The sequence below is a fragment of the Pseudomonas sp. GW822-FHT07A10 genome (assembly GCF_058798795.1).
Window position 1 is genome coordinate 1 of record NZ_JBXAKV010000015.1, and the last position, 55,058, is coordinate 55,058.

General features: G+C 59.8%; 55 protein-coding genes (1 of these 55 running past the window's edge). 30 read left to right on the plus strand and 25 right to left on the minus strand.

Annotated features, from left to right (window positions below; genetic code table 11):
• Positions 1 to 175 precede the first annotated feature (175 nt).
• The 4 genes from AC1RL4_RS22500 (at position 176) to AC1RL4_RS22515 (ending at position 4,812) form a co-directional block, all read left to right on the plus strand.
• Positions 176 to 835 (plus strand): paraquat-inducible protein A, encoded by a 660-nt coding sequence (locus AC1RL4_RS22500; RefSeq protein ID WP_019581179.1) that lies wholly within the window; start codon positions 176 to 178, stop codon positions 833 to 835.
• Positions 822 to 1,445 (plus strand): paraquat-inducible protein A, encoded by a 624-nt coding sequence (locus AC1RL4_RS22505; RefSeq protein ID WP_007941211.1) that lies wholly within the window; start codon positions 822 to 824, stop codon positions 1,443 to 1,445. The genes AC1RL4_RS22500 and AC1RL4_RS22505 overlap by 14 nt, the downstream gene beginning before the upstream one ends.
• Complete coding sequence (locus AC1RL4_RS22510; RefSeq protein WP_019647643.1) at positions 1,438 to 3,741, plus strand: PqiB family protein; 2,304 nt, start codon at positions 1,438 to 1,440, stop codon at positions 3,739 to 3,741. The genes AC1RL4_RS22505 and AC1RL4_RS22510 overlap by 8 nt, the downstream gene beginning before the upstream one ends.
• 129 nt (positions 3,742 to 3,870) lie before the next feature.
• Entirely contained in the window at positions 3,871 to 4,812 is a 942-nt protein-coding gene (locus tag AC1RL4_RS22515; protein WP_018927222.1) for an AEC family transporter, read from the plus strand.
• 30 nt (positions 4,813 to 4,842) lie between these two features.
• On the opposite strand, the gene AC1RL4_RS22520 is transcribed toward AC1RL4_RS22515, so the two are convergent.
• The 6 genes from AC1RL4_RS22520 to gatC form a co-directional block, all read right to left on the minus strand.
• A complete protein-coding gene (locus AC1RL4_RS22520; RefSeq protein ID WP_019647644.1) occupies positions 4,843 to 5,223 on the minus strand; it encodes a carboxymuconolactone decarboxylase family protein in 381 nt (126 codons plus the stop codon).
• On the minus strand, positions 5,220 to 6,281 hold the full coding sequence (locus AC1RL4_RS22525) for a calcium/sodium antiporter (RefSeq protein WP_019581177.1): 1,062 nt from the start codon (positions 6,279 to 6,281) through the stop codon (positions 5,220 to 5,222). The genes AC1RL4_RS22520 and AC1RL4_RS22525 overlap by 4 nt, the downstream gene beginning before the upstream one ends.
• A 50-nt stretch (positions 6,282 to 6,331) precedes the next feature.
• The gene (locus AC1RL4_RS22530; RefSeq protein WP_007941217.1) at positions 6,332 to 6,706 is read right to left on the minus strand and encodes a septal ring lytic transglycosylase RlpA family protein; all 375 of its coding nucleotides are present in this window, start codon (positions 6,704 to 6,706) and stop codon (positions 6,332 to 6,334) included.
• A 191-nt stretch (positions 6,707 to 6,897) separates the two neighbouring features.
• Entirely contained in the window at positions 6,898 to 8,343 is a 1,446-nt protein-coding gene (gatB, locus tag AC1RL4_RS22535) for an Asp-tRNA(Asn)/Glu-tRNA(Gln) amidotransferase subunit GatB (RefSeq protein WP_019581176.1), read from the minus strand.
• Between the two features lie 10 nt (positions 8,344 to 8,353).
• Entirely contained in the window at positions 8,354 to 9,805 is a 1,452-nt protein-coding gene (gene gatA, locus AC1RL4_RS22540) for an Asp-tRNA(Asn)/Glu-tRNA(Gln) amidotransferase subunit GatA (RefSeq protein ID WP_096479547.1), read from the minus strand.
• A gap of 16 nt (positions 9,806 to 9,821) precedes the next feature.
• Positions 9,822 to 10,109: an Asp-tRNA(Asn)/Glu-tRNA(Gln) amidotransferase subunit GatC gene (gene gatC / locus AC1RL4_RS22545; RefSeq protein ID WP_007901429.1), complete on the minus strand. Its 288-nt coding sequence runs from the start codon at positions 10,107 to 10,109 to the stop codon at positions 9,822 to 9,824.
• Between the two features lie 210 nt (positions 10,110 to 10,319).
• Here gatC and mreB point away from each other — a divergent pair, with 210 nt between their 5' ends.
• The 8 genes from mreB (at position 10,320) to tldD (ending at position 21,608) form a co-directional block, all read left to right on the plus strand.
• Positions 10,320 to 11,357, plus strand: coding sequence for a rod shape-determining protein MreB (gene mreB, locus AC1RL4_RS22550; RefSeq protein ID WP_002555108.1), 1,038 nt, complete (start codon positions 10,320 to 10,322; stop codon positions 11,355 to 11,357).
• Between the two features lie 143 nt (positions 11,358 to 11,500).
• Positions 11,501 to 12,619: a rod shape-determining protein MreC gene (mreC, locus tag AC1RL4_RS22555; protein WP_290371309.1), complete on the plus strand. Its 1,119-nt coding sequence runs from the start codon at positions 11,501 to 11,503 to the stop codon at positions 12,617 to 12,619.
• Entirely contained in the window at positions 12,619 to 13,110 is a 492-nt protein-coding gene (mreD, locus tag AC1RL4_RS22560) for a rod shape-determining protein MreD (protein ID WP_018927216.1), read from the plus strand. The genes mreC and mreD overlap by 1 nt, the downstream gene beginning before the upstream one ends.
• A 91-nt stretch (positions 13,111 to 13,201) precedes the next feature.
• Positions 13,202 to 13,798, plus strand: a complete 597-nt coding sequence (locus tag AC1RL4_RS22565; RefSeq protein ID WP_019581173.1) for a Maf family protein — start codon at positions 13,202 to 13,204, stop codon at positions 13,796 to 13,798.
• Between the two features lie 57 nt (positions 13,799 to 13,855).
• Complete coding sequence (gene rng, locus AC1RL4_RS22570; RefSeq protein WP_007941226.1) at positions 13,856 to 15,313, plus strand: ribonuclease G; 1,458 nt, start codon at positions 13,856 to 13,858, stop codon at positions 15,311 to 15,313.
• A 75-nt stretch (positions 15,314 to 15,388) separates the two neighbouring features.
• Complete coding sequence (locus tag AC1RL4_RS22575; protein WP_096479548.1) at positions 15,389 to 19,192, plus strand: YhdP family protein; 3,804 nt, start codon at positions 15,389 to 15,391, stop codon at positions 19,190 to 19,192.
• Between the two features lie 106 nt (positions 19,193 to 19,298).
• The gene (locus AC1RL4_RS22580) at positions 19,299 to 20,153 is read left to right on the plus strand and encodes a carbon-nitrogen hydrolase family protein (RefSeq protein ID WP_026345655.1); all 855 of its coding nucleotides are present in this window, start codon (positions 19,299 to 19,301) and stop codon (positions 20,151 to 20,153) included.
• 12 nt (positions 20,154 to 20,165) lie between these two features.
• Positions 20,166 to 21,608, plus strand: a complete 1,443-nt coding sequence (gene tldD, locus AC1RL4_RS22585) for a metalloprotease TldD (RefSeq protein WP_018927212.1) — start codon at positions 20,166 to 20,168, stop codon at positions 21,606 to 21,608.
• 60 nt (positions 21,609 to 21,668) lie between these two features.
• Here tldD and yjgA read toward each other — a convergent pair whose 3' ends face one another.
• Complete coding sequence (yjgA, locus tag AC1RL4_RS22590; protein WP_007941230.1) at positions 21,669 to 22,193, minus strand: ribosome biogenesis factor YjgA; 525 nt, start codon at positions 22,191 to 22,193, stop codon at positions 21,669 to 21,671.
• Positions 22,194 to 22,301: 108 nt separating this feature from the next.
• Between yjgA and pmbA the strand changes: the two genes are divergently transcribed.
• Entirely contained in the window at positions 22,302 to 23,648 is a 1,347-nt protein-coding gene (gene pmbA / locus AC1RL4_RS22595) for a metalloprotease PmbA (protein WP_019581170.1), read from the plus strand.
• 130 nt (positions 23,649 to 23,778) lie between these two features.
• Here the strand turns inward: pmbA and AC1RL4_RS22600 are convergent, their stop codons facing one another.
• The 10 genes from AC1RL4_RS22600 to AC1RL4_RS22645 form a co-directional block, all read right to left on the minus strand.
• Entirely contained in the window at positions 23,779 to 24,051 is a 273-nt protein-coding gene (locus tag AC1RL4_RS22600) for an HPr family phosphocarrier protein (protein ID WP_018927210.1), read from the minus strand.
• Positions 24,052 to 24,066: 15 nt separating this feature from the next.
• Positions 24,067 to 24,924: an RNase adapter RapZ gene (rapZ, locus tag AC1RL4_RS22605; protein WP_018927209.1), complete on the minus strand. Its 858-nt coding sequence runs from the start codon at positions 24,922 to 24,924 to the stop codon at positions 24,067 to 24,069.
• Between the two features lie 2 nt (positions 24,925 to 24,926).
• A complete protein-coding gene (gene ptsN, locus AC1RL4_RS22610; RefSeq protein WP_018927208.1) occupies positions 24,927 to 25,391 on the minus strand; it encodes a PTS IIA-like nitrogen regulatory protein PtsN in 465 nt (154 codons plus the stop codon).
• 12 nt (positions 25,392 to 25,403) lie between these two features.
• The gene (gene hpf / locus AC1RL4_RS22615) at positions 25,404 to 25,712 is read right to left on the minus strand and encodes a ribosome hibernation-promoting factor, HPF/YfiA family (RefSeq protein ID WP_007941242.1); all 309 of its coding nucleotides are present in this window, start codon (positions 25,710 to 25,712) and stop codon (positions 25,404 to 25,406) included.
• A gap of 74 nt (positions 25,713 to 25,786) precedes the next feature.
• Positions 25,787 to 27,280: an RNA polymerase factor sigma-54 gene (locus AC1RL4_RS22620; RefSeq protein ID WP_026331852.1), complete on the minus strand. Its 1,494-nt coding sequence runs from the start codon at positions 27,278 to 27,280 to the stop codon at positions 25,787 to 25,789.
• Between the two features lie 184 nt (positions 27,281 to 27,464).
• Positions 27,465 to 28,190 (minus strand): LPS export ABC transporter ATP-binding protein, encoded by a 726-nt coding sequence (gene lptB / locus AC1RL4_RS22625; RefSeq protein ID WP_018927206.1) that lies wholly within the window; start codon positions 28,188 to 28,190, stop codon positions 27,465 to 27,467.
• Complete coding sequence (gene lptA, locus AC1RL4_RS22630; RefSeq protein ID WP_019581168.1) at positions 28,190 to 28,735, minus strand: lipopolysaccharide transport periplasmic protein LptA; 546 nt, start codon at positions 28,733 to 28,735, stop codon at positions 28,190 to 28,192. The genes lptB and lptA overlap by 1 nt, the downstream gene beginning before the upstream one ends.
• Entirely contained in the window at positions 28,722 to 29,294 is a 573-nt protein-coding gene (gene lptC, locus AC1RL4_RS22635) for an LPS export ABC transporter periplasmic protein LptC (protein WP_019581167.1), read from the minus strand. The genes lptA and lptC overlap by 14 nt, the downstream gene beginning before the upstream one ends.
• Before the next feature lie 7 nt (positions 29,295 to 29,301).
• Positions 29,302 to 29,826: a KdsC family phosphatase gene (locus AC1RL4_RS22640; protein ID WP_008037377.1), complete on the minus strand. Its 525-nt coding sequence runs from the start codon at positions 29,824 to 29,826 to the stop codon at positions 29,302 to 29,304.
• Positions 29,826 to 30,800 carry a KpsF/GutQ family sugar-phosphate isomerase gene (locus tag AC1RL4_RS22645; protein WP_028940292.1) on the minus strand — a complete coding sequence of 325 codons (975 nt, stop codon included), beginning with the start codon at positions 30,798 to 30,800 and terminating at the stop codon, positions 29,826 to 29,828. Before AC1RL4_RS22645 ends, AC1RL4_RS22640 begins: the two co-directional genes overlap by 1 nt.
• A gap of 275 nt (positions 30,801 to 31,075) precedes the next feature.
• On the opposite strand from AC1RL4_RS22645, the gene AC1RL4_RS22650 reads away from it, so the two are divergent.
• From AC1RL4_RS22650 to hisC, 10 genes are all read left to right on the plus strand, one after another.
• Positions 31,076 to 31,885, plus strand: a complete 810-nt coding sequence (locus AC1RL4_RS22650) for an ATP-binding cassette domain-containing protein (protein ID WP_230175495.1) — start codon at positions 31,076 to 31,078, stop codon at positions 31,883 to 31,885.
• Positions 31,885 to 32,682 carry a lipid asymmetry maintenance ABC transporter permease subunit MlaE gene (mlaE, locus tag AC1RL4_RS22655; RefSeq protein ID WP_019581164.1) on the plus strand — a complete coding sequence of 266 codons (798 nt, stop codon included), beginning with the start codon at positions 31,885 to 31,887 and terminating at the stop codon, positions 32,680 to 32,682. The genes AC1RL4_RS22650 and mlaE overlap by 1 nt, the downstream gene beginning before the upstream one ends.
• Positions 32,682 to 33,149 (plus strand): outer membrane lipid asymmetry maintenance protein MlaD, encoded by a 468-nt coding sequence (mlaD, locus tag AC1RL4_RS22660; protein ID WP_018927199.1) that lies wholly within the window; start codon positions 32,682 to 32,684, stop codon positions 33,147 to 33,149. Before mlaE ends, mlaD begins: the two co-directional genes overlap by 1 nt.
• A gap of 11 nt (positions 33,150 to 33,160) precedes the next feature.
• On the plus strand, positions 33,161 to 33,814 hold the full coding sequence (locus tag AC1RL4_RS22665) for an MlaC/ttg2D family ABC transporter substrate-binding protein (RefSeq protein ID WP_028940293.1): 654 nt from the start codon (positions 33,161 to 33,163) through the stop codon (positions 33,812 to 33,814).
• The gene (locus tag AC1RL4_RS22670; RefSeq protein ID WP_019581163.1) at positions 33,811 to 34,116 is read left to right on the plus strand and encodes an STAS domain-containing protein; all 306 of its coding nucleotides are present in this window, start codon (positions 33,811 to 33,813) and stop codon (positions 34,114 to 34,116) included. The genes AC1RL4_RS22665 and AC1RL4_RS22670 overlap by 4 nt, the downstream gene beginning before the upstream one ends.
• Before the next feature lie 114 nt (positions 34,117 to 34,230).
• Positions 34,231 to 34,470, plus strand: a complete 240-nt coding sequence (locus AC1RL4_RS22675) for a BolA family protein (protein WP_018927196.1) — start codon at positions 34,231 to 34,233, stop codon at positions 34,468 to 34,470.
• Positions 34,471 to 34,492: 22 nt separating this feature from the next.
• Positions 34,493 to 35,758 (plus strand): UDP-N-acetylglucosamine 1-carboxyvinyltransferase, encoded by a 1,266-nt coding sequence (gene murA / locus AC1RL4_RS22680; RefSeq protein WP_018927195.1) that lies wholly within the window; start codon positions 34,493 to 34,495, stop codon positions 35,756 to 35,758.
• Between the two features lie 126 nt (positions 35,759 to 35,884).
• Positions 35,885 to 36,520 carry an ATP phosphoribosyltransferase gene (gene hisG, locus AC1RL4_RS22685; RefSeq protein ID WP_007941260.1) on the plus strand — a complete coding sequence of 212 codons (636 nt, stop codon included), beginning with the start codon at positions 35,885 to 35,887 and terminating at the stop codon, positions 36,518 to 36,520.
• Between the two features lie 125 nt (positions 36,521 to 36,645).
• A complete protein-coding gene (hisD, locus tag AC1RL4_RS22690; RefSeq protein WP_018927194.1) occupies positions 36,646 to 37,971 on the plus strand; it encodes a histidinol dehydrogenase in 1,326 nt (441 codons plus the stop codon).
• A 2-nt stretch (positions 37,972 to 37,973) separates the two neighbouring features.
• Positions 37,974 to 39,026 (plus strand): histidinol-phosphate transaminase, encoded by a 1,053-nt coding sequence (hisC, locus tag AC1RL4_RS22695; RefSeq protein ID WP_204125459.1) that lies wholly within the window; start codon positions 37,974 to 37,976, stop codon positions 39,024 to 39,026.
• Positions 39,027 to 39,081: 55 nt separating this feature from the next.
• Here hisC and algW read toward each other — a convergent pair whose 3' ends face one another.
• The gene (algW, locus tag AC1RL4_RS22700; protein WP_018927192.1) at positions 39,082 to 40,242 is read right to left on the minus strand and encodes a Do family serine endopeptidase AlgW; all 1,161 of its coding nucleotides are present in this window, start codon (positions 40,240 to 40,242) and stop codon (positions 39,082 to 39,084) included.
• Between the two features lie 102 nt (positions 40,243 to 40,344).
• On the opposite strand from algW, the gene AC1RL4_RS22705 reads away from it, so the two are divergent.
• From AC1RL4_RS22705 to cysN, 3 genes are all read left to right on the plus strand, one after another.
• Positions 40,345 to 41,103 carry a Nif3-like dinuclear metal center hexameric protein gene (locus AC1RL4_RS22705; protein ID WP_018927191.1) on the plus strand — a complete coding sequence of 253 codons (759 nt, stop codon included), beginning with the start codon at positions 40,345 to 40,347 and terminating at the stop codon, positions 41,101 to 41,103.
• A gap of 146 nt (positions 41,104 to 41,249) precedes the next feature.
• Entirely contained in the window at positions 41,250 to 42,167 is a 918-nt protein-coding gene (cysD, locus tag AC1RL4_RS22710) for a sulfate adenylyltransferase subunit CysD (RefSeq protein WP_007941268.1), read from the plus strand.
• A gap of 9 nt (positions 42,168 to 42,176) precedes the next feature.
• Positions 42,177 to 44,075, plus strand: a complete 1,899-nt coding sequence (gene cysN, locus AC1RL4_RS22715) for a sulfate adenylyltransferase subunit CysN (RefSeq protein WP_019581161.1) — start codon at positions 42,177 to 42,179, stop codon at positions 44,073 to 44,075.
• Positions 44,076 to 44,158: 83 nt separating this feature from the next.
• Here cysN and yihG read toward each other — a convergent pair whose 3' ends face one another.
• The 3 genes from yihG to AC1RL4_RS22730 are packed head-to-tail and all read right to left on the minus strand — an operon-like array spanning position 44,159 to position 47,563.
• Complete coding sequence (gene yihG, locus AC1RL4_RS22720; RefSeq protein WP_096479550.1) at positions 44,159 to 45,064, minus strand: 1-acylglycerol-3-phosphate O-acyltransferase, YihG family; 906 nt, start codon at positions 45,062 to 45,064, stop codon at positions 44,159 to 44,161.
• Positions 45,065 to 47,164 carry a phosphate acetyltransferase gene (gene pta, locus AC1RL4_RS22725; RefSeq protein WP_019581159.1) on the minus strand — a complete coding sequence of 700 codons (2,100 nt, stop codon included), beginning with the start codon at positions 47,162 to 47,164 and terminating at the stop codon, positions 45,065 to 45,067.
• A 60-nt stretch (positions 47,165 to 47,224) separates the two neighbouring features.
• On the minus strand, positions 47,225 to 47,563 hold the full coding sequence (locus tag AC1RL4_RS22730; protein WP_204125458.1) for a DUF3565 domain-containing protein: 339 nt from the start codon (positions 47,561 to 47,563) through the stop codon (positions 47,225 to 47,227).
• Between AC1RL4_RS22730 and AC1RL4_RS22735 the strand changes: the two genes are divergently transcribed.
• The 3 genes from AC1RL4_RS22735 (at position 47,532) to AC1RL4_RS22745 (ending at position 49,917) form a co-directional block, all read left to right on the plus strand.
• A complete protein-coding gene (locus AC1RL4_RS22735) occupies positions 47,532 to 48,017 on the plus strand; it encodes an FKBP-type peptidyl-prolyl cis-trans isomerase (protein WP_007942189.1) in 486 nt (161 codons plus the stop codon). The two genes, AC1RL4_RS22730 and AC1RL4_RS22735, sit on opposite strands and share 32 nt — an antisense overlap.
• Positions 48,018 to 48,141: 124 nt before the next feature.
• Positions 48,142 to 48,624 (plus strand): glutathione peroxidase, encoded by a 483-nt coding sequence (locus AC1RL4_RS22740; RefSeq protein ID WP_018927186.1) that lies wholly within the window; start codon positions 48,142 to 48,144, stop codon positions 48,622 to 48,624.
• Between the two features lie 189 nt (positions 48,625 to 48,813).
• Positions 48,814 to 49,917 carry an NADH:flavin oxidoreductase gene (locus AC1RL4_RS22745; RefSeq protein WP_018927185.1) on the plus strand — a complete coding sequence of 368 codons (1,104 nt, stop codon included), beginning with the start codon at positions 48,814 to 48,816 and terminating at the stop codon, positions 49,915 to 49,917.
• A gap of 70 nt (positions 49,918 to 49,987) precedes the next feature.
• On the opposite strand, the gene AC1RL4_RS22750 is transcribed toward AC1RL4_RS22745, so the two are convergent.
• Together AC1RL4_RS22750 and cysZ are read right to left on the minus strand one after the other, a co-directional pair.
• Complete coding sequence (locus tag AC1RL4_RS22750) at positions 49,988 to 51,187, minus strand: glycosyltransferase family 4 protein (RefSeq protein WP_096479553.1); 1,200 nt, start codon at positions 51,185 to 51,187, stop codon at positions 49,988 to 49,990.
• Between the two features lie 40 nt (positions 51,188 to 51,227).
• Positions 51,228 to 51,983, minus strand: a complete 756-nt coding sequence (cysZ, locus tag AC1RL4_RS22755; RefSeq protein ID WP_019647668.1) for a sulfate transporter CysZ — start codon at positions 51,981 to 51,983, stop codon at positions 51,228 to 51,230.
• A gap of 314 nt (positions 51,984 to 52,297) precedes the next feature.
• Between cysZ and trxB the strand changes: the two genes are divergently transcribed.
• A complete protein-coding gene (trxB, locus tag AC1RL4_RS22760) occupies positions 52,298 to 53,260 on the plus strand; it encodes a thioredoxin-disulfide reductase (RefSeq protein WP_028940302.1) in 963 nt (320 codons plus the stop codon).
• Between the two features lie 59 nt (positions 53,261 to 53,319).
• Here the strand turns inward: trxB and AC1RL4_RS22765 are convergent, their stop codons facing one another.
• On the minus strand, positions 53,320 to 54,570 hold the full coding sequence (locus AC1RL4_RS22765) for a 2-aminoadipate transaminase (RefSeq protein ID WP_230175494.1): 1,251 nt from the start codon (positions 54,568 to 54,570) through the stop codon (positions 53,320 to 53,322).
• A 171-nt stretch (positions 54,571 to 54,741) separates the two neighbouring features.
• A protein-coding gene (locus tag AC1RL4_RS22770; RefSeq protein ID WP_230175493.1) for a HopJ type III effector protein crosses the window boundary here: on the minus strand, positions 54,742 to 55,058 show its 3' portion. The gene runs 22 nt beyond the window's last position; 317 of the gene's 339 nt are visible here — the last part of the coding sequence; its start codon lies beyond the right edge, outside the window — the gene reads right to left on this strand; it ends in the stop codon at positions 54,742 to 54,744.

Below are 55,058 nucleotides of genomic sequence, written 5' to 3' on the forward strand. Positions count from 1 at the left end.
CATGTGAGAGTAGGTCATCGTCAAGATTAAATTCCGAAACCCCTATCTGCGTATGCAGGTAGGGGTTTTGTTTTGCCTGCAGAAAAAGTCTACTTCGCTAGCAACACAAAATTGCACAGTTATTTTCGAGTCAGGACACTAGAATAGGTCCAACTTTTTTGGAGCCAGAGCCTTTATGCCAGATCCGGTTGACGCCCCTGGGCTGTCAGATTTACCACTGGACGGTTTGGTGGCGTGTCATGAGTGCGACTTGCTGATGCGCAAGCCTGAACTCGCCCATGGTGAGAAGGCCATTTGTCCACGCTGCGGTTATGAGCTGTATGCCCATCGGCACAATGTCGTGCAGCGCAGTCTCGCCTTGGTCATTGCCGCACTGTTGTTGTATATCCCCGCGAACTTTTTACCCATCATGCAGCTCCATCTACTCGGGCAGTCATCGAATGACACTGTCTGGAGCGGTGTTCTCGGTTTGTTCGATACCGGTATGCAGGGCGTAGCAGCAGTCGTATTTCTCTGCAGCATGGGGATTCCGCTGCTCAAGCTGCTCTGCCAATTGGTGGTGCTGCTGAGTATCCGATTCAATATCGGACGCAGCTACGGTTTGCTGCTCTACCGCATTTATCACCATCTTCGGGATTGGGGGATGCTTGAGGTTTACCTCATGGGCGTGCTGGTCGCGATCGTCAAATTGGCCGATATGGCGGCGATTACCGTAGGTCTTGGTCTGGCGTGCTTTATCAGTTTGTTGTTGGTCCAGGTCTGGCTGGAAGTGGTGATGTCGCCGCACCAGATCTGGCAGGCATTATCAGGAGAAGATGCCCATGCGGGCGATTGATGCGGGCATTCTGATTTGTGCCGAATGCCACGAGTTGAACAAGCAGGAAGCCGGCACTGACGAGCAGGTCTGCACCCGCTGTGGTGCGTTGGTTCATGCGCGCCGACCGAACAGCCTGATGCGTACCTGGGCGCTGCTGGTCACTGCTGCGATTATTTATATCCCGGCCAATGTGCTGCCGATCATGACCGTCAGTTCCCTGGGGCAGGGCGATCCGAGCACCATCATGTCCGGCGTGATCCAACTGGTTCAGCACGGAATGATTCCAATCGCGGCTGTGGTTTTTATCGCCAGTATTCTGGTTCCTACGTTCAAACTGGTGGGTATCGGGTTGCTGCTGTTTTCGGTGCAGCGGCGCCAGCCACTCTCCGCACGCCAACGTATATGGATGTACCGCTTTATCGAGTTCATCGGCCGCTGGTCGATGCTCGATATTTTTGTGATCGCCATCCTGGTGGCGGTTGTGAATTTCGGACGGCTTGCCAGCGTCGAAGCCAATCTTGGCGCCATCGCCTTCGCCAGTGTGGTGATTCTGACGATGCTTGCCGCAGTAACTTTCGATCCCCGACTGATTTGGGATAACACGGAGTCGGACGACGACCATGACTGATTTGCCTACAGCGAAAACCCGACCGGCCTCTAACTGGTCTGCCATCTGGGTATTGCCTCTTATCGCCTTGCTCATTGGTGGTTGGCTCGCCTGGCGTGCCTATAGCGAGACAGGCATTGAGATCCATGTGCGCTTCGAAAGCGGCGAAGGTATTCAGGCCAACAAGACCGAAGTCGTTTACAAAGGTATGTCGGTCGGTAAGGTGAAAGCCCTCACACTCGATGACGAAGGCAGCGCCAAAGGCGTGATCGCCACTATCGAGATGAATAAGGACGTGGAGCAATACCTCAGAACCAGCACGCGTTTCTGGCTGGTCAAGCCGAGCGTAACCCTGGCCGGTATCACGGGCCTGGAGACGCTGGTCTCGGGTAACTATGTGGCTGTCAGCCCGGGAGAGGGCGAGCCGACCCGCAAGTTCAAGGCCCTGGCCGAAGAGCCGCCGCTGTCGGACGCCAAGCCTGGTCTGCACCTGACCATCAAGGCTGATCGTCTTGGTTCGCTGAATCGCGGCAGCCCGGTGTTCTACAAGCAGATCCAGGTCGGTCAGATCAAAAGCTATTTGCTGTCCGCGGACCAGAACACCGTTGAACTCAAAGTCTTCATCGAACCGACCTATGCCAGCCTGGTACGCAAACACACGCGTTTCTGGAATGCCAGCGGCATCAGCATCGATGCCAACCTGTCCGGTGTGAAAGTGCGTAGCGAGTCCCTCGCCAGCATAGTCGCTGGTGGTATTGCATTTGCTACACCGGAAAACCGTAAGGACAGCCCGCCCACCGACCCAAGCCTGCCGTTCCGTCTCTATGAAGACTTCGATGCAGCCGCCGCCGGTATTCGGGTCAAGGTCAAACTTAGCGATTTCGAAGGCCTGCAGGCCGGTCGTACACCGGTGATGTACAAAGGCATTCAGGTCGGCAATCTGAAGGCGCTCAAGATTGACCCGGACCTCTCCAGTGCAACCGCCGAGCTGACGCTCGACCCATTGGCTGAGGATTACCTGGTCACCGGCACGCAGTTCTGGGTGGTCAAACCATCGATTTCGCTGGCTGGTATCACCGGTCTGGAAGCATTGGTCAAAGGTAACTACATCGCCGTGCGCCCTGGCGACAAGGGGGGCGCACCGCAGCGCGAGTTCGAAGCGCGGGCCAAGGCGCCGCCGCTGGATCTGCGTTCGCCGGGCCTGCATCTGGTGCTGTTCACCGAAAACCTCGGCTCACTGGAAGTCGGCAGTCCGATTCTCTACAAGCAGGTCAAGGTGGGTTCGGTGCAGAGCTACCAGTTCTCTCGCACTAAAAAACAGCTGGTGATCGGTGTGCACATCGAGAAGGAGTACGAGGGGCTGGTCAACGCCTCGACGCGCTTCTGGAATGCCAGCGGTATTACGCTGACAGGTGGGCTGACCGGTGGCATCCAGGTCAAAAGTGAGTCGTTGCAAAGCCTGATGGCTGGCGGCATTGCTTTCGAAACCCCAGAAGCCAAAGCGCCGTTGCGGAAGCGCATTCCACGTTTCCGTCTGTTCGCCAGTCATGAAGAGGCAAACCAGAAAGGCACCGTGGTGACCATCAAGGTCGATCGCGCCGATGGTCTGCGCACGGGCACGCCGATCCGGTTCAAAGGCCTCGACGTCGGCAAGGTCGAAGACGTTGACCTCAGCGACGACCTGCAATCGGTGCTGCTGACTGCGCGAATCACGGAAGTGCCGGAGCGTATCGCTCGGGTGGGCAGTCAGTTCTGGGTGGTCAAACCTGAATTGGGTCTGATCAAGACGTCCAACCTTGAGACACTGGTGACCGGGCAGTACATCGAAGTGCAACCGGCGCCGAAGAATCTCGGTCCGCAAAAGGACTTCGTAGCGCTGACCAATCCTCCGGAAACCGCCAAGGAAGAGGCCGGTTTGAGCCTGGTATTGAGTGCTGCTCGTCGAGGTTCGCTGAAGACCGGTGTACCCGTCACCTATCGCGAAATCACGGTAGGCAAGGTGACTGGCTATGAATTGGGGCAGACGGCGGATCGAGTGTTGGTACACATCCTGATCGAGCCGAAGTACGCGCCATTGGTACGCAGTGGCACGCGGTTCTGGAACACCAGTGGTTTTGGTTTTGACTACGGCTTGTTCAAAGGCGCAACCATACGCACCGAATCGCTGGAGACGCTGATCCAGGGCGGTATCGCCTTTGCCACACCGGATGGCGACCGCATGGGTGTCCCGGCGCGGCCTGAACAAACGTTCCCGCTGTTCGACAAGTTTGAAGATGAATGGCTGACTTGGGCGCCGAAGATTTCTATCGGTAAGTAACCCGAGGTTAATTTGGCGTTTATCAGGACGTCTTCGCGGGCAAGCCCGCGAAGACGGTCTACCAGACGCCGACGTCTCCGGTGGCTTATCATTAGCCCCCTAACGACGCCCACCCAAGGTTCCCCCGGCATGCTGGCTATTTTCCTCGAAACCCTGAACATCACTGCGCCGGTGTTTGCCATGCTGTTTCTGGGTGTGCTGCTCAAGCGCATCGACTGGATCAACGACAACTTCATCCATACTGCGTCGGCCCTGGTGTTCAATGTCACCATGCCGGCGTTGCTGTTTCTGGGCATCTTGCATGCCGACCTGCACGCTGCGTTGCAACCGGCGCTGCTGATCTATTTCTCGGTCGCGACCCTGATGTGCTTTGCAATTGCCTGGGGTTGGGCGATCTGGAAATGCCCGCGGGAAGATCGGGGAATTTACACCCAAGGCGCGTTTCGCGGCAATAACGGGGTAATCGGCCTGGCCCTGGCGGCGAGCATGTACGGCGACTATGGCATTTCCCTTGGGGCGATTCTCGCGGCGCTGGTGATCCTGTTTTACAACACGCTCTCAACCATTGTGCTGGCGGTCTACAGCCCGGTGATCAAGTCTGATCCGTGGAGCATCTGCAAAAGTGTGATGGCCAATCCGCTGGTCATCAGTGTGATTGCAGCCGCACCATTTGCCTGGTTCCAGATCGGCTTGCCGGGATGGCTGGAGAGGTCCGGTCAATATTTGGCGCAAACCACCTTGCCATTGGCATTGATCTGCATCGGTGGCACGTTGTCGCTGGCGGCAATGCGCAAAAGCGGCACGATGGCGCTGAGTTCAAGTCTGGTGAAGATGATCGGCCTGCCGGTGCTGGCGACACTCGGCGCCTGGCTCTGGGGCTTTCGTGGGGCGGAGTTGGGGATTCTGTTTCTGTACTTCGGCAGCCCGACCGCCGCGGCCAGTTTCGTCATGGCCCGGCAGGCCAATGGCAATCATGAACTGGCGGCGGCGATCATCGTGATTACTACACTGATGGCGGCGGTCACCACCAACATCGGGATCTTTTTGTTGCAGTGGGGTGGGTGGATTTAGCCTCGGGATTTGCGGCGTTCTTCAGGTCGCCTACTCCGGCTTCTGATAGGTGTCGATCACTTCCTGCGCCGCCCGAAATGCATCGATCGCCGCCGGCACACCGGCATACACCGCGCAATGCAGCAGCGCTTCGCGAATCTCTTCCACCGTGCAGCCGTTGTTCAACGCACCGCGCACATGGCCTTTCAATTCTTGCGGGCACTTCAACGCGGTCAGCGCAGCGAGAGTGATCAGGCTGCGGGTTTTCAGCGACAAACCTTCACGGTTCCACACGCCGCCCCAGGCATGCTCATTGACGAAGTCCTGCAACGGCTGGGTGAATTCGGTGGCGTTGCCCAGGGCGCGGTCGACGAACGCGTCGCCCATCACTTGGCGGCGGATTTCAACCCCAGGCTTCTTATCAGTGCTCATGGCAATTCCCTCTTGTGGTGTTGGCGACGCCAGGCGCGAAGCGAGGTGAACAGCAAAAACGCCACCAGCGCCGGCAGAACGAAAAACAGCATCAGGTGTTCAAGCTTGCCGGCCAGCGGCATGCCCGTGGTGAACGACACCACGTGCAGCCCATAGGCCAGGTACAAGCCCAAAAACAGCAGGCCTTCGGCGCGGGTCACCCGGTAGCCGGAATAGAACACCGGCAGGCACAGCACCGCGACTCCGAGCATCACCGGCAAATCGAAATCCAGCGCGTTGGGCGAGACCGACAGTGGTGATGGCGCGATCAATGCGGTCAGCCCGAGCACGCCCAAGAGGTTGAACAGGTTGCTGCCGATCACGTTGCCCACCGCGATGTCCCGCTGACCGCGCAGCGCGGCGATCAACGAAGTGGCCAGTTCCGGCAGGGAGGTGCTGACGGCGACGATGGTCAGGCCGATGATCCGCTCCGACAACCCCAGGTCGGTCGCGACTGCCACCGCGGCGCCGAGCAGCAAGTGCCCGGCGAACACCAGCATTGCCAACCCGGCGACAATCATCAGCAGACTGCTGAACCACGGTGCCTGCGGCGCTTCATGAGCCCCCGATGGCGGACGGGACGAGTGCCGTGACTGACGCAGTAGCAAGCCCAGATACAGCGCCAGCGCTGTCAGCAGGATCACGCCGTCGACCCGAGTCAGTTCTTCATTCCACGCCAGTACGGACACCAGCAGGCTGGCGCCGATCATCAGTGGAATATCCAGGCGCACCAATTGCCGTGAAACCCGTAGCGGAATAATCAGTGCGGAGAGCCCGAGGGTGACGAGGATGTTGAAGATGCTGCTGCCGATCACGCTGCCGACGGCGATGTCGGCGTTTTGCGCCAAGGTGGCTTGCAGGCTGACCGCCATCTGCGGCGCGCTGCTACCGAGGGCCACGATGGTCAGGCCGATGATCAGTGGCCGCACATGCAGGCGCGCGGCCAGGCGTACCGCGGCGCGCACCATCAGTTCGGCGCCGGCGATCAGTAAAAACAGACCGCAGAGCAATTCAATCACGCTGATCAGGGGTAAATCGGCCAGTCCGAAAATAGTCAGCGCTCCATCTATCAGTCGTCGAGGGCTTGCACGCGAACCTTCGCGGTGCCACTGCGCAGCATGCCCAACTGTTCGGCCGCTTCACGGGACACGTCGATCAGGCGCCCGCGAGAATACGGCCCGCGGTCGTTGATGCGTACCACGCAGGATCTGTCGTTATTCAGGTTGGTAATCTTCACCCGGGTGCCGAATGGCAACTGGCGATGGGCGGCGGTCAGGCCATGCTGGTTGAAGCGCTCACCGCTGGCGGTGCGTTTGCCATGGTGCTTGGCGCCGTAATACGAAGCCGTGCCGGTCTTGTCGTAGCCGTGTGGATCGATGGTGTCGGTACTGGCACAACCGGCCAGTAGAGAGAGCAGGGCGCAAGCGCTGAGCAGACGTTTCATTTGGACGGCTCCCAAAATAAGTGTGGCGAGGGAGCTTGCTCTCGCTCGACCAAGAAACGGTCGCAAAATCGGCTGATGCATTCTCGCTGAAAGAGTGCGGTTGCCGATTTGGGCCTGCTTCGCAGACCAGCGGGAGCAAGCTTCCTCGCCACAAGGAATGGAGCCAATATTGAGAGCTGGCTCCATTCTCATCAGCCTTCGAGCTTGCTTTTAAGCAGTTCGTTGACCTGTTGCGGGTTGGCCTTGCCTTTGGAGGCTTTCATGGCCTGGCCGACGAAGAAGCCGAACATCTTGCCGCGTTTGGCTTCGTCTGCCGCGCGGTACTGTTCGACCTGTTCAGCGTTGGCCGCGAGCATTTCGTCCAGTACTGCCGAGATCGCGCCGGTGTCGGTCACTTGCTTGAGGCCGCGCTTGTCGATGATTTCGTCCGCGCTGCCTTCGCCGTTGGCCATGGCTTCAAACACCACTTTGGCGATCTTGCCGGAGATAGTGTTGTCCTTGATGCGCAACAGCATGCCGCCCAGTTGCTCGGCCGAAACCGGCGACTGCTCGATATCCAGGCCTTGCTTGTTCAACAGACTGCCCAGTTCAACCATGACCCAGTTGGCCGCCAGTTTGGCGTCGCCACTGATGCTCACGACTTTCTCGAAGTAATCGGCTTGTTCGCGGCTGGTGGCCAGGACGCTGGCGTCATACACCGACAAACCGAACTGCTGCTGGAAACGCTCGCGTTTCTGCGGCGGCAGTTCCGGCAGGGTGGCGCGCACCTCGTTGAGGAACGAGTCCTCGATGACCACCGGCAGCAGGTCCGGGTCGGGGAAGTAACGGTAATCGTTGGCTTCCTCTTTGCTGCGCATCGGACGGGTTTCGTCCTTGTTCGGATCGTACAGGCGAGTCTGCTGGATCACTTTGCCGCCGTCTTCGATCAGTTCGATCTGGCGTTGCACTTCGCTGTTGATCGCCTTCTCGATGAAGCGGAACGAGTTGACGTTCTTGATCTCGCAGCGTGTACCGAACTCGGCCTGGCCTTTCGGACGGATCGACACGTTGCAGTCGCAACGCAGCGAGCCTTCGGCCATGTTGCCGTCGCAGATGCCCAGATAACGTACCAGCGCGTGGATCGCCTTGACGTAAGCCACGGCTTCCTTGGCGCTGCGCATGTCTGGCTCGGAAACGATTTCCAGCAGCGGCGTGCCGGCGCGGTTCAGGTCGATGCCGGTGGCGCCGCTGAATTCTTCGTGCAGGCTTTTACCGGCGTCTTCTTCCAGGTGTGCGCGAGTGATGCCGACGCGTTTGACGGTACCGTCTTCGAGGGCGATGTCCAGGTGGCCCTTGCCGACGATCGGCAATTCCATCTGGCTGATCTGGTAGCCCTTGGGCAGGTCCGGGTAGAAGTAGTTTTTGCGGGCGAACACGTTGTGCTGACCGATCTCGGCATCGATGGCCAGGCCGAACATCACCGCCATGCGCACCGCTTCCTGGTTCAGCACCGGCAATACGCCGGGCATGCCGAGGTCAACCAGGCTGGCCTGGGTGTTCGGCTCGGAACCGAACGTGGTGGAACTACCGGAAAAGATTTTCGACCGGGTGGTGAGCTGGGTATGAATCTCCAGCCCGATCACGACTTCCCATTGCATGTGTTTCTCCTCAGAAGCCGGTTGGGGTGCGGGTGTGCCAGTCAGTGTTTTGCTGATACTGATGGGCAACGTTCAACAGGCGACCTTCCTGGAAATACGGGGCGAGCAGTTGCACGCCGACCGGCAGGCCATCGACAAAACCTGCTGGCATGGACAAGCCCGGCAGACCGGCGAGGTTGGCGGTGATGGTGTAGACGTCTTCCAGATACGCGGCGACCGGGTCGTTGTTCTTGGCGCCGAGCTTCCAGGCCGGGTTCGGCGTGGTTGGGCCGAGGATGATGTCGACCTCATTGAAGGCAGCCATGAAGTCGTTCTTGATCAGACGACGGATCTTCTGCGCCTTCAAATAGTAGGCGTCGTAGTAACCGGCCGACAACGCATAGGCGCCGACCATGATCCGGCGTTGCACTTCCGGGCCGAAACCTTCGCCACGGGAACGCTTGTACAGGTCTTCCAGGTTTTTCGGGTCCTCGCAGCGATAGCCGAAACGTACGCCGTCGAAACGCGACAGGTTGGAGGACGCTTCCGCCGGGGCGATCACGTAGTACGCAGGAATCGCGTGCTGCATATTCGGCAGGCTGATTTCCTTGATCACGGCGCCGAGCTTTTTCAGCTCTTCAACGCTGGACATGATCAGGTCGGCGATGCGTGGGTCCAGGCCTGCGCTGAAGTATTCCTTCGGCACGCCGATGCGCAGGCCTTGTAGCGAACCGTTGAGGCCGGCGCTGTAATCAGGCACGGGCTCGTCGATGCTGGTGGAGTCCTGCGGGTCGAAGCCGGCCATGCCTTGCAGCAGGATCGCGCAGTCTTCGGCGGTACGGGCCAGCGGGCCGCCCTGATCGAGGCTGGATGCGTAGGCGATCATGCCCCAGCGCGAAACACGACCGTACGTCGGTTTCAGGCCGGTGAGGTTGGTAAAGGCTGCCGGTTGTCGGATCGAACCGCCAGTGTCGGTGGCTGTCGCTGCTGGCAACAGACGAGCGGCTACCGCAGCCGCCGAACCACCGGACGAACCACCTGGAACACATTCCAGGTTCCACGGGTTTTTCACCGGGCCGTAGTAGCTCGACTCGTTGGCCGACCCCATGGCGAATTCGTCCATGTTGGTCTTGCCCAGGGTCACGGTCCCGGCAGCGGCCAGTTTGGCGACCACGGTGGCGTCATACGGTGCCTTGAAGTTGTCGAGCATCTTCGAGCCGCAGCTGGTGCGGATGCCCTGGGTGCAGAACAGGTCTTTGTGGGCGATCGGCGCGCCGAGCAGGGCGCCGCTCTCACCGTTGGCGCGACGAGCGTCAGCGGCTTTCGCCTGCTGCAGCGCCAGGTCTTCGGTGAGGCTGATGAAACTGTTGAGCTGCGGGTCGAGCTGGGCGATGCGCGCCAGCAGGACTTTGGTCAGCTCTTCGGAGGAAAACTTTTTGTCGGCGAGTCCGCGGGCGATCTCGGCCAGAGTCAATTGATGCATTGCAGGCTCTTTCCCTTTAGTCGATGACTTTCGGAACCAGGTACAGGCCGTTTTCGACCGCTGGTGCGATGGACTGATAGGCCTCGCGATGATTGGTCTCGGTCACTACGTCTGCACGCAGGCGCTGGCTGGCTTCCAGTGGATGGGCCAGCGGCTCGATACCGTCGGTATTGACCGCTTGCATTTCGTCGACCAGCCCGAGAATGCTGTTCAGGGCCGAAGTGATGTGTGGAAGATCGGCATCATTGAGGCCAAGGCAGGCCAGATGAGCGATTTTTTCCACGTCGGAGCGTTCAAGCGCCATGGGATTCTCCAGTGGAAAACAAAACGGACCGCGTCCGTGTGTTAGATTGTCGGAACACTACCGCATATCTACGGTCTCAAGGCCGCGATTGTGGTGCTTGGTGCACAGAAAAGCAGCCAATTTAACATATTGGCGCCTTGCCCAAAATCCCTGTCGTTGTTAGAGTTTGCCGCACTTTTTTACCCACGCGTTGCCTAGGGTCCCTTTCCCATGTTCAAGAAACTGCGTGGCATGTTTTCCAGCGATCTTTCCATTGACCTGGGCACTGCCAACACCCTTATTTACGTGCGCGAGCGCGGTATCGTCCTGAATGAGCCATCGGTTGTGGCTATTCGGACACACGGTAACCAGAAAAGTGTCGTTGCTGTCGGCACCGAGGCCAAGCGCATGCTCGGTCGTACGCCGGGCAATATTGCAGCCATTCGTCCGATGAAGGACGGCGTGATCGCCGACTTCAGCGTTTGCGAAAAAATGCTGCAGTACTTTATCAACAAGGTTCACGAAAACAGCTTTTTGCAGCCTAGCCCTCGTGTGCTGATCTGCGTTCCATGCAAATCCACCCAGGTTGAGCGTCGTGCCATCCGTGAGTCGGCCCTCGGTGCCGGCGCCCGTGAAGTGTTCCTGATCGAAGAGCCAATGGCTGCTGCGATCGGTGCCGGCCTGCCGGTTGAAGAAGCTCGCGGTTCGATGGTTGTCGATATCGGTGGCGGTACCACTGAAATCGCGCTGATCTCCCTCAACGGTGTGGTCTATGCCGAATCCGTACGGGTTGGCGGCGACCGCTTCGACGAAGCGATCATCACCTACGTGCGTCGCAACTACGGCAGCCTGATCGGCGAATCCACCGCCGAGCGCATCAAACAGGAAATCGGTACGGCCTACCCGGGCGGCGAAGTTCGTGAAGTCGACGTTCGTGGTCGTAACCTGGCCGAAGGCGTTCCACGCGCATTCACCCTGAACTCCAACGAAGTGCTGGAAGCTCTGCAAGAGTCGCTGGCCACCATCGTTCAGGCAGTGAAAAGTGCGCTGGAGCAATCGCCTCCGGAACTGGCTTCCGATATCGCCGAGCGTGGTCTGGTACTGACCGGCGGTGGCGCTTTGCTGCGCGACCTCGACAAGTTGCTGGCCCAGGAAACCGGTCTGCCGGTGATCGTCGCCGAAGACCCGCTGACCTGCGTTGCTCGCGGCGGTGGCCGTGCATTGGAAATGATGGATAAACACACCATGGACCTGCTGTCGAGCGAGTGATCTCGCCCGATGCATCTATGCTGGTGAGCCCGCAGGCAGCACTTTGCAGTGCTGCCTGTTGGCGTTTATCTTCTGTCAGTCTGCATCCAGGCCGGTTTGATGCCGTATGAATAAAGAGAACATTTGCCTGGGAGGAGCGGCTTATTAAACCGCTTTTCACCAAAGGCCCCTCACTGGGCGTGCGCTTGTTGGTGCTGGTCGTGCTATCGGTCGCGCTGATGGTGGTCGATGCCCGCTTCACACTGCTCAAGCCAGTGCGTAGCCAAATGTCGCTGGTGCTGATGCAGTCTTACTGGATCACCGACCTGCCACAGCGGCTATGGCAAGGTGTGGCCAGCCAATTCGGCAGCCGGACCGAGCTGGTCGCCGAAAACGAAAAACTCAAAACCGAAAACCTGCTGTTGCAGGGTCGCATGCAAAAGCTTGCCGCCCTCACCGAGCAGAACGTTCGGCTGCGCGAGTTGCTCAACTCTTCCGCGCTGGTCAACGAGAAGGTCGAAGTAGCCGAGTTGATCGGCATGGACCCCAACCCCTTTACCCATCGCATCATCATCAATAAAGGTGAGCGCGACGGTGTGATCCTCGGTCAGCCGGTGCTCGATGCCCGTGGCCTGATGGGGCAGGTGGTCGAGTTGATGCCGTACACCTCTCGCGTACTGTTGCTGACCGACACCACCCACAGCATTCCGGTGCAGGTGAACCGTAACGGTCTGCGGGCGATTGCCAGCGGCACCGGCAACCCGGAACGCCTTGAGCTGCGTCATGTGGCCGATACCGCCGACATTAAAGAAGGCGATCTGCTGGTCAGCTCCGGCCTCGGTCAGCGTTTCCCAGCGGGTTACCCGGTGGCGACGGTCAAGGAAGTGATCCACGATTCCGGTCAACCGTTTGCCATCGTGCGTGCGGTGCCGACTGCCGCGCTGAACCGCAGTCGTTATTTGCTGTTGGTGTTCAGTGATGGTCGCACAGCCGAGGAGCGCGCCAACGAAGCCGCCCAGGCTCAAGAGGCTCTGGACCGGCAGGGTGGCGGCCCGATCATTCCTGCAACTGTGCCGAAACCGGCCGCGTCGGTGGTACCGGCTGCCGCTACAACTCCGGCTGCCGCACCTGCCGCCGCGACCCCAGTCAAACCTGCCGCGTCCCATCCTGCTGCCGCCAAGCCATCCGCGACGGCGACGGCCACCAAACCCAAACCTGCGGCCGTGAAGCCTGCTGCCAAACCGCCTGTCGCTGCGCCGGCCACCACTGGGGGAACAGAATAATGGGCGGTGCAACTTCCTCCCGAAACGGCTGGATGGTCTGGCTGACGTTCGCCATCGGCATGTTGCTCAGCGTTTCACCGCTGCCGCAATTCATGGAAATCCTGCGTCCTTTGTGGCTGGCGTTGCTGTTGGCCTTCTGGGCGTTGGCCCTGCCGCATAAAGTCGGCATGGTCACCGCCTGGTGCCTGGGGTTGGCCGAAGACGTGCTGTATGGCACGTTGCTGGGCCAGAACGCGTTGATCCTCACGCTCATTACGTTCCTGGTGCTGTCGCTGCAACAGCGCCTGCGCATGTTCCCGATGTGGCAACAGAGCCTGGTGATCCTGGTGATCTTCGGCCTCGCCCAACTGGTTCAGTTGTGGCTGAGCGCCCTGACCGGTAATCGTCAGCCGACCCTGGCGCTGGTGTTGCCGGCACTGGTCAGTGCGTTGCTCTGGCCTTGGATCAGCTTCGGTTTGCGCGGTTTGCGTCGACGCTACAAAATTAATTAATTCGGTCAGGCATGTGCTCGCACCCGGTGCCCTGTCTCGCCAAAAAGGAACAGTATTCGTGAGACAGGGCACTAGACAGGGAGATGTCTTGATGAAACAGCTGTACCTCGCCTCAGGCTCGCCGCGTCGGCGTGAACTGCTCACGCAGATCGGCGTGCCGTTCACCGCCATCAGCGCGGACATCGACGAAACCCCTTTCCCTGAAGAGTCCCCATCGGCCTATGTCGAGCGTCTGGCGCGCGGCAAGGCTGAGGTCGGGCGCGGGGCGATCGTGTCCGACGCGGATTTCTGCGTGCTGGGCGCCGACACTGCCGTGGTGCTGGACGGTAAAATTCTCGGCAAACCGGTGGATGAAGCCGAAGCGTGCGCCATGCTTATGCTGTTGTCCGGGTGTGAGCATGAAGTGCTGACGGCGATTGCGGTGCACGATGGTGAACGTTGCGAGTCTCTGGTGGTGCGCAGTCTGGTGCGTTTTCGCACCATCGGCCGCGATGAAGCGGCGGCCTATTGGGCCAGCGGCGAACCCCGGGACAAGGCGGGCGGCTACGGGATTCAAGGGCTGGGGGCGGTGTTCGTCGCCGGGCTCAATGGCAGCTACTCGGCGGTGGTCGGTTTGCCGCTGTGCGAAACCGCAGAACTACTCGGCCATTTCGGCATACCCTGTTGGCAAACCCTTAACGCGCACTGAGCGTCGTACTGACAAGATGCGGCCATTATCGTGAACATGCCTGAACGAGACCCTGCCATGAGTGAAGAGATCCTGATCAACATCACGCCGATGGAATCACGCGTGGCGGTGGTCGAAAACGGTGTTCTGCAAGAGGTCCATGTCGAACGCACGCAAAAGCGCGGGATCGTCGGCAACATCTACAAAGGCAAGGTCGTGCGGGTATTGCCGGGCATGCAGGCCGCCTTCGTCGATATCGGGCTGGACCGCGCCGCATTCATTCACGCCTCGGAAATTTCCCTGCGCGAAGGCCCTGCGGTGGAGAGCATCAGCTCGCTGGTTCACGAAGGCCAAAGCCTGGTGGTGCAAGTCACCAAGGACCCGATCGGCTCCAAAGGCGCACGCCTGACCACGCAACTGTCGATCCCGTCGCGCTATCTGGTGTACATGCCGCGCACTGCCCACGTCGGTATTTCCCTGAAGATCGAAGACGAAGCCGAGCGCGAACGCCTCAAGCAAGTGGTCACCGACTGCGTGGAGAAAGAGGGTATCAAGGAAGCCGGGGGTTTCATTCTGCGTACCGCTGCCGAAGGGGCCGGAGCCGATGAAATCCTCATGGATATCCGCTACCTGCGCAGGCTTTGGGACCAGATCAACGCCCAGATCAAAACCATCAGCGCGCCGAGTGTGATCTACGAAGACCTCGGCCTGGCGTTGCGCACCTTGCGCGACCTGGTGAGCCCGAAGATCGAAAAGATCCGCATCGACTCCCGGGAAACCTTCCAGAAAACCACACAGTTCGTCGCCGAACTGATGCCGGAAATCGCTGACCGTCTGGAGCATTATCCGGGCGAACGGCCGATTTTCGACCTGTATGGCGTAGAAGACGAAATCCAGAAAGCCCTGGAGCGCAAAGTGCCGCTCAAGTCCGGCGGCTATCTGGTGGTCGACCCGGCGGAAGCCATGAGCACCATCGACGTCAACACCGGAGCCTTCGTCGGTCATCGCAATCTCGAAGAAACCATCTTCAAGACCAACCTCGAAGCCGCCACCGCCATTGCCCGTCAACTGCGTCTGCGCAACCTGGGCGGGATCATCATCATCGACTTCATCGACATGGAAGATGAAGAGCATCAGCGTCAGGTGTTGCGCACCCTCGAGAAGCAACTGGAGCGCGATCACGCCAAGACCAACATCATCGGCATCACCGAGCTGGGCCTGGTGCAGATGACCCGCAAGCGCACCCGCGAAAGTCTCGAGCAAGTGCTGTGCGAGCCGTGCAGCAGCTGCCAGGGTCGCGGCAAGCTCAAGACCCCGGAAACCGTCTGCTACGAGATCTTCCGCGAAATTCTGCGTGAGGCCCGTGCCTATCAGGCCGAAGGCTATCGCGTGCTGGCGAACCAGAAAGTGGTCGACCGCTTGCTCGATGAAGAGTCAGGCAACGTCGCCGAGCTCGAAGGGTTTATCGGGCGCACCATTCGGTTTCAGGTAGAAACCATGTATTCCCAGGAACAATACGACGTGGTGCTGCTCTGAAGCGTTGTATTTCAAATCCACTAGAACGGCTGGCCTCAGCTTTTTGCAGTATTTTTGCCATGGGAGCCAACTGACATGGACGGTCTGACACGCATTTTGGCCGCATTGACCCGCTGGGGTCTGGGCCTGTGCGCGTTGGTTTTGGTGTTGATGGCGCTGTTCGTCAGTCTCGGCCGGGAGCTGACACCGCTGGTGGCCGAATACCGTGCCGATGTCGAAACCAAAGCCAGCGCCGCCTTGGGCATGCCGCTGCACATCGGCGAACTGGAGGGCAACTGGAGCGGCTTCGCCCCGGTTCTGCTGGCTCATGACGTGATGGTGGGCGAAGGCTCCAATGCCTTGCGCCTGGACCAGGTGCGCGCGGTGCCGGATATCTGGGCCAGCCTGCTGGCGCGCGAAATACGCGTCGCGCATCTGGAGCTCAACGGCCTGAAGATCAGCCTCAAGGAAGGCGAGGACGGTCATTGGGCGCTGGAAGGATTGCCGGTGCGGCAGGATCAGCCGCTGGACCCGGAGCAGTTGTTCAATCGTATGCAGATGGTCCAGCAATTGTCGGTGCTCGACAGCCAGGTGACCTTGCAGCCACTGGATCAGCCGCCACTGACTCTGACCTACGTTGGCCTCAATCTGAGAACCGGTGTCTCGCGTCAGCGCATCGACGCCCGTTTGACCCTGCCCGACGGCCAGCCGGTTGCGATGAGCCTGCGCACCCGTATCCGCGCCAGCCAGTGGCAGGACGGCGAGGTTGAGGCTTACTTGAGCCTGCCGCAAAGCGATTGGTCGAAATGGTTGCCCGAGCGCCTGACCCAACAATGGAATTTCTCCGAGATAAAGGCCGGTGGCGAGCTCTGGGTAAACTGGAGCGAGGGCGCCCTGCAAAGCGCCGCGATCCGTTTGAACGCACCGCAACTCAAGGGCGCCTACGCCGAGCGCAAGCCGATCCAGATCAACAATCTGGCGCTTAACGGCTATTTCCAGCGCAGCTCCACAGGCGTCCAGGTCACCCTGGATTCTCTGGCGATGAGCCTGGGTGAAACCCGCTGGGAATCGAAACTGCAATTTCAACAAACGGCGGCGACCGACACAACGCCGGAGCTCTTGCATCTGCAAGCCGACCGCATCGACCTCACGCCGCTCACCCCGTTGCTGAACGCGTTGGGGCCGCTTCCGGAAGGTGTCGCTACGGCCGTCGAGCGGCTCAAGGTCACCGGGGTATTGCGCAACGTGCTGATCGACTTGCGCCCCGCGGCTACCGATGACAGCAAATTCAGCTTTGCCGCCAATCTGGAGCGGGTCGGCTTCGACGCCTATCACGGTGCACCGGCGGCGCGAAACGTCAGTGGCAGCATCAGCGGCGATCTCGGGCAGGGCGAGTTGCGCATGGACAGCAAGGATTTCTCCCTGCACCTGGACCCGATTTTCGCCAAGCCATGGCAGTACATTCAGGCCAATGCGCGGTTGACCTGGAAGCTCGATAAAGAAGGTTTCACCCTGATCGCGCCGTACCTGAAGGTGCTGGGCGAAGAGGGCAAGATTGCCGGCGACTTCCTGATTCGCCTGCATTTCGATCACACCCAGGAAGACTACATGGACCTGCGGGTCGGCCTGGTCGAGGGCGACGGTCGCTACACCGCCAAGTACCTGCCGGCCGTGTTGAGCCCGGCGCTGGACGAATGGCTGCGTACGGCGATTCTCAAAGGCGCGGTGGATGAAGGTTTCTTCCAGTACCAGGGATCGCTGAACCATGGCGCCCCGGAAACGGCTCGCAGCATCAGCCTGTTTTTCAAGGTTCACGATGCCGAGCTCGCGTTTCAACCGGGTTGGCCGCATGTCAGCAAGGTCAGCGGCGATGTGTTCATCGAAGACAGCGGCGTGCGGATTCTCGCGGACAAGGGCCAATTGCTCGACACCCAGGTCAACGACGTCTACGTCAATATTCCCCATGTGCCTGCCGGACAGAGTCCCCACCTGTTCCTCGATGGCGGGTTTGCTGGCGGGTTGGGCGATGGCCTGAAGATTCTGCAGGAAGCACCCATCGGCACCGCCGACACGTTCGCCGGCTGGGAGGGCGAGGGCGATCTGCAAGGCAAGCTCAACCTGGATATCCCGCTGGTCAAAGGTGAGCAACCGAAAATCCTCGTCGACTTCAAGACCGACAAGGCTCGCTTGAAACTTCGCGAGCCCATCCTGGAACTGACACAACTCAAGGGCGACTTCCGCTTCGACAGCGCCAAGGGTTTGAGTGGGCAAAAGATCACCGCGCGAGCGTTCGACAAACCCGTGACCGCGCAGATTTTTGCCGATGGCAGTGCGGGCAAGCTCAACACTCGGGTCACCGCGGCGGGTCAAGTCGAAGTCAAGAAACTCACCGAGTGGCTGAACGTCACTCAGCCGCTGCCGGTGTCTGGTGTAGTCCCTTATCAGCTGCAACTGAACCTTGATGGCGCCGACAGCCAATTGATCGTCAGCTCCAATCTCAAAGGCGTGGCGGTGGATTTGCCGGCGCCGTTCGGCATGGCGGCGGATGTCGGCCGCGACACCGTGTTCCGCATGACCCTGCAAGGACCGGAGCGGCGTTACTGGGTCAACTACGGTGAGCTGGCGAACTTCACGTTTGCGGCTCCGACCGGCAATTTCGTCGACGGTCGCGGTGAGTTGTTTCTCGGCGGTGGTGATGCTGTGCTGCCCGGCAACAAAGGCCTGCGCGTGCGCGGTGTACTGTCCGAGCTGGATGTGTCTCCCTGGCAGGATCTTGTCAGCAAGTATGCTGGCCAGGATCCAGGCGGCAGCGCCAAGCAATTGCTCAGCGGCGCGGATTTCAAGGTTGGCAAGCTCAGCGGTTTCGGCACCACCCTTGATCAGGCGTCGGTGCAGTTGACGCGCAAGCCGGCCGCCTGGGCGCTGCAACTCGACAGTCAGCAGGCCAAGGGCACCGTCGGTATTCCCGATGCCAAAGCCACACCGATTGCGATCAATCTGCAATACGTACGTTTGCCGGCCCCAGACCCGACGGTGCTGGCCGACGAGAATTCGCCGGATCCGCTGGCCACTGTGGACCCGACGAAAATCCCGGCGCTGGATATCACCATCAATCAACTGTTCCAGGGGCAGGACTTGGTGGGCGCCTGGCTATTGAAAGTTCGCCCGACCGGCAAGGGCATTGCCCTCAACTCCCTGGATATGGGCCTCAAGGGCATCTTCCTGCAGGGCAACGGCGGTTGGGAAGGCACACCTGGCAATTCCAGCAGTTGGTACAAGGGCCGGGTCAGTGGCAAGAACCTCGCCGACGTGCTCAAGGGCTGGGGCTTTGCGCCGAGCGTCACCAGCGAAGAGTTTCACATGGATGTCGACGGTCGCTGGCCTGGCTCACCGGCGTGGCTGGCCACCAAGCGCTTCTCCGGCAGCCTTGATGCGTCGCTCAATAAAGGTCAGTTTGTTGAAGTCGAGGGCAGCGCCCAGGCTCTACGGGTATTTGGGCTGCTCAACTTCAACTCCATTGGCCGCCGCTTGCGCCTGGACTTTTCCGACCTGTTCGGCAAAGGCTTGAGCTATGACCGGGTCAAAGGTTTGCTGGTCGCGAGTAACGGGGTCTACGTGACCCGTGAGCCGATCCGGCTGACCGGTCCGTCGAGCAATCTGGAGCTCAACGGCACTCTGGACCTGGTGGCTGATCAGGTCGATGCCAAGTTGCTGGTGACTTTGCCGGTGACCAACAATCTGCCAATTGCCGCGCTGATCGTCGGTGCTCCGGCCGTCGGCGGGGCACTGTTCCTGATCGATAAACTGATCGGTGACCGCGTGGCGCGCTTTGCCAGCGTCAGATACACGGTCAAGGGGCCGTGGAAAGAGCCGAAAATCACCTTCGACAAGCCTTTTTGAAAAGCCACTTTCCAAGCCTATGGAGTAGCATGGCCGTAAGTCCCCTGTAGGAGCTGCCGCAGGCGGCTCCTACAGGTATGTGTTGATTCCAGATAAGGAAATGGCCATGTCTGTAGCAGTTATTCAAATGGTCAGCCAGAGCGACGTGCTGGCCAATCTGGCCCAGGCCCGTCGTCTGCTTGAGCAAGCGGCGTCCGGTGGCGCGCGGCTTGCCGTGCTGCCGGAAAACTTCGCTGCAATGGGCCGTCGCGACATTGCCGACATTGGCCGCGCCGAAGCGCTGGGCGAAGGCCCGATCCTGCCGTGGTTGAAACAGACCGCCCGCGACCTCAAGTTATGGATAGTGGCTGGCACGTTGCCGTTGCCGCCGGCGGATCAACCGACAGCCAAAGCGCATGCGTGCTCGTTACTGGTCGATGATCAGGGCGAGACCGTGGCGCGGTACGACAAGCTGCACCTGTTCGACGTGGACGTGGCGGACAATCGCGGGCGTTATCGCGAATCCGATGACTATGCTTATGGCAGTGGCGTGGTGGTTGCCGATACGCCGGTCGGTCGAGTCGGCCTGACGGTGTGTTACGACTTGCGCTTCCCGGAGCTGTACAGCGAATTGCGTGCCGCCGGCGCGGAATTGATTACCGCCCCGTCGGCCTTTACCGCGGTGACCGGCGCGGCCCATTGGGACGTGCTGATTCGTGCGCGGGCCATCGAGACTCAATGTTACGTGCTCGCGGCCGCCCAGGGTGGCACTCATCCGGGACCGAGAGAAACCTTTGGTCATGCCGCGATAATCGACCCATGGGGGCGTGTGCTGGCACAACAGGATCAGGGCGAGGCCGTGCTGCTGGCCGAACGCGACAGCAGCGAACAGGCGTCCATCAGGGCGCGGATGCCGGTGTCCACTCACCGGCGCTTTTTCTCGCAGGGCGCCCAGCGACCTGCATCAGAACGACGAATTTAAGGCGTAAAGCATATGAGCGAGTTGTTGTCCTCTGTCAGTGAGCACCTCCTGGCGCCCGGCGGCGTAACGATCGAGAGCCTGCAAGGTGTGCTCGGCGATCTCGCCGGCCCGGGCATCGATGCCGCCGACCTGTATTTCCAAGGGCAGATTTCCGAGTCTTGGGCGCTGGAAGACGGGATCGTCAAGGAAGGCAGCTTCAACCTCGACCAGGGTGTCGGCGTGCGTGCGCAATCGGGAGAAAAAACCGGTTTCGCCTACAGCAATGCGATCACCCTCGAAGCGCTGGGCGCGGCGGCCCGTGCGGCCCGTTCGATCTCCCGGGCCGGGCAGAATGGCACCGTGCAGGCGTTCACTACCCAGGATGTCGCCCAGTTATATGGGCCGGACAACCCGCTGGAAGTGATGACTCGCGCCGAGAAAGTCGAGCTGCTCAAGCGCATCGATGTGGCGACCCGCGCCCTCGACCCGCGTATCCAGCAAGTCACCGTGAGCATGGCCGGGGTCTGGGAGCGAATTCTGATCGCCTCCACCGACGGCGGCCTGGCGGCGGATGTGCGGCCGCTGGTGCGTTTCAACGTCAGTGTGATCGTCGAGCAGAACGGTCGCCGTGAGCGCGGCGGACATGGCGGTGGCGGTCGTACCGATTACCGCTATTTCCTCAGCGAAGACCGCGCCATGGGCTATGCCCGCGAAGCGTTGCGTCAGGCGCTGGTGAACCTGGAAGCCATCCCGGCGCCGGCCGGTACGTTGCCGGTGGTGTTGGGGTCGGGTTGGTCTGGTGTGTTGCTGCACGAAGCCGTCGGTCATGGTCTGGAAGGCGATTTCAACCGCAAGGGCAGTTCGGCCTACAGCGGGCGCATGGGCGAGATGGTTGCATCGAAGCTTTGCACCATCGTCGATGACGGCACCCTCGCCGGCCGCCGAGGTTCACTGAGCGTCGACGACGAAGGCACGCCGACCGAGTGCACCACGCTGATCGAAAACGGCGTGCTCAAAGGTTATATGCAGGACAAGCTCAACGCGCGCCTGATGGGCGTGGCCCGCACCGGTAACGGTCGTCGTGAATCCTACGCGCACCTGCCGATGCCGCGCATGACCAACACTTACATGCTCGGTGGCGAAAGCGACCCGGCAGAAATCATCGCCTCGGTGAAAAAAGGCATCTACTGCGCCAACCTGGGCGGCGGTCAGGTGGACATCACCAGTGGCAAGTTTGTGTTCTCCACCAGCGAGGCGTACCTGATCGAAGACGGCAAGATTACCGCTCCGGTCAAAGGCGCGACGTTGATCGGCAACGGGCCGGAAGCCATGAGCCGGGTGTCGATGGTCGGTAACGATCTGGCGCTGGACAGCGGTGTGGGAACGTGTGGCAAGGATGGGCAGTCGGTGCCGGTGGGTGTCGGCCAGCCAACGCTGAAAATCGATGCGATCACCGTGGGTGGCACAGGATCGTAAGGGGCTCTTGAAAAAGTGAAGCTTCGGGTGAGTTGCGAGGCAACTCACCCGATTCGGGACTTAACGCAAACCGCGTTGAGTCTCGTCCAGCTCACGGATGTACTTGAAGATTTTACGGCTCGAAGCCGGTGGCTTGTTGGTCGCCAGTTCGTGCTGGGCCTGACGGATCAGGGAGCGCAATTGTTGACGATCGGCCTCCGGGTAATCAACGACGAACTTCTCCAGGACGGCGTCGTCGCCTGCGATCAAGCGATCGCGCCAGCGTTCCAGGCCGTGGAAACGTTCGTTGTACTGCCGGGTGGAGGCATCGAGTTGATCGAGCAGAGTGAGAATGGCGCCAGTGTCCTGATCGCGCATCAGCTTGCCGATAAACTGAAGGTGCCGTTTACGCGCGATGTTCGCGGTGTGCTTGGGCGCATCGGCCAGAGCCCGGCGCAAAGCGTCGGTCAACGGCAGTTTTGCCAGCAGGTCAGGCTTGAGTGTTGTAAGGCGCTCGCCGAGGTCAACCAGAGCATGCAGCTCGCGTTTGACCTGGGATTTGCTTTTTTCTCCCGTATCGAGGGAGTCGTCGTAAGAATCAACCATGGTGGCCGTCCGCAAAGAAACGCCGCCATGATAACCAGTCGGGGGCCGCTTGTCCGGCCCGGTCGCTCGATGACCGTTACCGAAAGCAGAATTTGAGTGGAGAACAGCATGAGTGCAGTTGAAAGCGTCGGCCCACAAGCGTTGCCGGCACTGCAAGAGCAAGTCGAGCAGATCATTGCTGAAGCCAAGCGCCAGGGCGCCAGTGCCTGTGAAGTGGCTGTGTCGCTGGAGCAGGGCCTGTCGACCACGGTGCGTCAGCGGGAAGTCGAAACCGTTGAGTTCAATCGCGATCAGGGCTTCGGTATTACCCTGTATGTAGGGCAGCGCAAAGGCTCGGCCAGCACCTCGGCCAGCGGTTCGGAAGCGATTCGCGAAACCGTCGCTGCTGCACTGGCGATTGCCAAGCACACGTCTGAAGACGAAGCCGCAGGCTTGGCGGATGCCGCGCTGATGGCCAAGGAGCTGCAGGATTTCGACCTGTTCCATCAATGGAGTATCACGCCGGAGCGAGCCATCGAGCAGGCCCTTGCTTGTGAAGCGGCGGCGTTTGCCGCCGACAGTCGGATCAAGAACGCCGACGGCACCACCCTCAGCACTCATCAGGGTTGCCGTGTGTACGGCAACAGCCACGGTTTTATCGGCGGTTACGCCTCGACCCGTCACAGCCTCAGCTGCGTGATGATCGCCGAGGCCGATGGCCAGATGCAGCGTGATTACTGGTACGACGTGAACCGGCAGGGCAATTTGTTGGCCAGCCCGGAGAGCATCGGCCAGCGTGCCGCGCAACGGGCGGCGAGCCGCTTGGGCGCACGCCCGGTACCGACCTGCGAAGTGCCGGTGCTGTTTTCTGCGGAACTGGCCGGCGGTTTGTTCGGCAGTTTCCTCTCGGCGATTTCCGGCGGCAGTCTATATCGCAAGTCTTCGTTCCTCGAAGGCACGCTGGGGCAGAAACTGTTCCCGGAATGGCTGACCATCGATGAGCGTCCGCACTTGATGCGCGCTTTGGGCAGCTCTGCCTTCGACGGCGATGGCCTGGCGACCTACGCCAAGCCGTTCGTGGAAAACGGCGAGCTGGTGTCCTACGTGCTGGGCACCTATTCCGGCCGCAAGCTGGGTATGCCGAGCACCGCCAATGCCGGCGGCGTGCACAACCTGTTCGTCACCCATGGCGACGAAGATCAGGCGGCCCTGTTGCGCCGCATGGGTCGTGGCCTACTGGTCACTGAATTGATGGGGCAGGGCCTGAACATGGTCACTGGCGATTACTCCCGTGGCGCAGCGGGTTTCTGGGTCGAGAACGGCGAAATCCAGTTCGCGGTCCAGGAAGTGACTATTGCCGGCAACATGCGCGACATGTTCAAGCAGATCATTGCGGTCGGTAATGACCTAGAATTGCGCAGCAACATTCGCACAGGTTCGGTGTTGATCGAGCGGATGACGGTGGCAGGTAGTTAAGCTGCGGTTGCTGCACAAAAAAAGCGCCACCCGATCGGGTGGCGCTTTTTTTTTTTTGGATCAAAATATCGCAGCTTCGTCAGTGCCTACGCATCTGTGGGCGCAACCGAAAGCCGAAATCCATTGATCTTTATTCGCCTTCGTCGAAGAAGTTGTTGATCAGCGCCACCAGTGCATCCATAGCTTCCTGCTCTTGTTCACCTTCGGTTTTCAGGTGGATTTTGGTGCCCTTGCCGGCCGCGAGCATCATCATGGCCATGATGCTTTTGCCATCGACCATCGTTTCCGGCGTACGGCCAGCCCTGATCTGGCAAGGGAACTGCCCGGCGACGCCAACGAATTTTGCAGACGCGCGGGCATGCAGGCCCAGCTTGTTGATGATTTCGATTTCCAGAGCAGGCATCGCGATGTGAATCCTTTAGCTGAGGTCGCGGTGGCGAACCTGGACGTTCTTCAGGGATTGTTGCAGGACCTGGCCCAGACGTTCGGTCAGGTAGACAGAGCGGTGATGCCCGCCGGTGCAGCCAATGGCAATAGTGACATAGGCGCGGTTGCTGGCGGCAAAGCGGGGCAGCCACTTGAGCAGGTAGGAGGAAATGTCCTGGAACATCTCTTCGACATCCGGCTGCGCCGCCAGGTAGTCGGCCACCGGTTGATCGAGCCCGGACTGTGCCCGCAGCTCCGGTTTCCAGTAAGGGTTAGGCAGGCAGCGCACGTCGAACACCAGATCGGCGTCCACCGGCATGCCACGCTTGAACCCGAAAGACTCCACCAGAAACGCAGTGCCGGGCTCCGGCTGATTCAGCAGGCGCAGCTTGATGGTGTCGCGCAGCTGATACAGGTTCAGATTGGTGGTGTTGACCTTGAGGTCGGCCAGATCGGCGATCGGCCCCAGCAGATTGGTTTCGTCCTCTATCGCTTCCGCCAGCGAGCGATTGGCGCTGCTCAGCGGGTGACGACGGCGGGTTTCCGAAAAACGTTTGAGCAGGGTCTCTTCATCGGCGTCCAGATACAGCACATCGCACTGGATATGCCGGCTGCGGACTTCTTCCAGCAATTCGGGAAACCGTGACAGGTGGCTCGGCAAGTTGCGTGCATCGATGGACACGGCCACCAGCGGTTGTGCCAGTTCGGTATGAATCAGCGCACGTTCGGCCAGTTCCGGCAGCAGGCCGGCAGGCAGGTTGTCGATGCAGTAGTAACCGTTGTCCTCGAGAACATCGAGGGCAGTGCTTTTACCTGAGCCGGAGCGGCCGCTGACGATGATCAGGCGCATGATTAGTGACCGTTTTGCTCGTCCAGGACAACCTGATACAAGGCTTCGTTGCTCGGGGCGCTGCGCAGTTTTTCACGCACTTCCTTGCGATCAAGCATGCTGGCGATCTGGCGCAGCAGCTCCAGGTGCGCATCGGTGGCGGCTTCCGGGACCAGGAGTACAAACAGCAGGTCAACCGGGGCACCGTCGATGGCGTCGAAATCGATGGGTGCATCCAGGTGCATCAAGGCACTGATGGGCGATCCGCAGCCCTTGAGACGGCAGTGGGGGATGGCGATACCGTTGCCAAATCCGGTGGAACCGAGTTTTTCACGGGCGACCAGACTCTCGAAGACATCCTGCATGGCCAGATCCGGCACTTCGCGATGGATGAGGTTGGCAATTTGCTCGAGGGCTTTCTTTTTACTGCCGCCCGGCACGTTCACCAGGGAACGGCCGGGGGTCAGGATGCTTTCAAGTCGGATCATGGGTTGGGAGTGTTAACGACCGGTCGCGCCCTGGAGGAGGCTCTGGGTCTTTTCCTTATGCTTTTTGAGTTGTTTATCCAGCTTGTCGGTCAGTGCGTCGATCGCTGCGTACATATCGGTATGTTCCGCGTTAGCGACCACCTCATTGCCGGGAATATGCAGCGTGGCTTCGATTTTCTGCTTGAGCTTCTCGACCGTCATCGTGACCTGCACGTTGGTGATCTTGTCGAAATGCCTCTCTAATCGTTCGAGTTTTTCGCCGATGTAGGTGCGAAGAGGTTCGGTCACTTCCAGTTGGTGTCCACTGATGTTGACTTGCATACAGCTTCTCCTTCGTTGCCAGTGCATAAAGCGGTAGATCCGATGATCTACCACTGGAACGCTGTGGCGTGGCTCTACATCAACCGCTTTCGTTCGCTCGAAGGCGCGATTCCTAGGGATTCGCGGTACTTGGCGACGGTGCGGCGAGCCACCTGAATGCCTTGTGCCTCCAGTAAACCAGCGATCTTGCTGTCACTCAACGGCTTTTTCTGATTTTCCGCGGCAACCAGTTTTTTGATGATCGCGCGGATCGCCGTGGACGAGCATTCACCGCCTTCGGAGGTGCTGACGTGGCTGGAAAAAAAGTATTTCAGTTCATAGATGCCCCGTGGGGTATGCATGAATTTTTGCGTGGTCACCCGTGAAATCGTCGATTCGTGCATGCCCACCGCTTCGGCGATGTCATGCAGCACCAACGGTTTCATGGCCTCGTCGCCGTACTCCAGGAAGCCGCGTTGATGCTCGACGATCTGGGTGGCCACTTTCATCAGCGTTTCGTTGCGGCTTTGCAGGCTCTTGATGAACCAGCGAGCCTCCTGCAGCTGATTTCGCATGAAGGTGTTGTCAGCGCTGGTATCGGCGCGGCGTACGAAGCCGGCATATTGGGCGTTGACCCGCAGGCGTGGCACCGACTCCTGGTTCAGCTCCACCAGCCAGCGCTCGTTGTCCTTGCGCACGATCACGTCAGGAACGACGTATTCGGCTTCGGTGGACTCGATTTGCGAACCCGGGCGCGGGTTGAGGCTCTGGACCAGTTCGATCACCTGGCGCAGTTCATCTTCCTTGAGCTTCATGCGGCGCATCAGCTGGCTGTAGTCGCGGCTGCCGAGCAGGTCGATGTAATCGGTGACCAGGCGCTTGGCCTCGGTCAGCCAAGGGGTCTTGGCGGGCAGTTGACGCAGTTGCAGCAGCAGGCATTCACCGAGATTGCGGGCGCCGATACCGGCGGGCTCGAATTGCTGGATGCGGTGCAGGACGGCTTCGATTTCGTCCAGTTCGATGTCCAGTTCCGGATCGAAGGCCTCGAGGATTTCCTCGAGGGTTTCGTCCAGATAGCCCTGATTGTTGATGCAGTCGATCAGGGTCACGGCGATCAGGCGATCGGTGTCGGACATCGGTGCCAGGTTCAGTTGCCAGAGCAAATGGCTTTGCAGGCTTTCACCGGCCGAAGTACGGGTGGTGAAATCCCACTCGTCGTCATCGTTGCTCGGCAGGCTGCTGGCGCTGGTCTGGTAGACGTCTTCCCAGGCGGTATCGACAGGCAATTCGTTGGGAATGCGCTCGTTCCAGTCGCCTTCCTCAAGGTTATCCACCGTCGGGGCGGTTTCCTGGTAGGAGGGTTCCTGAATGTCGGCGTTGGGTTGCTGTTCGGCTTTGTCGGCCAAGGGGTCGGCGTTATCGAAGTCGTCGCCTTCTTCCTGGCGTTCGAGCATCGGATTGGACTCCAGGGCCTCCTGGATTTCCTGTTGCAGGTCCAGGGTCGACAATTGGAGCAGGCGGATGGCCTGTTGCAGCTGCGGTGTCATCGTCAGCTGCTGGCCCATTCTCAAGACTAGCGATGGTTTCATGGCAGGGGCTTAACACCTTATTCGCCGGCGCACATGCGCCATCCACTACAGGGCGCCGAAGCGCCAAACATAAGCAAATTATATGCCTGAAACTGAAGTGTTTGCCTAGAGCGCTGTAACAATAAAAAACTATTGATTTTTTATTGAGATGAGCGCCGAGGCGACTGGCCAGGCACCTCAGCGCTTACAGGCGGAACTCATGGCCCAGATACACTTCCTTGACCAGTTCGTTGGCCAGGATGGTGGCGGAGTCGCCTTCAGCGATCAGCTGGCCATCGTTGACGATGTAGGCGGTTTCGCAGATGTCCAGGGTTTCACGGACGTTATGGTCAGTGATCAGCACGCCAATGCCTTTGGCTTTGAGGTGATGGATGATCTGCTTGATGTCGCCCACCGAGATTGGGTCCACGCCGGCGAAGGGTTCGTCGAGGAGGATGAATTTCGGGTTGGTGGCCAGTGCCCGGGCGATTTCCACCCGACGGCGTTCACCACCGGACAGGCTCATGCCAAGGCTGTCACGAATGTGGTGGATGTGAAATTCCTGCAGTAGGCTTTCCAGCTCTTTGCGGCGACCGGCCTTGTCGAGCTCCTTACGGGTTTCGAGGATGGCCATGATGTTGTCGGTCACCGACAGCTTGCGGAAGATCGACGCTTCTTGCGGAAGATAGCCGATACCGGCCTTCGCGCGACCATGCATCGGCTGGTGGCTGACGTCCAGGTCATCGATCAGTACGCGCCCCTGATCGGCCTGTACCAGGCCCACGATCATGTAGAAACAGGTGGTTTTGCCGGCGCCGTTGGGGCCAAGCAGGCCGACGATCTGGCCGCTGTCGATGGACAGGCTGACGTCGCGCACGACCTGGCGGCTCTTGTAGCTCTTGGCCAGGTGCTGAGCTTTCAGAGTTGCCATTACTGGGTTTTCTCGTCGGTTTTCTTCTTCGGCTGGATCACCATGTCGATACGCGGACGTGCCTCGGTGACCTTGCTGCCCGTGGCGCGACCGGCGCTGGCCAATTTTTTCACCGTGTCATAGACGATTTTTTCGCCCTGGGTGACGTTGTTGTCCTTGTCGACAACTTTGGCCTTGTCGATCAGTACGACGCGGTTTTGCGCGGCGTGATATTGGATGGTCACGCCCCAACCCTGAACAGGCTTGGTGTCGCCAGCTGTTTGCAATTGCTCGAAGTACGCCAGGTTGCCCACCGAGGTCACCACGTCGATGTCGCCAGTCGGGGTGCGAGTGATGGTCACGGTGTTGCCGGTGACCTTCATCGAGCCCTGAGTGATGATCACATCACCTTTATAGGTGGCAACACCGTTCTTGTCGTCCAGTTGGGCGTCGTCGGCCTGAATGCGGATAGGCTGCGCTTGATCGGTCGGCAGAGCCCAGGCGCTCACGCTTCCCAGTGCTGCGCTCAGACTGAGCAAAATAGGGAGGGTTTTAACGAGCCTCATACTGTCCTCTTACGTTCGATAGCAGGTGTATCCTGCTTTCTTTCAAGTACGCTTTCATTCCGTTGCCTGTCGATACACCGCCGGCGCCGTCGATTCTAACGGGTTGATCGGTCTGCGCATATTGCTGCTGCGGGAACACTGTCATACGGGTGGTGGTAATCAGGGTTTTACGGTTTTTTTCGTCGAAACGCGTGATACGTACCGAGTCGATCAGCTCGACCTGGGTGCCGTCCGGGTTGACTTCGCCGCGTTCGCTCTGGACGTGCCAGGGAAATTCGGTGCCGCGAAACATGTTCAGGTCAGGGTTGGACAGCAACGTCACTTCCGTCGCTTTCAGGTGTTCGACCTTGTCGGACGTCATTTCATACTGCAATTTGCCGTCCGGCAGGTACTGCACGCTGTGGGCGTTGGTGGCGTAATAGTCGATCATGGCTTCATCGACATGCGCCACTGGCTTGTCGAGGAAGCGTTCCGGGCTGATGTTCCAGTAGCCGACCGCAGCGAATAGCGCCGCGATGCAACCGAATATCAGGATGTTGCGAATCTTTTTGCTCAGCATGATGGGCTCACAGATACGCGGCGTTGGCCGCATCGAGGCGGCCCTGGGCGCGCAGGATCAATTCGCAGAATTCGCGCGCGGCACCCTCGCCGCCACGGGCCTGGGTGATGCCGTGGGCGTGTTCGCGCACGAAGCTGGCGGCGTTGGCCACGGCCATGCCCAGGCCGACGCGGCGAATCACCGGCAGGTCTGGCAGGTCGTCGCCGAGATAGGCCACTTGTTCATAGCTCAGGTTGAGTTGGGCAAGGAGCTCGTCGAGCACCACCAGTTTGTCTTCGCGACCCTGATACAGGTGTGGAATGCCGAGGTTTTTGGCCCGTCGTTCGACCACCGGGGTCTTGCGTCCGCTGATGATAGCGGTCTGCACGCCGGCTGCCATCAACATCTTGATGCCTTGGCCGTCGAGCGTGTTGAAGGTCTTGAATTCGCTGCCGTCTTCGAGGAAGTACAGGCGCCCGTCGGTCAGCACGCCGTCGACGTCGAATACCGCCAGTTTGATCTGTTTGCCGCGTTGCAGCAGGTCCGTGCTCATTACATTACTCCAGCGCGCAGCAAATCGTGCATGTTCAAGGCGCCGACCGGGCGGTCTTCGCTGTCGACCACGACCAATGCGTTGATCTTGTGGTCTTCCATGATTTTCAACGCCTCGGCAGCCAGCATCTCGGCACGTGCGGTCTTGCCGTGGGCGGTCATGACCTGCTCGATGGTGGCGCTGTGGATGTCGATGCTGCGGTCCAGGGTGCGACGCAGATCGCCGTCGGTGAAGATCCCGGCAAGTTTACCGTCGGCCTCTAGAACCACGGTCATGCCCAGGCCCTTGCGGGTCATTTCCATCAATGCGTCCTTGAGCAGGGTGCCGCGCTTAACCTGCGGCAGCTCCTGTCCGGCGTGCATGACGTTTTCCACTTTCAACAGCAGGCGTCGGCCAAGTGCGCCGCCTGGGTGGGAAAAGGCGAAATCTTCAGCGGTAAAGCCGCGGGCTTCCAGCAGCGCCACCGCCAGGGCATCGCCCATCACCAGAGCGGCGGTGGTCGATGAGGTTGGCGCCAGGTTCAGCGGGCAGGCTTCGTGCTCGACGTGGACGTTGAGGTTGACCTCGGCGGCCTTGGCCAGCGCCGAGTCGGGATTGCCGGTGACGCTGATCAATTTGATGCCCAGGCGCTTGATCAGTGGCAGCAGGGTAACGATTTCATTGGTGGAGCCGGAGTTCGATAGTGCCAGGATGATGTCGTCACGCGTGATCATGCCCATGTCGCCGTGGCTGGCTTCGGCTGGATGCACGAAGAACGCCGTGGTGCCGGTGCTGGCCAGGGTGGCGGCAATCTTGTTGCCGATGTGCCCCGATTTGCCCATGCCGACCACGACTACGCGGCCTTTGCTGGCCAGAATCATCTCGCAAGCGCGTACGAAATCTGCGTCGATATGGGGTAACAAGCCTTGCACGGCTTCCAGTTCGAGACGGATGGTGCGTTGTGCAGATTGAATCAGGTCGCTGGATTGGCTCATGTCAGAAATCGTATAGCCTGATGAAAAGGCGGCGATTATAACGGTAATGATCAAAACCCTCACGTAAGTTCGTCGCGGTTTGTCATTCCTTGTTGCCGAATCCTCTAAATAGATGATTCCAGGCGCTCATGTTGTTGATAGTGCCCGGCTTGGGCCTTGGGCGCTTGGTGATTGCAGTGATATAGTTCGCCGCCAGTTCGGCCTGCCCGGGAAGGTATGTGCTTTCGTCAGAAAGCCAGGCGTCCGAGTGAGAGGCTGCATCGCAAGGAGTTTAGATGAGTGCCGATAACGCCTACGCGGTCGAGCTGAAGGGACTGACCTTCAAGCGCGGTGCGCGCAGCATTTTCAATAACATTGATATCCGCATACCACGCGGCAAGGTCACCGGCATCATGGGGCCTTCCGGGTGTGGCAAGACCACGCTGTTGCGGTTGATGGGGGCCCAATTGCGCCCCACCAGCGGCGAAGTCTGGGTCAATGGCCAGAACCTGCCAACGTTGTCGCGCAGCGATTTGTTCGATGCGCGCAAGCACATGGGCGTGCTGTTTCAGAGCGGCGCGCTGTTTACCGATCTCGATGTATTCGAGAACGTTGCCTTTCCGCTGCGTGTTCATACCACGCTGCCGGAAGAGATGATTCGCGACATTGTCCTGCTCAAATTGCAGGCCGTGGGCTTGCGTGGCGCCCTAGACCTGATGCCTGACGAATTGTCTGGCGGCATGAAACGTCGAATCGCGCTGGCCCGGGCGATTGCCCTCGACCCGCAAATTCTCATGTACGACGAGCCTTTTGTTGGCCAGGACCCGATCGCCATGGGCGTGCTGGTGCGCCTGATCCGCTTGCTCAACGATGCGCTGGGCATCACCAGCATCGTGGTCTCCCACGATCTGGCCGAGACCGCGAGCATCGCCGACTACATCATTGTGGTGGGTGACGGGCAAGTGTTGGGGCAGGGCACGCCCAAGGAGTTGATGAACTCGCAGGAGCCACGGATTCGCCAGTTCATGACTGGCGAACCCGACGGCCCGGTCGCATACCACTTTCCAGCGACGGATTACCGCGCAGATCTTCTGGGGAAGCGCTGATGCGCAAGATTTCATTAATAGAAAGAGTGCGCCGTTTCGGCCACGCCGGCATCGATGTGCTGGCGGTGTTCGGGCGTTCGGCGCTGTTCCTGTTTCATGCCTTGCTCGGTCGCGGTGGCATCGGCGGCAGTTTTGGCCTGCTGGTCAAGCAACTGCATTCGGTTGGCGTGATGTCCCTGGTGATCATCGTGGTCTCCGGGGTGTTCATCGGCATGGTGCTGGCGCTACAGGGCTTCAACATCCTGTCCAGCTACGGTTCGGAGCAGGCCGTCGGGCAGATGGTTGCGCTGACGCTGCTGCGTGAACTGGGGCCCGTCGTCACGGCCTTGCTGTTCGCCGGGCGTGCGGGTTCGGCGCTGACCGCCGAAATCGGCAACATGAAATCCACCGAGCAACTGTCCAGTCTGGAAATGATCGGGGTTGACCCGCTCAAGTACATTATTGCTCCGCGCCTGTGGGCCGGCTTCATTTCCCTGCCGGTGCTGGCGATGATTTTCAGCGTGGTGGGTATCTGGGGTGGTTCGTGGGTGGCCGTCGACTGGCTGGGTGTCTATGAGGGCTCCTACTGGTCGAACATGCAAAACAGCGTGATGTTTGTCGACGATGTGCTGAACGGCATTATCAAAAGCATCGTTTTTGCCTTCGTCGTGACCTGGATCGCCGTATTCCAAGGGTATGACTGCGAGCCCACTTCCGAGGGGATCAGTCGTGCCACTACCAAGACCGTGGTGTACGCCTCTTTGGCGGTACTCGGCCTGGACTTTATTCTGACCGCCTTGATGTTTGGAGATTTCTGATGCAAAACCGCACCCTGGAAATCGGTGTCGGCCTTTTCTTGCTGGCTGGCATCCTGGCTTTGCTGTTGCTTGCGTTGCGGGTCAGTGGCCTGTCCCCGAGCGCAACCACCGATACTTATAAACTTTATGCATATTTCGATAATATCGCCGGTTTGACTGTCAGAGCTAAAGTGACCATGGCCGGTGTGACCATCGGCAAGGTCACGGCGATCGATCTGGATCGCGACAGCTTCACCGGTCGGGTGACCATGCAACTGGAAAAGCGCGTAGATAACCTGCCGACTGACTCCACTGCATCTATCCTGACCGCTGGCCTGTTGGGTGAGAAATACATCGGTATCAGCGTGGGTGGGGAACAAGCCCTGCTCAAGGATGGTGGAACCATCCACGACACGCAGTCGTCGTTGGTGCTCGAGGACCTGATCGGTAAATTTCTGCTCAATACCGTTAGCAAAGACGCCAAATGAGGAGCTTTTCAATGATCTCTATCTTGCGACGTGGCCTGTTGATATTGCTCGCGGCCTTGCCGTTGATGGCTAACGCCCTGGCGGCGCAGTCGGCGCACGATCTGGTTCAGGACACCACGACCCGGATGCTCGCCGACCTGTCGGCCAATAAAGAGAAGTACAAGCAGGATCCACAAGACTTTTATACGGCGTTGAACACCATCGTCGGCCCCGTGGTGGATGCCGAAGGCATTTCCAAAAGCATCATGACCGTCAAATACTCGCGCAAAGCAACGCCCGAGCAAATGAAGACGTTTGAAGAAAACTTCAAAAAGGGCCTGTTCCAGTTTTATGGCAACGCATTGCTCGAATACAACAACCAGGGCATCACTGTTGAGCCTGCCAAGGATGAATCGGGAGACCGTACCAGCGTTGGCATGACGGTCAAAGGCAGCAGCGGCGCGATCTATCCTGTGTCTTACACACTCGAAAAGATCAACGGCGAATGGAAGCTGCGTAACGTCATCATCAACGGCATCAACATCGGCAAGCTGTTCCGCGATCAGTTCGCTGATGCGATGCAGCGCAATGGCAACGACCTGGACAAGACCATCAATGGTTGGGCCGGGGAAGTCGCCAAAGCCAAGGAAAACACCGAAAAAGCTGTTGAGAAGAAAGCCCAATGAGTGAGTCGGCCATTCGCATAAGCGAAACCGGCGAGCTGCTGCTCAGCGGTGTGCTGGATTACCGGACCGGCCCGAACTTGCGCAAGCAGGGGCAGGTACTGATCAAGTCCAGCAAGGCGCCTGCGCTGGTGGTCGATTGCTCCGCAGTGGAGAAGTCCAGCAGTGTCGGCTTGTCGCTGCTGCTGTGCTTCATGCGCGATGCTCAGGTGGCCGGCAAGGCCGTGAGCATTCGCGCGATGCCCGAAGACATGCGCAAAATCGCTCAGGTCAGCGAATTGACCGAGCTGTTGGCGCACCCCTGAACCGCATCTATAAAGAAGCCCCCCGTCAGAGTCCTGCTTCGCGGGGTTCGCAGGCGCGGGGCTTTTTTGTATGATGTCCGACCCGCGCGCACAGGGCGCCGATTGAGGTTGAGCATGCAGGCCGTAGAAGTGAAGAGCTTCCTTGAAGGAAAGCTGCCAAACACGAAGGTGGAAGTTGAAGGCGAAGGCTGCAATTTCCAGCTGAACGTGATCAGCGATGAACTGGCGGCGTTGAGCCCGGTGAAGCGTCAGCAGCAGGTCTATGCCCATTTGAACCCGTGGATTGTCGATGGCAGCATCCATGCGGTCACTATGAAATTTTTCAGCAGCGCGGCCTGGGCCGAGCGCACCTGAGCCCAAGGGCGTCGAGATTCTTATGGATAAATTGATTATTACTGGTGGCGCTCGTCTTGATGGCGAGATCCGCATCTCCGGGGCAAAGAACTCTGCCTTGCCGATTCTGGCTGCCACCTTGCTGTGCGATGGCCCGGTGACCGTGGCCAACCTGCCGCACCTGCACGACATCACCACCATGATCGAGCTGTTCGGTCGCATGGGCATTGAACCTGTGATCGACGAGAAACTCAGCGTCGAAATCGACCCACGCACCATCAAGACCCTGATCGCGCCGTACGAACTGGTTAAAACCATGCGCGCCTCGATCCTGGTGCTGGGCCCGATGGTTGCCCGTTTCGGTGAAGCCGAAGTTGCACTGCCTGGCGGTTGCGCCATCGGTTCGCGTCCGGTTGACCTGCACATCCGTGGTCTTGAAGCCATGGGCGCGGTCATCGACGTTGAAGGCGGCTACATCAAGGCCAAGGCTCCTGAAGGCGGCCTGCGCGGTGCGCACTTCTTCTTCGACACCGTCAGCGTGACCGGTACCGAGAACATCATGATGGCGGCCGCTCTGGCCAAGGGCCGCAGCGTTCTGGCCAACGCTGCTCGCGAGCCTGAAGTCGTCGACCTGGCGAACTTCCTGAACGCTATGGGCGCGAAGGTTTCCGGCGCCGGCACCGACACCATCACCATCGATGGCGTCGAGCGTCTGCACACGACCACTTACAAAGTGATGCCTGACCGTATCGAGACCGGCACCTATTTGGTGGCGGCAGCGGTCACCGGTGGGCGTGTGAAGGTCAAGGACACCGATCCGACCATCCTCGAAGCCGTTCTGGAAAAACTTCGCGAATCCGGCGCCGAAATCACCACCGGTGAAGACTGGATCGAGCTGAACATGCACGGCAAGCGGCCGAAAGCCGTCAACGTGCGGACCGCTCCATACCCGGCGTTCCCGACCGATATGCAAGCGCAGTTCATCTCCCTCAACGCCATTGCCGAAGGCACTGGTGCCGTGATCGAGACGATCTTCGAAAACCGTTTCATGCACGTTTACGAACTGCACCGCATGGGCGCGCACATCCAGGTTGAAGGCAACACCGCCATCGTCACCGGCATCGAAAAGCTCAAGGGCGCGCCAGTCATGGCCACCGACCTGCGTGCTTCGGCCAGCCTGGTGATCTCGGCGCTGATCGCCGAAGGCGATACCCTGATCGATCGCATTTACCACATCGACCGTGGTTATGAGTGCATCGAAGAGAAGCTGCAGATGCTCGGCGCCAAGATCCGCCGCGTACCGGGCTAGTTTCTGCTGCATGGGCGCAGGGACGCGTCCGTTGATTTGTTGAAGTCGAGCCGGTTTCCGGCTCGATGTGTGTCCGGCGCCGTTTGCGACCGGGCATGAGTACCTTGATAAGGACTGACGTTTCCCATGTTGACTATCGCACTGTCCAAGGGCCGCATCCTTGACGACACCCTGCCGCTTCTGGCTGAAGCGGGCATCGTGCCGACCGAGAATCCGGACAAGAGCCGCAAGCTGATCATCCCCACGACCCAGGCCGATGTGCGCTTGCTGATCGTGCGTGCCACCGATGTGCCGACCTATGTCGAGCATGGTGCCGCCGATCTGGGCGTCGCCGGTAAAGACGTGCTGATGGAATACGGCGGCCAGGGTTTGTACGAACCACTGGACCTGCAAATCGCCCAGTGCAAATTGATGACGGCCGGTAAAGTCGGCGCAGTCGAGCCCAAGGGCCGTCTGCGCATTGCCACCAAGTTCGTCAACGTCGCCAAGCGCTACTATGCCGAACAGGGTCGTCAGGTCGATATCATCAAGCTCTACGGCTCGATGGAGTTGGCGCCGCTGATCGGTCTGGCGGACAAGATCATCGACGTGGTCGACACCGGTAACACGCTGCGGGCCAATGGCCTGGAGCCACAGGATTTTATCGCTGCCATCAGCTCCCGTCTGATCGTCAACAAGGCGTCGATGAAAATGCAGCATGCCCGTATCCAGGCGTTGATCGACACCCTGCGCAAGGCAGTGGAGTCTCGACACCGCGGCTGATTCACCTGCGCGACCTTGAGTCGCGCCCGTCTATCCGCCTCATAGCCAGAATTCTCGGGTGCCCAAGCGGATCAACGGCTAGCTTAGGGCGCCCGAGTTTTTGCCAATCCTATGAGGCTCTCGCTATGACCGCACCGACTGCAATTCGCCGACTCAACGCTGCTGACCCGGATTTCGCACATCATCTGGATCATCTGCTGAGCTGGGAAAGTGTGTCTGACGACTCGGTCAATCAGCGGGTGCTGGACATCATCAAGGCCGTGCGCGAGCGTGGCGATGCGGCGGTGGTCGAGTTCACCCAGAAGTTCGATGGCCTGCAAGTGGCGTCCATGGCGGACTTGATCCTGCCGCGCGAACGCCTGGAACTGGCATTGACCCGCATCACAGTGCCTCAGCGCGAAGCCCTGGAAAAAGCCGCGACCCGTGTGCGCAGCTACCACGAAAAGCAGAAACAGGATTCCTGGAGCTACACCGAAGCCGATGGCACGGTGCTGGGCCAGAAGGTCACGCCACTGGATCGCGCCGGTCTGTATGTGCCGGGTGGCAAGGCGTCCTACCCGTCCTCGGTGTTGATGAACGCGATTCCGGCCAAGGTGGCGGGCGTGACCGAAGTGGTCATGGTCGTGCCGACCCCGCGCGGTGAAGTCAACGAACTGGTGCTGGCCGCAGCCTGCATCGCCGGCGTCGACCGGGTGTTCACCATCGGCGGCGCGCAGGCGGTTGCGGCGCTGGCTTACGGCACCGAAAGCGTGCCGAAGGTCGACAAAGTGGTTGGCCCGGGCAACATTTATGTCGCCACTGCCAAGCGCCACGTGTTCGGCCAGGTCGGCATCGACATGATCGCCGGCCCGTCGGAGATTCTGGTGGTGTGCGACGGCCAGACCGATCCGGACTGGATCGCCATGGACCTGTTCTCCCAGGCCGAGCACGACGAAGACGCCCAGGCGATTCTGGTCAGCCCGGACGCCGAGTTCCTCGACAAGGTCGCGGCAAGCATCGCCAAACTGCTGCCAACCATGGAACGCGCCGAGATCATCGAAACCTCGATCAATGGCCGTGGTGCGCTGATCAAGGTTCGCGACATGGAACAGGCCATCGAAGTGGCCAACCGCATTGCCCCGGAGCACCTGGAGCTGTCGGTCGCCGATCCGCAGGCCTGGCTGCCGCAGATCCGTCACGCCGGCGCGATCTTCATGGGCCGCCACACTTCCGAAGCCCTGGGCGACTACTGCGCAGGTCCGAACCACGTATTGCCGACCTCCGGCACTGCGCGCTTCTCCTCGCCGCTGGGTGTTTACGACTTCCAGAAACGTTCGTCGATCATCTTCTGCTCCGAGCAGGGTGCCTCCGAACTGGGCAAGACCGCCTCCGTACTGGCCCGTGGCGAATCGCTGAGCGCTCACGCCCGCAGTGCTGAATACCGCATTCTTGATGACAAGCAGGGGAACTGAACATGAGTAAATTCTGGAGCCCGTTCGTCAAGAATCTGGTGCCTTATGTGCCGGGCGAGCAGCCGAAACTGGCCAAACTGGTGAAGCTCAACACCAACGAAAACCCGTACGGTCCATCGCCAAAAGCCCTGGCGGCGATGCAAACCGAACTGAACGACAACCTGCGTCTGTACCCGGACCCGAACAGCGACCTGCTCAAGCAAGCCGTTGCCAAGTACTACGGCGTGCAGGGCAATCAGGTGTTCCTCGGTAACGGTTCCGATGAAGTCCTGGCGCACATCTTTCACGGTTTGCTGCAACACGATAAACCGTTGCTGTTCCCGGATATCAGCTACAGCTTCTACCCGGTTTACTGCGGGTTGTATGGCATCACGTTCGATGCGGTTGCGCTGGACGAACAGTTCCAGATCAACCCGGCGGACTATGCAAAGCCGAACGGCGGGATCATCTTCCCGAACCCGAATGCGCCGACCGGTTGCTTGCTGGCGCTGGACGCTGTCGAGCAGATTCTCAAGGCCAGCCCGGATTCGGTGGTCGTGGTGGATGAGGCTTACATCGACTTCGGTGGGGAAACGGCGATCACGCTGGTGGACCGTTATCCGAACCTGTTGGTGACGCAGACCCTGTCCAAGTCCCGTTCCCTGGCCGGCCTGCGGGTTGGCCTGGCCGTGGGGCACCCGGACCTGATCGAGGCGCTGGAGCGGATCAAGAACAGCTTCAACTCCTACCCGCTGGATCGTCTGGCGATTGTGGGGGCTGCGGCGGCGTTCGAGGATCGCGAGTATTTCGACAAGACTTGCCGGTTGGTCATCGAGAGTCGCGAGAAGGTAATCGCGCAACTGGAGGCGAAGGGGTTTGAAGTGTTGCCGTCGGCGGCGAACTTCATTTTCGCCCGTCACCCGAAGCACGATGCGGCAGGGCTGGCGGCGAAGTTGCGTGAGCAGGGCGTGATCGTTCGGCACTTCAAGCAAGAGCGGATTGCCCAGTTCCTGCGGATTTCGATTGGCGCGCCGGAGCAGAATCAGGCACTGATCGACGGCCTCGGCGACCTCTAGACCAAAACTGTTCCTGTGGGAGCGAGCGGTGCGGCTCGTTCCCACAGGTCCCCGCTTACTCTTCTTCTTTTTCCTGGATCGGTGCCGGCGGCGGACGCAGACCGATTTCTGCGGTGAGCTTGAGTTCTTTACCGTTGCGCATCACCTGAATCGTGACCTTGTCGGTCGGTTTGATGCGCGCCACCTGGTTCATTGACTTGCGACCATCGCCAGCCGGTTCACCGTCGATACTGAGGATCACGTCGCCTAGTTGCAGGCCGGCCTTCTGCGCCGGGCCGTCACGGAAAATCCCCGCGACCACAATTCCAGGGCGTCCCGACAAGCCAAACGATTCCGCCAGTTCCTGACTCAAAGGTTGCACTTCGATACCGAGCCAGCCGCGAATCACCTGGCCGTGTTCGATGATCGACTTCATCACTTCCATCGCCAGTTTAACCGGGATCGCGAAGCCGATGCCTTGCGAGCCACCGGACTTGGAGAAGATCGCCGTGTTGATGCCGGTCAGGTTACCGTTGGCGTCCACCAGTGCACCGCCGGAGTTGCCGGGGTTGATCGCGGCGTCGGTCTGGATGAAGTCTTCGTAGTTGTTCAGGCCCAACTGATTGCGCCCGGTGGCGCTGATGATCCCCATGGTCACGGTCTGGCCGACGCCGAACGGGTTGCCGATGGCCAGGGCCACGTCGCCGATGCGCAGGTTGTCGGAACGGCCGACGGTGATCGACGGCAGGTTTTTCAGGTCTATCTTCAATACCGCGAGGTCGGTTTCCGGGTCGCTGCCGATGACCCGGGCCAGGGTTTCACGACCATCCTTGAGCGCCACCACGATCTGGTCGGCACCGCTGGTCACGTGGTTGTTGGTCAGCAGGTAACCTTCCGGGCTCATGATCACGCCCGAACCGAGGCTCGACTCCATGCGCTTCTGCTTGGGCGAGTTGTCGCCGAAGAAGCGGCGGAACTGCGGGTCTTCAAACAGCGGATGGCTGGGTTTGTTGACCACTTTGGTGGTGTAAAGGTTGACCACCGACGGCGCAGCCGTGGTCACCGCATCGGCATAGGACACCGGGCCCTGCTGCACACCAAGGGTTTGCGGGGCTTGTTGCAGATTGACGTCGAGGCTTGGCAGCCCGACCCACTGCGGGTAACGCTGAATAATCAGTAGAGCGACAAGCACGCCGGCCAACAGCGGCCAGCCGGAAAAACGCAGCGCCTTGAGCATTAAGCACGTCCTGAGAGGTTGCAGGCGGTATGAGACCGCCCATAATGTCGCGCATTATACGAGGCCGCGCGCGCCTCTGAACGGGATATTTAGGAGTCTTTTATGGCCGTCGCCCTGAGCACCCTGGTCGAAGAAGCCGACCGTTACCTGGCAAGTGCGAAGATTGCCGATTACTGCCCCAACGGCTTGCAGGTCGAAGGCCGGCCGCAAGTAATGCGCATCGTCAGCGGTGTCACCGCCAGCCAGGCGTTGCTGGACGCCGCGGTGGAGGCCCAGGCCGATCTGGTGCTGGTGCATCACGGCTATTTCTGGAAAGGCGAGAACCCGTGCATCACTGGCATGAAGCAGCGCCGGTTGAAAACCCTGCTCAAGCACGACATCAGCCTGCTGTCCTATCACTTGCCGCTGGACCTGCACCCTGAAGTCGGCAACAACGTACAGCTTGCCCGGCAATTGGACATTACCGTCGAAGGCCCACTGGATCCGGACAACCTGAAAATCGTCGGGTTGGTCGGCTCGTTGAGCGAACCGATGACTCCCCGCGATTTTGCCCGTCGGGTACAGGAAGTCATGGGACGAGAGCCGTTACTGATCGAAGGCAGCGAGATGATTCGTCGGGTCGGCTGGTGCACCGGTGGCGGCCAGGGTTACATTGACCAGGCGGTGTTGGCCGGTGTCGATCTGTACCTCAGCGGCGAGGCCTCCGAGCAGACGTTCCACAGCGCCCGGGAAAACGACATCAGTTTCATCGCCGCCGGCCACCATGCCACCGAGCGTTACGGTGTGCAGGCTTTGGGTGATTACCTGGCGCGACGTTTCGCCCTCGAGCACATCTTCATCGATTGCCCGAACCCGATTTGACTACAGGGCTGGAGCCCAAACGAGGGGGTATATTCATATACCCTTTCGATCTAGCCGCCGTCCTGATTAGAAGAGGGCGCTGTGCTAGGATTCCCCGCTCGAACACGGCCCGCAGGCCGTCCATAAGATCGTTTTCGTGAGTAGCCATGGTCGACAAACTGACGCATCTGAAACAGCTGGAGGCCGAAAGCATCCACATCATCCGCGAGGTCGCCGCCGAGTTCGATAACCCGGTGATGCTGTACTCCGTCGGTAAAGACTCCGCCGTGATGCTGCACCTTGCGCGCAAGGCATTCTTCCCGGGCAAACTTCCGTTTCCGGTGATGCACGTCGACACCCAGTGGAAGTTCAAGGAAATGTACGCGTTCCGCGACCGCATGGTCGAAGAGCTCGGCCTGGACCTGCTGGTACATGTCAACCCCGAGGGTGTTGCGCAGGGTATCAACCCGCTGACCCACGGCAGTGCCAAGCACACCGACATCATGAAGACCGAAGGCCTCAAACAGGCCCTCGACAAGTACGGCTTCGACGCTGCATTCGGTGGCGCCCGTCGTGACGAAGAGAAGTCCCGTGCCAAAGAGCGCGTGTATTCCTTCCGTGACAGCAAGCACCGCTGGGACCCGAAAAACCAGCGCCCGGAGCTGTGGAACGTCTACAACGGCAAGGTCAACAAGGGCGAATCGATCCGCGTATTCCCGTTGTCGAACTGGACCGAACTGGACATCTGGCAGTACATCTACTTGGAAGGCATCCCGATCGTGCCGCTGTACTTCGCTGCCGAGCGTGATGTCATCGAGATGAACGGCACCTGGATCATGATCGACGATGAACGCCTGCTCAATCACCTGAGCGACGAAGACAAGGCGCGCATCGTCAAGAAGAAGGTCCGTTTCCGTACACTGGGCGACTACCCGTTGACCGGTGCTGTCGAGTCCGAGGCCACCAGCCTGACCGACATCATTCAGGAAATGCTCCTGACGCGAACTTCCGAACGCCAGGGCCGAGTCATCGATCACGATGGCGCCGGTTCCATGGAAGAAAAGAAACGTCAGGGTTATTTCTAAGGGGTTGTCATGTCGCACGCATCTGATTTGATCAGCGAGGACATCCTCGCCTACCTGGGCCAGCATGAACGCAAGGAAATGCTGCGCTTTCTGACTTGTGGCAACGTCGACGACGGCAAGAGCACCCTGATCGGGCGCCTGCTGCACGACTCCAAAATGATCTACGAAGATCATCTGGAAGCCATTACCCGCGACTCGAAAAAAGTCGGCACCACCGGCGAAGACATCGACCTGGCGTTGCTGGTCGACGGCTTGCAGGCCGAGCGTGAGCAGGGCATCACCATCGATGTCGCCTACCGCTATTTCTCTACCGCCAAGCGCAAATTCATCATCGCCGATACCCCCGGCCATGAGCAGTACACCCGCAACATGGCCACCGGTGCATCCACCTGTGACTTGGCGATCATCCTGGTCGACGCCCGTTACGGCGTGCAGACCCAGACCCGTCGCCACAGCTTTATCGCCTCTTTGCTGGGCATCAAGCACATCGTGGTCGCTATCAACAAGATGGACCTCAACGGCTTCGACGAAAGCGTATTTGAGTCGATCAAGGCCGATTACCTGAAGTTCGCCGAAGGCATCGCGTTCAAGCCGAGCACCATGGCGTTCGTGCCGATGTCCGCGCTCAAGGGCGACAACGTGGTGAACAAGTCCGAGCGCTCGCCGTGGTACACCGGCCAGTCGCTGATGGAAATCCTCGAAACCGTCGAAATCGCCAGCGACCGCAACTACACCGACCTGCGTTTCCCGGTGCAGTACGTCAACCGTCCGAACCTGAACTTCCGTGGTTTCGCCGGCACCCTGGCCAGCGGCATCGTGCACAAGGGTGACGAAGTCGTTGTGTTGCCATCGGGCAAGAGCAGCCGCGTGAAATCCATTGTCACCTTCGAAGGTGAGCTGGAGCATGCTGGTCCTGGTCAAGCGGTGACGCTGACCATGGAAGACGAGATCGACATCTCCCGCGGCGACCTGCTGGTGCACGCCGATAACCAGCCGCAAGTGACCGACGCCTTCGACGCCATGCTGGTGTGGATGGCCGAAGAACCGATGCTGCCGGGCAAGAAATACGACATCAAGCGCGCCACGACTTACGTGCCGGGCTCGATCACCAGCATCGTCAATCGCGTGGACGTGAACACCTTGGCCGAAGGGCCGGCAAGCTCGTTGCAGCTGAACGAGATCGGTCGGGTCAAGATCAGCCTCGACGCGGCCATTGCGCTGGACGGTTACGACAGCAACCGCACCACTGGTTCGTTCATCGTCATCGACCGTTTGACCAACGGCACGGTCGCGGCGGGCATGATCATTGCTCAGCCGCTGGCGCATGGCAGCAGCTCCCACCACGGTAAACTGGCCCATGTAGCCACCGAAGAACGCGCCCAGCGCTTCGGTCAGCAACCGGCTACCGTGTTGTTCAGCGGCCTGTCGGGCGCGGGCAAAAGCACCCTGGCGTATGCGGTTGAACGCAAGCTGTTCGACATGGGTCGCGCGGTATTCGTACTCGATGGCCAGAACCTGCGCCATGACCTGAACAAAGGCCTGCCACATGACCGCGCCGGGCGTACCGAGAATTGGCGTCGTGCGGCGCACGTTGCGCGTCAGTTCAACGAAGCCGGCCTGCTGACACTGGCGGCGTTCGTTGCCCCGAGTGCCGAAGGTCGTGAGCAGGCCAAGGACCTGATTGGCAAGGAGCGTCTGCTGACGGTCTACGTCCAGGCCTCGCCGACGGTCTGTGCCGAGCGTGATCCGCAAGGTCTCTACGCGGCGGGTGGCGACAACATCCCGGGCGAATCCTTCCCGTACGACGTGCCGCTGAATGCCGATCTGGTGATCGACACCCAGTCGCTGTCGCTGGAAGAAAGCGTCAAGCAAGTGCTGGATCTGCTGCGCAAGCGTGGCGCGATCTAAGCATTAGCTGAAAACAAAAAGCCCGCAGATGAGCGATCGTCTGCGGGCTTTTTTGTGTCCGGGAGGACACCTTCGCGAGCACCTCAAGAATTCACTGGATACTCACGGTGCATCTGCCCCAGCAGCGCATCCTTGTCCTGCCACAGCTGATTGATCCAGCCCTGAAACTCCAGGCGATACACCCCGTCCTGGTCATAGTTCTTGCCGACGAACTGCGGCGGAATCTTCAGCTCCTGAAAGTGCACCACCACGTCTTTCACATTACCGCAGAGCAAATCCCAGTAACCCGGACGCCCCGCCGGGTAGTGGATGGTCACGTTGACGATGGCTTCCAGCTGGTCGCCCATGGCATCCAGCACGAATGCAATGCCGCCCGCTTTCGGCTTGAGCAGGTAGCGGAACGGTGAACTCTGCTGGGCGTGCTTACCCTTGGTAAAGCGCGTGCCTTCGACGAAGTTGAAAATCCCCACCGGGTTATTGCGGAAGTTGTCGCAGGTCTTGCGGGTGGTTTCCAGGTCTTTGCCTTTCTTCTCCGGATGCTTTTCCAGATAGGCCTTGGAGTAACGCTTCATGAACGGAAAACCCAACGCCCACCACGCCAGGCCAATCACCGGTACCCAGATCAGTTCCTGTTTGAGGAAGAACTTCAGCGGGCGGATGCGACGGTTGAGCACGTACTGCAACACCATGATGTCGACCCAGCTCTGGTGGTTGCTGGTGATCAGATAGGAGTGCCGATAGTCGAGGTCTTGCAAACCGCTGAGGTGCCAGCGTGTGCGGCAAACCAGATTCATCCAGCCCTTGTTGTTACTGATCCACGCTTCGTGGGTATGACTCATCAGCCAGCGCGCGAAACGTTGGGTGAGGGCGAACGGCAGCACTTTGAACAGCGCCACACAGAACAGAAACGAGCAGAGCAGAATCGTATTCAGCGCCAACAGCAGCGAGGCGATCACGCCGCGCACGGGTGCAGGTAGAAAATCCAGCATTTAAACATCCATAGGTCGGTTGGCAGCTTGAATCGCGGTCAACGCGATGGTGTACACGATGTCGTCGACTTGCGCGCCACGCGGCAGGTCGTTCACCGGTTTGCGCAGGCCTTGCAGCATCGGTCCGAGGCTGACGCAGTCGGCGCTGCGTTGCACGGCTTTGTGGGTGGTGTTGCCGGTGTTCAGGTCGGGGAACACGAACACCGTGGCGCGACCGGCCACCTGACTGTTCGGCGCCAGTTGCCGGGCCACGGTTTCGTTGGCGGCGGCGTCGTACTGCAACGGGCCGTCGATCAGCAGTGAGTGTTGCTGTTCGTGGGCGAGCAACGTGGCCTCGCGAACCTTCTCGACTTCTTCGCCGCTGGCCGATTCACCGCTGGAGTAGCTGATCATTGCCACTCGCGGAGTGATGCCGAATGCCGCTGCCGAATCGGCGCTTTGCAAGGCGATCTCGGCCAGTTCGCTGGCGCTCGGGTGCGGGTTCATCACGCAGTCGCCGTAGACCAACACTTCTTCGGGGAACAGCATGAAGAACACCGACGACACCAGGGTGCAACCCGGCGCGGTCTTGATCAGTTGCAGGGCCGGGCGGATAGTGTTGGCGGTGGAGTGAATGACACCGGACACCAGCCCGTCGACTTCATCCAGCGCCAGCATCATGGTGCCGATCACCACGGTGTCTTCCAGTTGCTGCTCGGCCATCGGCGCGTTGAGGCTTTTGGTCTTGCGCAGCGCAACCATCGGCTCGACGTAACGCTCGCGGATCAGGTCCGGGTCGAGGATTTCCAGCCCCGGTGGCAACTCGATGCCTTGGGCGCGGGCGACCGCCTCGACGTCTGCCGGCTTGGCCAGCAACACGCAACGGGCGATGCCCCGTGCCTGGCAGATCGCGGCGGCCTGGACGGTCAACGGCTCGCTGCCCTCGGGCAACACGATGCGCTTGTTGGCGGCCTGGGCACGCTGGATCAGTTGATAGCGGAACACTGCAGGCGACAGGCGCATTTCCCGTGGTGTGCCGCAGCGCTGGTGCAGCCAGTTGGCGTCGAGGTGGCTGGCGACGAAATCGGTGATGATCTCCGCACGCTCGCGGTCGTCGATCGGGATTTCCTTGTTCAAACCGTTCAACTGGTTGGCGGTGTCGTAGGAACCGGTGCTCACCGACAACACCGGCAGGCCGGCCTGCAAGGCGCCACGGCACAGCTCCATGATGCGCGGGTCGGGCAGGGTGTCGCTGGTCAGCAGCAGGCCGGCCAGAGGTACACCGTTCATCGCCGCCAGGCTGACCGCGAGGATGATGTCGTCGCGATCGCCGGGGGTCACCACCAGCACGCCGGGCTTGAGCAGCTCCACGGTGTTGCGCACGGTACGGGCGCAAATGATGATTTTGGTCATGCGCCGGGTTTCGTAGTCACCGGCATTGAGCACCTGAGCGCCCATCAGCTCGGCCACGTCACGGGTGCGCGGCGCGTTCAGCTCCGGTTGAAACGGGATGCAGCCGAGCAGACGGAAGTCGCCACTGCGCAGCAACGGCGAGTGCTCTCTCAGGCGCGAGGCGAAGACGTCCATGCTTTCGTCGGTCTTGACCTTGTTGAGGATCACGCCCAGCACTTTCGGGTCTTTCGGCCCGCCGAACAATTGCGCCTGCAATTCCACCCGGCCGGACAATTCGGTCAGCACTTCGTTTTCCGGCGCCGAAACCAGAATCACGTCGGCGTCGAGGCTCTTGGCCAAGTGCAAGTTGACCCGCGCGGCGTAGCTGGCGCTGCGGGTCGGGACCATGCCTTCGACGATCAGCACGTCCTTGCCGACAGCGGCTTGCTGATAAAGGGTGATGATTTCTTCGAGCAATTCGTCCAGCTGACCGTCGCCGAGCATCCGCTCGACATGGGCCAGGCCCAATGGTTGAGGCGGTTTCAAGCCGTGGGTGCGGGCCACCAGTTCGGTGGAGCGTTCAGGGCCGGTGTCGCCCGGGTGCGGTTGGGCAATCGGTTTGAAAAAGCCGACTTTGAGGCCGGCCCGCTCGAGGGTACGCACCAGCCCGAGGCTGATGGAGGTCAGACCCACACCAAAATCGGTGGGCGCGATAAAAAAAGTTTGCATGCGGATTCTCTAAGGGTGCATGGCAATGGTGAACGCCTATGGCTGGCGTTCTACCGATATTCAGTGGTCAAGGTTATCGCTAACCGAGCCTTGTGCGCACCAACCGCAATCAAAGGGCTGGCCTATTTTTTCATTGCGCAGCACAGGGTCCAGCACCCAGGCCCGGGATTGCCACGGCGGCTGGTGCCGCAGGTGTTGGGTATGGCCGCAGGACAGCTCGGCCACCCAGTGCCCGTCCTCGTCCTGATGGAAACCTGTAATGGTCGAGGCTTTCATCGCACCCCGTTTGTCCGGGTTGTGTTCGCTTTCGGGCGATTGCTTCGCTAAACTTGGACATTCATCATTCTTATGCAAAAGGTCTCGCCCCATGCTGATCGCCGCCAATAAGGCTGTCTCCATCGACTATACCCTGACCAACGACGCTGGTGAGGTCATCGACAGCTCCGCCGGCGGCGCGCCGCTGGTCTATCTGCAAGGCGCAGGTAACATCATTCCGGGCCTGGAAAAGGCGCTGGAAGGCAAAGCAGTTGGTGACGAACTGACTGTTGCCGTAGAACCTGAAGATGCCTACGGCGAATACGCTGCCGAACTGGTCAGCACCCTGAGCCGCAGCATGTTCGAAGGCGTCGACGAACTGGAAGTGGGCATGCAGTTCCACGCTTCCGCTCCGGACGGCCAGATGCAGATCGTCACTATTCGCGATCTGGACGGCGACGATGTCACCGTCGACGGCAACCACCCGCTGGCCGGTCAGCGCCTGAATTTCCAGGTCAAGATCGTTGCCATCCGTGATGCCAGCCAGGAAGAAATCGCTCATGGTCACGTCCATGGCGAAGGTGGCCATCACCACTGATTTTCTGCGCTAAGCTTTCGAGAACTGGAGAGGCGCCCGAGGGCGCCTTTTTAGTCCGCGGCTGTCCTTGGCGACATGACCAAGTGGCTGTTTCGAGAAGAACACGGGAAATCTGGAGTCCGTCATGAGTGCTTTTCACGACCTTACATTGAAAACTTTGGATGGCCAGGAGTTACCTCTGGCGCCCTTCAAAGGGCACGTCGTGCTGGTGGTCAACGTCGCCTCCAAATGTGGCTTGACCCCACAGTACGCTGCTCTGGAAAACCTCTACCAGCAATACAAGGGCAAGGGTTTCAGCGTGCTGGGCTTGCCGTGCAACCAGTTTGCCGGGCAGGAACCGGGTACCGAGCAGGAGATCCAGGCGTTCTGCAGCCTCAACTATGGCGTGACCTTTCCGTTGTCCAGCAAGCTGGAAGTCAACGGTCACGAACGTCATCAGCTGTACCGCCTGCTGGCGGGCGAGGGCGCGGAGTTTCCGGGCGACATCACCTGGAACTTCGAAAAATTCCTGTTGGGCAAGGACGGTCGCGTATTGGCGCGGTTCTCGCCACGTACGGCGCCGGATGATCCTTCTGTTATCCAGGCGATTGAAAAAGCTCTGAGTTAAAAGCGCAGATCAAGATCAAAAGATCGCAGCCTTCGGCAGCTACAGGTGTTCACATTCCTCTGTAGAAGCTGCCGAAGGCTGCGATCTTTTCGTTTCTAATCCTTAATCACTAAAATCAATAGTGCTGTTCAAGGCAGGGCGCTCTCCATATTATCGTCGTCATAAAGTCTATGTTCCGTGGAGCGTCCAATGCCTGTCAAAGCCCTGTTCAAGCCTTTTCACCTCGGCGCTCTCGAACTGCCGACCCGCGTCGTCATGGCACCGATGACCCGCTCGTTTTCGCCGGGCGGCGTGCCCAACTCCAAAGTGATCGAATACTACCGTCGCCGCGCTGCCGCCGGAGTTGGCCTGATCATCACCGAAGGCACCACCGTCGGTCACAAGGCCTCCAACGGCTACCCGAACGTGCCGCACTTCTACGGTGAAGCTGCGCTGGCCGGCTGGAAAAAAGTCGTCGATGCAGTGCATGCCGAGGGCGGCAAGATCGTTCCGCAACTGTGGCATGTGGGCAGCGTGCGCCGTATCGGCACCGAGCCGGATGCCAGCGTGCCGGGTTACGGTCCTTCGGAAAAACTGAAGGACGGACAGGTCGTGGTTCACGGCATGACCCAGCAGGATATTCAGGAGGTGATCGCTGCGTTCGCCCAAGCCGCCAAAGACGCCCAGAGCATCGGCATGGACGGCGTGGAAATCCACGGTGCCCATGGTTATCTGGTGGACCAGTTCTTCTGGGAAGGCAGCAACCAGCGCACCGACGAATACGGTGGCAGCCTGGCCAACCGTTCGCGCTTCGCCATCGAACTGATTCAGGCGGTGCGCGCAGCAGTCGGCGAGGGATTCCCGATCATCTTCCGTTTCTCCCAGTGGAAGCAGCAGGACTACACTGCGCGTCTGGTGCAGACGTCAGAGGCGTTGGGCGAATTTCTCAAGCCGTTGTCCGACGCCGGCGTGGATATTTTCCACTGCTCGACACGCCGTTTCTGGGAGCCGGAGTTCGACGGTTCCGAACTGAACCTGGCCGGCTGGACCCGCAAGCTCACTGGCAAGCCGACCATCACCGTTGGCAGCGTCGGCCTGGATGGCGAGTTCCTGCAATTCATGGTCAACACCGACAAGATCGCACAGCCCGCCAGCCTGGAAAAACTGCTGGAGCGTTTGAATAACGATGAGTTCGACCTGGTGGCGGTGGGTCGTGCGTTGTTGGTGGACCCGGACTGGGCGCAGAAAGTGCGTGACGGTCGTGAGCAGGACATCCTGCCGTTCAGCCGTGATGCGTTGATGACGCTGGTGTAAACGGCGACTGAAAAGGCCTTTTCGCGGGCAAGCCTCGCTCCTACAGGGGCGAGGCTTGCCCGCGAAGCTTTTAAGGCAACAACGCTGCATCGGATAGAACTTGTTCCTGCGCACAAGCCCCCCGCAACTGCCCCTCGAACTGCTCGATAATCGCCGCCCAGCCCTGACGGCTTGCATGCTGGCGGGCATTGAGCCGCACGCAGCGCAAGGTTTCGCGCTCCTCCAGCAGCCAGCGTGCCGCATCGCAGAACGCCTGCTCATCCCCGGGCATGGCCAATACGCCGTTGTAGCCATGGCGAATATGCTGAGCCGCCGCAGCCTGATCGTACGCCACCACCCCCAGCCCTGAGGCCAATGCCTCAAGCACCACATTGCCGAAGGTCTCGGTCAGGCTCGGAAACAGAAACACATCCCCCGAGGCATAGTGACTGGCCAGCGCTTCGCCGCGTTGTGAGCCGCAAAAAATCGCCTCGGGCAATTCCTTTTCCAGCGCCGATCGTTGCGGACCGTCGCCGACCACAATCAATTTCATGTTCCGCTGTGGATAAGTGGTTTTCAGCGTGTCGAAACTGCGCTTGAGCAGACCAAGATTCTTCTCCTGGGCCAAACGTCCTACGTGGATGAAGGCGATGTCATCCTCGGCCAGTCCCCATTGCTCACGCAGTGATTTCAGTCGTCTGGCCGGATGGAACAACTGGCTGTCGACGCCTCGAGAGAGCAGCGCCAGGCGCTCGAAACTGCGCCGCTCCAGTTCCAGTCGCTGGCTGGCGCTGGGCACCAGGGTCAGGGTCGAGCGATTGTGAAACCAGCGCAGGTAGTGGGTCAGCAAACGCGTCAGCAACCCGAGCCCATACTGGCTGGAATACTGCTGAAAATTGGTATGAAAGCCGCTGACCACCGAAATCCCCAAACGCCGTGCCGCGCGTAACGCCGACAACCCCAGCGGTCCTTCGGTGGCGATGTACAGCACGTCCGGGCGATGGCGCTTCCAGCGCCGCAGCAATTTGTGCATCGACGACTGCCCCCATTGCAGGCCGGGATAACCCGGTAGCGGCCAGCCCCGACACAGTAGCAACTCATCATTGCTGCCCATCAGCGGGTCGCCGCCCTGACGTGGCCGCACCAACTCGACCTGATGCCCGCGCGCGCGCAAACCGTCGAACAAGCGGCCAAGGGTATTGGCCACGCCGTTGATTTCCGGGGGGAAGGTTTCGGTGATCAGAGTGATATGCAGAGCTGTCGTCATGACCTCAGTGTCGGCTGAGGCCATGTCGTCATTGTGACGGTGGGATGATGGATATGTGACGCGATTAACGGCGCTCTGCCACCAGATTCTCCGCGCCACGCTCACGCACCCAGAACAGCGTCGCCCCGGCCACCGCAGCCGGCATCATCAGAATGTTGACCACCGGAATCAGCAGCACCAGATAAACGATCCCGCCGAAGCTCATGCTCTGCCAGCGCTTCTTGCGCAGCCAGGCGAGCATCTCGTTCCAGCCCAGCTTGTGGTTGTCCGCCGGGTAGTCGATGTATTGGATCGCCATCATCCACACCCCGAACAGCAGCCACAGCGGTGCGGCAATGATGTTCACCACCGGGATGAAGGAGAGGATGAACAGCCCGATGGCCCTTGGCAGGAAGTAGCCGAGCTTGCGCATTTCCCGGGTCAGGGTACGGGGGATCATGGCGATCAGTTCGCCCCAGCTGAAGGTCGGGAAATCGTCGGTGCCGCGCACCACCACTTCGACTTTCTCCGCGAGGAAGCCGTTGAACGGTGCGGCAATAACGTTGGCGAGCATTGTGAAGGTGAAGAACACCATCAACACCACCAACACCACGAATATCGGCCAGAGGATATAGCTGAGGAAGCTCAGCCAATCGGGCAGGGACGGCATCAGCGTATCGACCCATAGGCTGAACTGATGACCGGCCAGATAGATCAATCCGACGAACAGCACCAGGTTGATCGCCAGCGGCAGCAACACGAACAGACGCAGACTTGGGCTCAGGACCAGATTGAGGCCTTCGCGCAGGTATTGCGGGCCGGACAGAACGGGGGCGGGCATAACGTGCTCCGAACAAGAGGGAAACGCGCCGACCTTACCGGCTTTGCCTGAGGTGCGAAAGCGCGGTAGCGGCATCGACATTAACTGTAACAAAGGCGTCTATACATTCACTGCAACGGAATAGAGACCGCCTATGAGCTGGATTGTTAAACCGTATTTCCTTAATCTTCGCCCCCTCGATACGCTGCACCCATTCTTTTACAGGACTGTCGAGCCCAAGCCTTCCCCAAGTGCTTTCAACGGTCCTTTTTTATTCCCGCCGGCAATCCGGCGTTCCGCGCCCAGTGTTTCGGGCCGGTCAACAGGAGCAGGTCATGTCTGAAGTTCGTCATTCGCGAGTGATTATTCTCGGTTCCGGCCCTGCCGGTTACAGCGCCGCTGTCTATGCGGCCCGTGCCAACCTCAAGCCACTGCTGATCACCGGCATGCAAGCCGGCGGTCAACTGACCACCACCACCGAAGTCGACAACTGGCCGGGCGACGTCCACGGCCTGACCGGCCCGGCGCTGATGGAACGGATGAAAGAGCACGCAGAGCGCTTTGAAACCGAGATCGTGTTTGATCACATCAATGCCGTGGACTTCGCTGCCAAGCCGTACACCCTGATTGGCGACAGCGCGACTTACACCTGCGACGCCCTGATCATCGCTACCGGTGCCAGCGCTCGTTACCTGGGCCTGCCGTCGGAAGAAGCGTTCATGGGCAAAGGCGTTTCGGCCTGCGCGACCTGTGACGGTTTCTTCTATCGCAACAAGCCAGTGGCTGTGGTCGGTGGCGGTAATACCGCTGTCGAAGAAGCACTGTATCTGGCCAACATCGCCAGCACCGTGACCCTGATTCACCGTCGCGAAACGTTCCGCGCCGAGAAAATCCTGATCGACAAGCTCAATGCCCGGGTTGCCGAAGGCAAGATCATCCTGAAGCTGAACGCGACCCTGGACGAAGTGTTGGGCGACAACATGGGCGTGACCGGTGCTCGCCTGAAGAACAACGATGGCAGCTTCGACGAAATCAAAGTCGACGGCGTGTTCATCGCCATCGGCCACACCCCGAACACGTCGTTGTTCGAAGGTCAGCTGACGTTGAAAGACGGCTACCTGGTTGTACAGGGCGGCCGTGACGGCAACGCCACTGCCACCAGCGTCGAAGGTATCTTTGCTGCCGGTGACGTGGCCGACCACGTTTATCGTCAAGCCATCACCTCGGCCGGCGCCGGCTGCATGGCGGCACTGGACACTGAGCGTTACCTCGACGGCCTGCAGAACGTTTCGTTCTGATTCCGTAGTAAACAAAAAACCGGCCTTGGCCGGTTTTTTTGTGGGCAGACGATTCTGCCTCAGGACAATTTCGCAAGGCACGCCTCAAGAATATCCAGCCCTTCCTCCAGCACGGCGGCCTCAGTGGTCAATGGCGCGAGCAGCCGAATGATGTGGCGCGACTTGCCGCTGGGCATCAGCAGCAAGCCCGACTCTCGCGCCAGGGCCAGCAACTGTGTCAGTTGCGCCGAAGCCGGTGTGCCGTCGGCATTGATCAACTCAATGCCGCGCATCGCACCCACGCCGGTCAAACGGCCTAGATACGGTGACAGTCCGCGTGCCCGCCAGGCTTCGTAGCGGCTGACAATCGCTTCTTCCTGCTGCGAGCCCCAAGCGTGCAGATGTGCATCACTCATTTCGTCCAGGGTCGCCAACGCGGCGGCGCAGGCGATGGGATTGCCTGAGTAGGTGCCGCCCAATCCGCCCTTGGGCAAGTTGTCGACTAGCGATTTGCGCCCGACAACCGCACCCAGCGGCACGCCGCCGGCAATGCTTTTGCCCAGCAGGATCAGGTCCGGCTCAATGCCCAGTCGCGAGAACGCAAACCGCTGGCCGGTGCGGCCGAAGCCGGACTGGATTTCATCGGCGATCAGCAAAATGCCTTTGTCATCACAGAAACGCCGCAGTGCCTGGGCGAATTCCACATCCATCGCCAGAAACCCGCCTTCGCCTTGCACCGGTTCGACGATAAAACAGGCCACGTCATTCACGTCGATCTCGACGCTGAACAGCCGATCCATCGCCTTCAGTGCCTCGGCGCAGGTCACGTCATTGTCTTTGCTAGGGAAGGGCAGGTGGTACACCGGACCCGGCAGCACGCCGACTTTCTGCTTGTAAGGCGCGACCTTGCCGTTGAGGTTGAGGGTGGCCAGCGTGCGGCCGTGGAAGGCGCCGTCAAAGGCAATGATCGCGGTGCGGCCGGTGGCGCCACGGACGATCTTCAGGGCGTTTTCCGCCGCTTCCGCGCCGCTGTTGGTAAGCATGCCACTGACCGGGTAATCCACCGGAATAAACGCAGCCAGGCGATCCATCAGTTCGATGTAAGGCACATGGGGAGCCGCATTGAACGCGTAGTGAGTCAGGCGGGTGGCTTGTTCACGAATAGCCTCGACGATGCGCGGATGGCAATGGCCGAGGTTCAGTACGCCGATTCCCCCGACAAAGTCGATGTAGCGCTTGCCATCGGTGCCCCAGACTTCGGCATTTTTGCCGTGGCTGAGACTGATGGGGTGAACAATGGAAATCGACTGACTGATGGTTTCGCTGCGCATGGATGGCTGACTCTGAAGAAGGGATACTTCTTTTTATCTAAGCCGCGAGCAGAGGTGCCCGGCAAACGAAATAAAGTTGCCGGGTCAATCTTAAAAGTCGGGATGTGCCCTGATGCCGATCGATGGCGACGCATAATCCGTGGCGAGGGAGCAAGCTCCCTCGCCACAGGTTTAGCGACGAGTCAGTGGCTGCTGAGCGAACTTCACACCCGGCAAGCCATGGGCAATCAACGCCCGGATATTGCCGTGGTCGCTGCCTTCGGGCGTGGCCACCACCGAACGATAATGCTCGCCAAACGCCAACAGCGCTTCTTCATCGCTCAGACCTTCCAGCAGCGCCAGGCCTAGGGTCTTGCACGAGCCTTCGTTCTGCCCGGCTGCGTTTTCCACGCCACCGTTGTTGAAAGCCTGGGGCTGGTAGTCATAACCGGCGGCAATGAACGCCAGGGTATCGGCGAAAACGTGTTCGCCACTCTTGAGGCTGGCGC

What these genes read in the sequence shown, in the direction of transcription:
- hisC (WP_204125459.1), top strand. Translation starts at nt 37,974, where the DNA reads ATGAGTAAATTCTGGAGCCCGTTCGTCAAGAATCTGGTGCCTTATGTG.
- gatC (WP_007901429.1), bottom strand. Translation starts at nt 10,109, where the DNA reads ATGGCGCTTGAACGCTCCGACGTGGAAAAAATCGCTCATCTGGCCTGC.
- AC1RL4_RS22670 (WP_019581163.1), top strand. Translation starts at nt 33,811, where the DNA reads ATGAGTGAGTCGGCCATTCGCATAAGCGAAACCGGCGAGCTGCTGCTC.
- AC1RL4_RS22575 (WP_096479548.1), top strand. Translation starts at nt 15,389, where the DNA reads ATGGACGGTCTGACACGCATTTTGGCCGCATTGACCCGCTGGGGTCTG.
- cysD (WP_007941268.1), top strand. Translation starts at nt 41,250, where the DNA reads ATGGTCGACAAACTGACGCATCTGAAACAGCTGGAGGCCGAAAGCATC.
- AC1RL4_RS22565 (WP_019581173.1), top strand. Translation starts at nt 13,202, where the DNA reads ATGAAACAGCTGTACCTCGCCTCAGGCTCGCCGCGTCGGCGTGAACTG.
- cysZ (WP_019647668.1), bottom strand. Translation starts at nt 51,983, where the DNA reads ATGCCCGCCCCCGTTCTGTCCGGCCCGCAATACCTGCGCGAAGGCCTC.
- trxB (WP_028940302.1), top strand. Translation starts at nt 52,298, where the DNA reads ATGTCTGAAGTTCGTCATTCGCGAGTGATTATTCTCGGTTCCGGCCCT.
- AC1RL4_RS22765 (WP_230175494.1), bottom strand. Translation starts at nt 54,570, where the DNA reads ATGCGCAGCGAAACCATCAGTCAGTCGATTTCCATTGTTCACCCCATC.
- pmbA (WP_019581170.1), top strand. Translation starts at nt 22,302, where the DNA reads ATGAGTGCAGTTGAAAGCGTCGGCCCACAAGCGTTGCCGGCACTGCAA.
- AC1RL4_RS22665 (WP_028940293.1), top strand. Translation starts at nt 33,161, where the DNA reads ATGATCTCTATCTTGCGACGTGGCCTGTTGATATTGCTCGCGGCCTTG.
- AC1RL4_RS22520 (WP_019647644.1), bottom strand. Translation starts at nt 5,223, where the DNA reads ATGAGCACTGATAAGAAGCCTGGGGTTGAAATCCGCCGCCAAGTGATG.
- yjgA (WP_007941230.1), bottom strand. Translation starts at nt 22,193, where the DNA reads ATGGTTGATTCTTACGACGACTCCCTCGATACGGGAGAAAAAAGCAAA.
- lptC (WP_019581167.1), bottom strand. Translation starts at nt 29,294, where the DNA reads ATGCTGAGCAAAAAGATTCGCAACATCCTGATATTCGGTTGCATCGCG.
- hpf (WP_007941242.1), bottom strand. Translation starts at nt 25,712, where the DNA reads ATGCAAGTCAACATCAGTGGACACCAACTGGAAGTGACCGAACCTCTT.
- AC1RL4_RS22750 (WP_096479553.1), bottom strand. Translation starts at nt 51,187, where the DNA reads ATGGCCTCAGCCGACACTGAGGTCATGACGACAGCTCTGCATATCACT.
- tldD (WP_018927212.1), top strand. Translation starts at nt 20,166, where the DNA reads ATGAGCGAGTTGTTGTCCTCTGTCAGTGAGCACCTCCTGGCGCCCGGC.
- AC1RL4_RS22530 (WP_007941217.1), bottom strand. Translation starts at nt 6,706, where the DNA reads ATGAAACGTCTGCTCAGCGCTTGCGCCCTGCTCTCTCTACTGGCCGGT.
- murA (WP_018927195.1), top strand. Translation starts at nt 34,493, where the DNA reads ATGGATAAATTGATTATTACTGGTGGCGCTCGTCTTGATGGCGAGATC.
- AC1RL4_RS22740 (WP_018927186.1), top strand. Translation starts at nt 48,142, where the DNA reads ATGAGTGCTTTTCACGACCTTACATTGAAAACTTTGGATGGCCAGGAG.
- AC1RL4_RS22600 (WP_018927210.1), bottom strand. Translation starts at nt 24,051, where the DNA reads ATGCCTGCTCTGGAAATCGAAATCATCAACAAGCTGGGCCTGCATGCC.
- AC1RL4_RS22515 (WP_018927222.1), top strand. Translation starts at nt 3,871, where the DNA reads ATGCTGGCTATTTTCCTCGAAACCCTGAACATCACTGCGCCGGTGTTT.
- AC1RL4_RS22645 (WP_028940292.1), bottom strand. Translation starts at nt 30,800, where the DNA reads ATGAGCCAATCCAGCGACCTGATTCAATCTGCACAACGCACCATCCGT.
- hisG (WP_007941260.1), top strand. Translation starts at nt 35,885, where the DNA reads ATGTTGACTATCGCACTGTCCAAGGGCCGCATCCTTGACGACACCCTG.
- mreB (WP_002555108.1), top strand. Translation starts at nt 10,320, where the DNA reads ATGTTCAAGAAACTGCGTGGCATGTTTTCCAGCGATCTTTCCATTGAC.
- lptB (WP_018927206.1), bottom strand. Translation starts at nt 28,190, where the DNA reads ATGGCAACTCTGAAAGCTCAGCACCTGGCCAAGAGCTACAAGAGCCGC.
- rapZ (WP_018927209.1), bottom strand. Translation starts at nt 24,924, where the DNA reads ATGCGCCTGATCATCGTCAGCGGCCGCTCCGGCTCAGGTAAAAGCACT.
- mreD (WP_018927216.1), top strand. Translation starts at nt 12,619, where the DNA reads ATGGGCGGTGCAACTTCCTCCCGAAACGGCTGGATGGTCTGGCTGACG.
- pta (WP_019581159.1), bottom strand. Translation starts at nt 47,164, where the DNA reads ATGCAAACTTTTTTTATCGCGCCCACCGATTTTGGTGTGGGTCTGACC.
- AC1RL4_RS22650 (WP_230175495.1), top strand. Translation starts at nt 31,076, where the DNA reads ATGAGTGCCGATAACGCCTACGCGGTCGAGCTGAAGGGACTGACCTTC.
- algW (WP_018927192.1), bottom strand. Translation starts at nt 40,242, where the DNA reads ATGCTCAAGGCGCTGCGTTTTTCCGGCTGGCCGCTGTTGGCCGGCGTG.
- cysN (WP_019581161.1), top strand. Translation starts at nt 42,177, where the DNA reads ATGTCGCACGCATCTGATTTGATCAGCGAGGACATCCTCGCCTACCTG.
- AC1RL4_RS22510 (WP_019647643.1), top strand. Translation starts at nt 1,438, where the DNA reads ATGACTGATTTGCCTACAGCGAAAACCCGACCGGCCTCTAACTGGTCT.
- rng (WP_007941226.1), top strand. Translation starts at nt 13,856, where the DNA reads ATGAGTGAAGAGATCCTGATCAACATCACGCCGATGGAATCACGCGTG.
- gatA (WP_096479547.1), bottom strand. Translation starts at nt 9,805, where the DNA reads ATGCATCAATTGACTCTGGCCGAGATCGCCCGCGGACTCGCCGACAAA.
- yihG (WP_096479550.1), bottom strand. Translation starts at nt 45,064, where the DNA reads ATGCTGGATTTTCTACCTGCACCCGTGCGCGGCGTGATCGCCTCGCTG.
- mlaD (WP_018927199.1), top strand. Translation starts at nt 32,682, where the DNA reads ATGCAAAACCGCACCCTGGAAATCGGTGTCGGCCTTTTCTTGCTGGCT.
- AC1RL4_RS22620 (WP_026331852.1), bottom strand. Translation starts at nt 27,280, where the DNA reads ATGAAACCATCGCTAGTCTTGAGAATGGGCCAGCAGCTGACGATGACA.
- AC1RL4_RS22580 (WP_026345655.1), top strand. Translation starts at nt 19,299, where the DNA reads ATGTCTGTAGCAGTTATTCAAATGGTCAGCCAGAGCGACGTGCTGGCC.
- AC1RL4_RS22500 (WP_019581179.1), top strand. Translation starts at nt 176, where the DNA reads ATGCCAGATCCGGTTGACGCCCCTGGGCTGTCAGATTTACCACTGGAC.
- AC1RL4_RS22640 (WP_008037377.1), bottom strand. Translation starts at nt 29,826, where the DNA reads ATGAGCACGGACCTGCTGCAACGCGGCAAACAGATCAAACTGGCGGTA.
- mlaE (WP_019581164.1), top strand. Translation starts at nt 31,885, where the DNA reads ATGCGCAAGATTTCATTAATAGAAAGAGTGCGCCGTTTCGGCCACGCC.
- hisD (WP_018927194.1), top strand. Translation starts at nt 36,646, where the DNA reads ATGACCGCACCGACTGCAATTCGCCGACTCAACGCTGCTGACCCGGAT.
- AC1RL4_RS22505 (WP_007941211.1), top strand. Translation starts at nt 822, where the DNA reads ATGCGGGCGATTGATGCGGGCATTCTGATTTGTGCCGAATGCCACGAG.
- ptsN (WP_018927208.1), bottom strand. Translation starts at nt 25,391, where the DNA reads ATGATCCGACTTGAAAGCATCCTGACCCCCGGCCGTTCCCTGGTGAAC.
- AC1RL4_RS22675 (WP_018927196.1), top strand. Translation starts at nt 34,231, where the DNA reads ATGCAGGCCGTAGAAGTGAAGAGCTTCCTTGAAGGAAAGCTGCCAAAC.
- lptA (WP_019581168.1), bottom strand. Translation starts at nt 28,735, where the DNA reads ATGAGGCTCGTTAAAACCCTCCCTATTTTGCTCAGTCTGAGCGCAGCA.
- AC1RL4_RS22730 (WP_204125458.1), bottom strand. Translation starts at nt 47,563, where the DNA reads ATGGAGACAGCCTTATTGGCGGCGATCAGCATGGGGCGAGACCTTTTG.
- gatB (WP_019581176.1), bottom strand. Translation starts at nt 8,343, where the DNA reads ATGCAATGGGAAGTCGTGATCGGGCTGGAGATTCATACCCAGCTCACC.
- AC1RL4_RS22705 (WP_018927191.1), top strand. Translation starts at nt 40,345, where the DNA reads ATGGCCGTCGCCCTGAGCACCCTGGTCGAAGAAGCCGACCGTTACCTG.
- AC1RL4_RS22745 (WP_018927185.1), top strand. Translation starts at nt 48,814, where the DNA reads ATGCCTGTCAAAGCCCTGTTCAAGCCTTTTCACCTCGGCGCTCTCGAA.
- AC1RL4_RS22735 (WP_007942189.1), top strand. Translation starts at nt 47,532, where the DNA reads ATGCTGATCGCCGCCAATAAGGCTGTCTCCATCGACTATACCCTGACC.